The sequence below is a fragment of the Sphingomonas montanisoli genome, assembly GCF_008274695.1.
Classification (GTDB): domain Bacteria; phylum Pseudomonadota; class Alphaproteobacteria; order Sphingomonadales; family Sphingomonadaceae; genus Rhizorhabdus; species Rhizorhabdus montanisoli.
Window position 1 is genome coordinate 1,005,338 of record NZ_VTOU01000003.1, and the last position, 41,925, is coordinate 1,047,262.

General features: G+C 64.9%; 60 protein-coding genes and 1 pseudogene (1 of these 61 running past the window's edge). 40 read left to right on the forward strand and 21 right to left on the reverse strand.

The genetic code is table 11. The features are described 5' to 3' along the window. The 6 genes from FYJ91_RS16135 to FYJ91_RS16160 form a co-directional block, all read left to right on the forward strand. On the forward strand, positions 1-290 hold the end of the coding sequence (locus tag FYJ91_RS16135; protein ID WP_149523261.1) for a SufD family Fe-S cluster assembly protein. Its footprint begins 781 nt before the window's first position; 290 of the gene's 1,071 nt are visible here — the last part of the coding sequence; the start codon falls outside the window, past its left edge; its stop codon occupies positions 288-290. After that, positions 287-1,489, forward strand: a complete 1,203-nt coding sequence (locus FYJ91_RS16140; RefSeq protein ID WP_149523262.1) for a cysteine desulfurase — start codon at positions 287-289, stop codon at positions 1,487-1,489. The genes FYJ91_RS16135 and FYJ91_RS16140 overlap by 4 nt, the downstream gene beginning before the upstream one ends. Then, a complete protein-coding gene (locus FYJ91_RS16145; RefSeq protein WP_149523411.1) occupies positions 1,489-1,965 on the forward strand; it encodes an SUF system Fe-S cluster assembly protein in 477 nt (158 codons plus the stop codon). Before FYJ91_RS16140 ends, FYJ91_RS16145 begins: the two co-directional genes overlap by 1 nt. Next, positions 1,965-2,318 carry a HesB/IscA family protein gene (locus FYJ91_RS16150; RefSeq protein ID WP_149523263.1) on the forward strand — a complete coding sequence of 118 codons (354 nt, stop codon included), beginning with the start codon at positions 1,965-1,967 and terminating at the stop codon, positions 2,316-2,318. The genes FYJ91_RS16145 and FYJ91_RS16150 overlap by 1 nt, the downstream gene beginning before the upstream one ends. 252 nt (positions 2,319-2,570) lie before the next feature. Then, positions 2,571-2,825 carry a hypothetical protein gene (locus FYJ91_RS16155; RefSeq protein ID WP_149523264.1) on the forward strand — a complete coding sequence of 85 codons (255 nt, stop codon included), beginning with the start codon at positions 2,571-2,573 and terminating at the stop codon, positions 2,823-2,825. Positions 2,826-3,014: 189 nt separating this feature from the next. Then, on the forward strand, positions 3,015-4,619 hold the full coding sequence (locus FYJ91_RS16160) for a DNA methyltransferase (protein WP_246152659.1): 1,605 nt from the start codon (positions 3,015-3,017) through the stop codon (positions 4,617-4,619). 144 nt (positions 4,620-4,763) lie between these two features. Here the strand turns inward: FYJ91_RS16160 and FYJ91_RS16165 are convergent, their stop codons facing one another. Genes FYJ91_RS16165 through FYJ91_RS16175 form a run of 3 tightly spaced genes read right to left on the reverse strand, consistent with a single transcriptional unit; the run spans position 4,764 to position 6,641 of the window. Next, positions 4,764-5,795: an aldo/keto reductase gene (locus tag FYJ91_RS16165; protein WP_149523266.1), complete on the reverse strand. Its 1,032-nt coding sequence runs from the start codon at positions 5,793-5,795 to the stop codon at positions 4,764-4,766. Between the two features lie 29 nt (positions 5,796-5,824). Next, a complete protein-coding gene (locus FYJ91_RS16170) occupies positions 5,825-6,403 on the reverse strand; it encodes a cob(I)yrinic acid a,c-diamide adenosyltransferase (protein WP_149523267.1) in 579 nt (192 codons plus the stop codon). Positions 6,404-6,416: 13 nt separating this feature from the next. Continuing rightward, complete coding sequence (locus tag FYJ91_RS16175) at positions 6,417-6,641, reverse strand: twin transmembrane helix small protein (protein WP_149523268.1); 225 nt, start codon at positions 6,639-6,641, stop codon at positions 6,417-6,419. Positions 6,642-6,718: 77 nt separating this feature from the next. On the opposite strand from FYJ91_RS16175, the gene FYJ91_RS16180 reads away from it, so the two are divergent. After that, positions 6,719-6,937, forward strand: coding sequence for a hypothetical protein (locus tag FYJ91_RS16180; RefSeq protein WP_149523269.1), 219 nt, complete (start codon positions 6,719-6,721; stop codon positions 6,935-6,937). 99 nt (positions 6,938-7,036) lie between these two features. Here the strand turns inward: FYJ91_RS16180 and FYJ91_RS16185 are convergent, their stop codons facing one another. From FYJ91_RS16185 to FYJ91_RS16260, 17 genes are all read right to left on the reverse strand, one after another. After that, a complete protein-coding gene (locus FYJ91_RS16185; RefSeq protein ID WP_149523270.1) occupies positions 7,037-7,609 on the reverse strand; it encodes a nitroreductase family protein in 573 nt (190 codons plus the stop codon). A 77-nt stretch (positions 7,610-7,686) separates the two neighbouring features. Then, positions 7,687-8,121: a DoxX family protein gene (locus tag FYJ91_RS16190; protein ID WP_149523271.1), complete on the reverse strand. Its 435-nt coding sequence runs from the start codon at positions 8,119-8,121 to the stop codon at positions 7,687-7,689. Between the two features lie 110 nt (positions 8,122-8,231). Beyond that, positions 8,232-9,119 (reverse strand): NAD(P)H-hydrate dehydratase, encoded by an 888-nt coding sequence (locus tag FYJ91_RS16195; protein ID WP_149523272.1) that lies wholly within the window; start codon positions 9,117-9,119, stop codon positions 8,232-8,234. Continuing rightward, positions 9,116-9,883 carry a histidine phosphatase family protein gene (locus FYJ91_RS16200; RefSeq protein ID WP_425474040.1) on the reverse strand — a complete coding sequence of 256 codons (768 nt, stop codon included), beginning with the start codon at positions 9,881-9,883 and terminating at the stop codon, positions 9,116-9,118. Before FYJ91_RS16200 ends, FYJ91_RS16195 begins: the two co-directional genes overlap by 4 nt. Beyond that, positions 9,880-10,758, reverse strand: a complete 879-nt coding sequence (ypfJ, locus tag FYJ91_RS16205; RefSeq protein WP_149523273.1) for a KPN_02809 family neutral zinc metallopeptidase — start codon at positions 10,756-10,758, stop codon at positions 9,880-9,882. The genes FYJ91_RS16200 and ypfJ overlap by 4 nt, the downstream gene beginning before the upstream one ends. A 160-nt stretch (positions 10,759-10,918) precedes the next feature. Further along, complete coding sequence (locus FYJ91_RS16210) at positions 10,919-12,055, reverse strand: tyrosine-type recombinase/integrase (protein ID WP_149523274.1); 1,137 nt, start codon at positions 12,053-12,055, stop codon at positions 10,919-10,921. A 4-nt stretch (positions 12,056-12,059) separates the two neighbouring features. Beyond that, a complete protein-coding gene (locus tag FYJ91_RS16215; RefSeq protein ID WP_149523275.1) occupies positions 12,060-12,335 on the reverse strand; it encodes a helix-turn-helix domain-containing protein in 276 nt (91 codons plus the stop codon). Then, positions 12,332-12,562, reverse strand: a complete 231-nt coding sequence (locus FYJ91_RS16220; RefSeq protein ID WP_149523276.1) for a hypothetical protein — start codon at positions 12,560-12,562, stop codon at positions 12,332-12,334. The genes FYJ91_RS16215 and FYJ91_RS16220 overlap by 4 nt, the downstream gene beginning before the upstream one ends. Before the next feature lie 138 nt (positions 12,563-12,700). Beyond that, a complete protein-coding gene (locus tag FYJ91_RS16225) occupies positions 12,701-12,895 on the reverse strand; it encodes a hypothetical protein (RefSeq protein WP_149523277.1) in 195 nt (64 codons plus the stop codon). After that, positions 12,892-13,485 carry a DUF1643 domain-containing protein gene (locus FYJ91_RS16230; protein ID WP_149523278.1) on the reverse strand — a complete coding sequence of 198 codons (594 nt, stop codon included), beginning with the start codon at positions 13,483-13,485 and terminating at the stop codon, positions 12,892-12,894. Before FYJ91_RS16230 ends, FYJ91_RS16225 begins: the two co-directional genes overlap by 4 nt. Continuing rightward, positions 13,482-14,126: an HNH endonuclease gene (locus FYJ91_RS16235; protein ID WP_149523279.1), complete on the reverse strand. Its 645-nt coding sequence runs from the start codon at positions 14,124-14,126 to the stop codon at positions 13,482-13,484. Before FYJ91_RS16235 ends, FYJ91_RS16230 begins: the two co-directional genes overlap by 4 nt. Then, positions 14,123-14,365 (reverse strand): hypothetical protein, encoded by a 243-nt coding sequence (locus FYJ91_RS16240; protein WP_149523280.1) that lies wholly within the window; start codon positions 14,363-14,365, stop codon positions 14,123-14,125. Before FYJ91_RS16240 ends, FYJ91_RS16235 begins: the two co-directional genes overlap by 4 nt. Beyond that, positions 14,362-14,865, reverse strand: a complete 504-nt coding sequence (locus FYJ91_RS16245; RefSeq protein WP_149523281.1) for a hypothetical protein — start codon at positions 14,863-14,865, stop codon at positions 14,362-14,364. Before FYJ91_RS16245 ends, FYJ91_RS16240 begins: the two co-directional genes overlap by 4 nt. After that, positions 14,862-15,038: a hypothetical protein gene (locus tag FYJ91_RS20700; protein WP_181008538.1), complete on the reverse strand. Its 177-nt coding sequence runs from the start codon at positions 15,036-15,038 to the stop codon at positions 14,862-14,864. The genes FYJ91_RS16245 and FYJ91_RS20700 overlap by 4 nt, the downstream gene beginning before the upstream one ends. Continuing rightward, a complete protein-coding gene (locus tag FYJ91_RS16250; protein WP_149523282.1) occupies positions 15,035-15,286 on the reverse strand; it encodes a hypothetical protein in 252 nt (83 codons plus the stop codon). Before FYJ91_RS16250 ends, FYJ91_RS20700 begins: the two co-directional genes overlap by 4 nt. Beyond that, positions 15,283-15,612 carry a hypothetical protein gene (locus FYJ91_RS16255; protein ID WP_149523283.1) on the reverse strand — a complete coding sequence of 110 codons (330 nt, stop codon included), beginning with the start codon at positions 15,610-15,612 and terminating at the stop codon, positions 15,283-15,285. Before FYJ91_RS16255 ends, FYJ91_RS16250 begins: the two co-directional genes overlap by 4 nt. 351 nt (positions 15,613-15,963) lie before the next feature. Then, positions 15,964-16,554 (reverse strand): LexA family protein, encoded by a 591-nt coding sequence (locus FYJ91_RS16260; RefSeq protein ID WP_181008539.1) that lies wholly within the window; start codon positions 16,552-16,554, stop codon positions 15,964-15,966. Between the two features lie 93 nt (positions 16,555-16,647). Between FYJ91_RS16260 and FYJ91_RS16265 the strand changes: the two genes are divergently transcribed. After that, positions 16,648-16,899, forward strand: coding sequence for a hypothetical protein (locus FYJ91_RS16265; RefSeq protein ID WP_149523285.1), 252 nt, complete (start codon positions 16,648-16,650; stop codon positions 16,897-16,899). Positions 16,900-16,920: 21 nt separating this feature from the next. Here the strand turns inward: FYJ91_RS16265 and FYJ91_RS16270 are convergent, their stop codons facing one another. Continuing rightward, positions 16,921-17,199 carry a hypothetical protein gene (locus FYJ91_RS16270; protein WP_149523286.1) on the reverse strand — a complete coding sequence of 93 codons (279 nt, stop codon included), beginning with the start codon at positions 17,197-17,199 and terminating at the stop codon, positions 16,921-16,923. Between the two features lie 89 nt (positions 17,200-17,288). On the opposite strand from FYJ91_RS16270, the gene FYJ91_RS16275 reads away from it, so the two are divergent. From FYJ91_RS16275 to FYJ91_RS16430, 32 genes and pseudogenes are all read left to right on the forward strand, one after another. Further along, positions 17,289-17,693: a hypothetical protein gene (locus FYJ91_RS16275; protein WP_149523287.1), complete on the forward strand. Its 405-nt coding sequence runs from the start codon at positions 17,289-17,291 to the stop codon at positions 17,691-17,693. Then, entirely contained in the window at positions 17,690-18,178 is a 489-nt protein-coding gene (locus FYJ91_RS16280; RefSeq protein WP_149523288.1) for a phage regulatory CII family protein, read from the forward strand. The genes FYJ91_RS16275 and FYJ91_RS16280 overlap by 4 nt, the downstream gene beginning before the upstream one ends. A gap of 2 nt (positions 18,179-18,180) precedes the next feature. Continuing rightward, entirely contained in the window at positions 18,181-18,708 is a 528-nt protein-coding gene (locus tag FYJ91_RS16285; protein ID WP_149523289.1) for a hypothetical protein, read from the forward strand. Next, entirely contained in the window at positions 18,705-19,292 is a 588-nt protein-coding gene (locus FYJ91_RS20820; protein WP_219822606.1) for a hypothetical protein, read from the forward strand. The genes FYJ91_RS16285 and FYJ91_RS20820 overlap by 4 nt, the downstream gene beginning before the upstream one ends. Beyond that, positions 19,289-19,612: a hypothetical protein gene (locus tag FYJ91_RS16295; RefSeq protein WP_149523290.1), complete on the forward strand. Its 324-nt coding sequence runs from the start codon at positions 19,289-19,291 to the stop codon at positions 19,610-19,612. The genes FYJ91_RS20820 and FYJ91_RS16295 overlap by 4 nt, the downstream gene beginning before the upstream one ends. After that, complete coding sequence (locus FYJ91_RS16300) at positions 19,612-19,839, forward strand: hypothetical protein (protein ID WP_149523291.1); 228 nt, start codon at positions 19,612-19,614, stop codon at positions 19,837-19,839. The genes FYJ91_RS16295 and FYJ91_RS16300 overlap by 1 nt, the downstream gene beginning before the upstream one ends. Further along, positions 19,836-20,036 carry a hypothetical protein gene (locus tag FYJ91_RS16305; RefSeq protein WP_149523292.1) on the forward strand — a complete coding sequence of 67 codons (201 nt, stop codon included), beginning with the start codon at positions 19,836-19,838 and terminating at the stop codon, positions 20,034-20,036. The genes FYJ91_RS16300 and FYJ91_RS16305 overlap by 4 nt, the downstream gene beginning before the upstream one ends. Continuing rightward, positions 20,020-21,134 (forward strand): annotated as a pseudogene (gene dnaN / locus FYJ91_RS16310) (DNA polymerase III subunit beta). The gene FYJ91_RS16305 and the pseudogene dnaN overlap by 17 nt, the downstream one beginning before the upstream one ends. A 2-nt stretch (positions 21,135-21,136) precedes the next feature. Then, positions 21,137-21,586 carry an ASCH domain-containing protein gene (locus FYJ91_RS16315; RefSeq protein WP_149523293.1) on the forward strand — a complete coding sequence of 150 codons (450 nt, stop codon included), beginning with the start codon at positions 21,137-21,139 and terminating at the stop codon, positions 21,584-21,586. Between the two features lies 1 nt (position 21,587). After that, positions 21,588-22,070: a single-stranded DNA-binding protein gene (gene ssb / locus FYJ91_RS16320; RefSeq protein WP_149523294.1), complete on the forward strand. Its 483-nt coding sequence runs from the start codon at positions 21,588-21,590 to the stop codon at positions 22,068-22,070. A 55-nt stretch (positions 22,071-22,125) separates the two neighbouring features. Then, positions 22,126-24,921: a phage/plasmid primase, P4 family gene (locus FYJ91_RS16325; RefSeq protein ID WP_149523295.1), complete on the forward strand. Its 2,796-nt coding sequence runs from the start codon at positions 22,126-22,128 to the stop codon at positions 24,919-24,921. A 162-nt stretch (positions 24,922-25,083) separates the two neighbouring features. Beyond that, positions 25,084-25,605 carry a hypothetical protein gene (locus tag FYJ91_RS16330; RefSeq protein ID WP_149523296.1) on the forward strand — a complete coding sequence of 174 codons (522 nt, stop codon included), beginning with the start codon at positions 25,084-25,086 and terminating at the stop codon, positions 25,603-25,605. A gap of 399 nt (positions 25,606-26,004) precedes the next feature. After that, entirely contained in the window at positions 26,005-26,376 is a 372-nt protein-coding gene (locus FYJ91_RS16335) for a hypothetical protein (protein ID WP_149523297.1), read from the forward strand. A 147-nt stretch (positions 26,377-26,523) separates the two neighbouring features. Next, positions 26,524-27,132, forward strand: coding sequence for a phage terminase small subunit P27 family (locus tag FYJ91_RS16340; RefSeq protein ID WP_149523298.1), 609 nt, complete (start codon positions 26,524-26,526; stop codon positions 27,130-27,132). A gap of 1 nt (position 27,133) precedes the next feature. Further along, the gene (locus tag FYJ91_RS16345; RefSeq protein ID WP_181008540.1) at positions 27,134-28,795 is read left to right on the forward strand and encodes a terminase large subunit; all 1,662 of its coding nucleotides are present in this window, start codon (positions 27,134-27,136) and stop codon (positions 28,793-28,795) included. Further along, the gene (locus FYJ91_RS16350; RefSeq protein WP_149523300.1) at positions 28,792-30,099 is read left to right on the forward strand and encodes a phage portal protein; all 1,308 of its coding nucleotides are present in this window, start codon (positions 28,792-28,794) and stop codon (positions 30,097-30,099) included. The genes FYJ91_RS16345 and FYJ91_RS16350 overlap by 4 nt, the downstream gene beginning before the upstream one ends. Then, complete coding sequence (locus tag FYJ91_RS16355) at positions 30,099-30,797, forward strand: HK97 family phage prohead protease (protein ID WP_149523413.1); 699 nt, start codon at positions 30,099-30,101, stop codon at positions 30,795-30,797. Before FYJ91_RS16350 ends, FYJ91_RS16355 begins: the two co-directional genes overlap by 1 nt. 9 nt (positions 30,798-30,806) lie before the next feature. Continuing rightward, complete coding sequence (locus FYJ91_RS16360; RefSeq protein ID WP_149523301.1) at positions 30,807-32,099, forward strand: phage major capsid protein; 1,293 nt, start codon at positions 30,807-30,809, stop codon at positions 32,097-32,099. 90 nt (positions 32,100-32,189) lie between these two features. Beyond that, entirely contained in the window at positions 32,190-32,480 is a 291-nt protein-coding gene (locus FYJ91_RS16365) for a hypothetical protein (RefSeq protein WP_149523302.1), read from the forward strand. After that, entirely contained in the window at positions 32,477-32,899 is a 423-nt protein-coding gene (locus FYJ91_RS16370; protein WP_149523303.1) for a hypothetical protein, read from the forward strand. Before FYJ91_RS16365 ends, FYJ91_RS16370 begins: the two co-directional genes overlap by 4 nt. A gap of 16 nt (positions 32,900-32,915) precedes the next feature. Further along, positions 32,916-33,515 carry a head-tail connector protein gene (locus tag FYJ91_RS16375; RefSeq protein WP_149523304.1) on the forward strand — a complete coding sequence of 200 codons (600 nt, stop codon included), beginning with the start codon at positions 32,916-32,918 and terminating at the stop codon, positions 33,513-33,515. Beyond that, positions 33,515-33,841, forward strand: coding sequence for a phage head closure protein (locus FYJ91_RS16380; protein WP_149523305.1), 327 nt, complete (start codon positions 33,515-33,517; stop codon positions 33,839-33,841). The genes FYJ91_RS16375 and FYJ91_RS16380 overlap by 1 nt, the downstream gene beginning before the upstream one ends. After that, positions 33,841-34,323, forward strand: coding sequence for a hypothetical protein (locus FYJ91_RS16385; protein ID WP_149523306.1), 483 nt, complete (start codon positions 33,841-33,843; stop codon positions 34,321-34,323). The genes FYJ91_RS16380 and FYJ91_RS16385 overlap by 1 nt, the downstream gene beginning before the upstream one ends. A gap of 2 nt (positions 34,324-34,325) precedes the next feature. Beyond that, positions 34,326-34,736, forward strand: coding sequence for a DUF3168 domain-containing protein (locus tag FYJ91_RS16390; protein WP_149523307.1), 411 nt, complete (start codon positions 34,326-34,328; stop codon positions 34,734-34,736). Positions 34,737-34,738: 2 nt separating this feature from the next. Further along, on the forward strand, positions 34,739-35,197 hold the full coding sequence (locus FYJ91_RS16395; protein WP_149523308.1) for a phage tail tube protein: 459 nt from the start codon (positions 34,739-34,741) through the stop codon (positions 35,195-35,197). After that, positions 35,197-35,532, forward strand: a complete 336-nt coding sequence (locus tag FYJ91_RS16400) for a hypothetical protein (RefSeq protein ID WP_149523309.1) — start codon at positions 35,197-35,199, stop codon at positions 35,530-35,532. Before FYJ91_RS16395 ends, FYJ91_RS16400 begins: the two co-directional genes overlap by 1 nt. Positions 35,533-35,630: 98 nt before the next feature. Further along, positions 35,631-35,828 (forward strand): hypothetical protein, encoded by a 198-nt coding sequence (locus FYJ91_RS16405; RefSeq protein ID WP_149523310.1) that lies wholly within the window; start codon positions 35,631-35,633, stop codon positions 35,826-35,828. A 1-nt stretch (position 35,829) separates the two neighbouring features. Continuing rightward, positions 35,830-38,022: a phage tail tape measure family protein gene (locus FYJ91_RS16410; protein ID WP_149523311.1), complete on the forward strand. Its 2,193-nt coding sequence runs from the start codon at positions 35,830-35,832 to the stop codon at positions 38,020-38,022. Further along, complete coding sequence (locus FYJ91_RS16415) at positions 38,019-38,630, forward strand: hypothetical protein (RefSeq protein ID WP_149523312.1); 612 nt, start codon at positions 38,019-38,021, stop codon at positions 38,628-38,630. Before FYJ91_RS16410 ends, FYJ91_RS16415 begins: the two co-directional genes overlap by 4 nt. Continuing rightward, positions 38,627-39,262: a hypothetical protein gene (locus tag FYJ91_RS16420; RefSeq protein ID WP_181008541.1), complete on the forward strand. Its 636-nt coding sequence runs from the start codon at positions 38,627-38,629 to the stop codon at positions 39,260-39,262. Before FYJ91_RS16415 ends, FYJ91_RS16420 begins: the two co-directional genes overlap by 4 nt. Beyond that, complete coding sequence (locus FYJ91_RS16425) at positions 39,259-39,633, forward strand: DUF6950 family protein (protein WP_149523313.1); 375 nt, start codon at positions 39,259-39,261, stop codon at positions 39,631-39,633. Before FYJ91_RS16420 ends, FYJ91_RS16425 begins: the two co-directional genes overlap by 4 nt. Positions 39,634-39,989: 356 nt before the next feature. Further along, positions 39,990-41,925 (forward strand): phage tail protein (locus tag FYJ91_RS16430; protein WP_149523314.1); only part of this gene is annotated, 1,936 nt, incomplete at its 3' end.

A 41,925-nucleotide genomic window follows, 5' to 3' on the forward strand; every position in this document is an offset into this window, starting at 1 on the left:
AAGGCGAGCAGTCTCTGCGCGGCCTGATGCTCAAGCGCACCGCGACGGTGAATCTGAAGCCTGAGCTCGAAATCTTCGCCGACGATGTGAAGTGCGCGCATGGCGCGACGGTGGGCGAACTCGACAAGCGCGCGCTTTTCTACATGGAGTCGCGCGGTGTGACGCCGGATCGCGCCAAGGCGCTGCTCACCCACGCCTTCATCGCCGACGCGCTCGACCGGATCGGCGATGCGCCGGCGCGCGAGGCGTTCCTCGCCGACGCCGATCGCTGGCTGGAGGCGCGCGCATGAACGCCCCCCAGAACAAATGGGCAAAGGACTTTCCGGCCATCCCCGAGGGCTGGCACTATCTCGACACCGCCGCCACCGCGCAGAAGCCGCGCCAGGTGATCGATGCGATCGAGCGTGCTTATGCGCGCGATTATGCGACCGTGCATCGCGGCGTCTATCGACGCTCGGCCGACATGACGATTGCCTATGAAGCGGCGCGCACCCGGGTCGCGCGCTTCCTCAACGCGGCCTCGCCCGACGAAGTCGTGTTCGTGCGCGGGGCGACGGAGGCGATCAATCTCGTCGCGCAGAGCTGGGGCGTCGCAAACCTCAAGGCCGGCGATCGCATCCTCGTATCGCAACTCGAACATCATTCGAACATCGTGCCGTGGCAGATCATTCAGGATCGCACCGGTATCGCAATCGACGTCTGCCCGCTCACCGAAGACGGCAAGATCGATCTCGACGCGGCCGAGGCGATGCTGACCGAAAGCCACAAGCTCGTGGCCTTCGCGCATGTCTCGAACGTGCTCGGCTCGATCCTCGATGCGAAGCGCGCGACCGATCTCGCGCATCGCGTCGGCGCGAAGATGCTGATCGACGGCTGCCAGGCGGTGCCGCGCATCGGCGCCGACGTGCAGGCGATCGGCTGCGACTTTTACGTCTTCTCCGGCCACAAGCTCTACGGGCCGACCGGCATCGGTGCGTTGTGGGCGAAGGGCGAGATCCTGAACGCGATGCCGCCGTGGCAGGGGGGCGGATCGATGATCGACCGCGTCACCTTCGCCAAGACCACCTGGGCGCCCGCGCCACAGCGTTTCGAAGCGGGGACGCCGAACATCGTCGGCGCGCTCGGCCTCCATGCCGCGATCGATTATGTCGATGCGATCGGTCTGCCCGTGATCCACGCGCATGAGGCGGCTTTGGTGCAGGCGGCGCGCGAGGCGCTGGGCGCGGTGAACAGCGTCCGGCTGTTCGGGCCGGCGGATTCGGCGGGCATCGTTTCCTTCGCGATCGAGGGGGTGCATCCGCACGACATCGGCACCATATTGGACGAAGGCGGGGTGGCGATCCGGGCCGGGCATCATTGCGCCCAGCCTTTGATGGAGCATCTCGACATTCCCGCCACGGCACGCGCGAGCTTCGGCATTCACAATGACGAGGCCGACGTCGCGGCGCTGGCAAAGGGCATCGAACGCGTAACACGGATTTTCGGATGATGGACGAGCAGGAACCAGTGAAGGTGGAAGAGGTCGAAGCCGTGGCGGCCCCGCCCAAGGCGCGCGTCGATCAGGTCGACGATGCGGCGCCCGCTGCGCCTGTTCGCCAGCGCGACTATCTCGGCGATTTCCTGGCGGAAAAGCCCAAGCCCCTGTCGGGCCATGAGCCGGGCGGCGATCTCTATGAGGGCGTGATCGACGCGCTCAAGGAGATTTACGATCCCGAAATCCCGGTGAACATCTACGAACTCGGGCTGATCTACGGCGTCGACATCACGGTCGATGGCCATGCCGCCGTCACGATGACGCTGACGACGCCGCATTGCCCGGTCGCCGAATCGATGCCGGGCGAGGTCGAGCTGCGTGTCGGCGCGGTGCCGGGGATCGGCTCCGCCGAAGTTGCGCTCGTCTGGGATCCGCCGTGGGATCCGCAGAAGATGTCGGACGAAGCCAAGCTCGAACTGGGGATGTTGTGATGACGACCACCACCCGCGCCCGTCCCGCCGCCCTCACGCTCACGGCCTCGGCCGAAGCGCGCATCGCGCATCTGATGTCGCAGGCGCCCGCCGACGCGATCGGCGTCAAGCTGTCGACCCCGCGTCGCGGTTGTTCGGGGCTGGCTTATTCGGTCGACTACGTCACCGAAGCCGATCCGTTCGACGAGAAGATCGAGACCCCCGGCGGCGCCTTCTATGTCGACGGCGGATCGATCCTCTATCTGATCGGGTCGACCGTCGAGTGGGTGGAGGACGATTTCACCGCCGGCTTCGTGTTCGCGAACCCCAACGCGAAGGGCAGCTGCGGCTGCGGCGAGAGCTTCACGGTCTGACCTGAGAAATCCTCCCCGATACGGGGAGGTGGCATGCCGAACGCATGACGGGGGGTTACCACCAGGCGAATGACCGGCTCATAACCCTGCGCCGCGATCGTCCCGGCCAGGAACCGCGCGCCGAACACCTCGACGAGCCCCAGCGCGATCGAGAAGATGCCGAGCGCGAGGCCGACCGTTGCGACGTCCATGATGCCCCCCTCCATCCTGTTGTTGCGATGCTGTATAGCAGGCGGGGAGCGAGGTGGGGACATGCCGAAACGCAAGCAGGATCTGGCGGCGCGCAAGACCGACGCGATCGGCGCCAGCGCCACGGGCGCAGGCGCGCTGGGCGCCGCGGCGATCGGATCGCTGATGCTGGGCGCGGTGGCGTTCGGCGCGGTCGCCATCGGCGCCTTCGCGATCGGGCGGCTCTCGGTGAAGCGCGCGCGGATCGGCACGCTGCGGATCGACAAGCTGGAGATCGGGGAAGTGGAGCGGGTGGGCGGTGATGGCGTCGATCAATAGTGAATCGAATTAATGGCATATCGATCCGATCCGGACGCGGATGCGCTGGCCGAATGTTGACGAACGGCGTCTCCTTTGCCCCTGCCAACGGGGAGGGAGCTTGCTCCAATTCGGACTATGTTCGAGACACGTTCACGATTTGATCGAGTAAGCCTGCGCGGCAGAAGACCGAGCAGGAGTAACAGGGCGTTGAGTCAGCTCTATTATGGAGACAATCTCGATGTCCTGCGCGAGCATGTCGCGGATGAGAGCGTCGACCTGATCTACCTCGATCCGCCGTTCAATTCGAACGCCAACTACAACGTCCTGTTCAGATCACCCACGGGCGGACAGTCCGACGCACAGATCGAGGCGTTCGAGGATACCTGGCACTGGAACGACAAGGCCGAGGATGCCTTCGATCGCGTCGCTCACAGCGGCAACACCAAGGCGTTTGACTTGCTGAACGCCATGCGCGCCTTCCTCGGCGAAAACGACATGATGGCCTATCTGGCTATGATGGCGGTGCGCCTGATCGAGTTGCATCGTGTGCTGAAGCCGACCGGAAGCCTGTACCTCCACTGCGATCCGACCGCGAGCCATTATTTGAAGCTGTTGCTGGATGGTGTTTTTGGTGCGGACAAATATCGCAACGAGATCGTGTGGCGGCGTACGACGAGTCACAATTCCTCCAACCGTTACGGGAAGATAGCCGACACCATCTTATTCTACACAAAGTCCGACAGTTGGACGTGGAACGACGTCAGGACCGCGTATAGCGAGGCCCAGCTTGGGCGATATCAAGAGGATCAGAACGGAAAGCTGTTTCGCGCGGAAAACCTCACGGCAGACCGGCGCAACTCGAATTCGGGTAAGTTCGAATGGCGCGGAACCACACCGCCGTCCACGAGAGGTTGGGCTTACTCGATCGAACAGCTTGAGCAGTGGTGGAGCGAGGGGCGTATCCTGAAGAAGCGGGACGGATCGCCGCGCATGGATGGGCTGAAAATCTATCTGGAAGGCCTCGAAGGGCAGAAACTGCAGTCCGTTTGGACCGACATTCCTCGAATCGGCAACACTTCGGCGGAAAGGCTTGGCTATCCGACGCAAAAGCCGGTTGCGTTGCTAGAGCGGATCGTGGCGGTGTCGTCGAATGAAGGCGACGTCGTACTCGACCCGTTCTGTGGGTGCGGCACGGCTATCCATGCCGCGGAGAAGCTCGGGCGCCGCTGGATCGGAATCGATGTTACGCACCTGGCGATCAGCCTGATCGAGAAGCGGATGCGGGATGCATTTCCCGAGGTCCAACTCGCAGTCGAAGGCACCCCGAAAGACCTCGCCTCTGCCGAAGACCTCGCCGCGCGGGACAAATATCAGTTTCAGTGGTGGGCGGTGTCGATGGTCGATGCAATGCCGTTCGGGGGCAAGAAGAAGGGGGCCGACGGCGGGATCGACGGGATCATCTATTTCAAGCCCGACGGGCGGCGGACCGAGAAGGCTCTGGTGTCGATCAAGGGCGGCCAGAATGTCGGCGTTCAGATGATCCGCGAGCTGCATTCGGCGATGGAGCGCGAGAAGGCGCCGTTGGGCGTGTTTGTCACCAAGACCTCGCCATCGAGCGTGATGGAGAAGGAGGCCGCCGCCGTTGGACGTTTCCATTCGGAAGCGACCGGCAAAAGTTATCCGCGGCTCCAGATTCTGACATTGGCCGAATTGTTTCAGGGTAAGCGGCCCGACATTCCCTATGTCGATCCGACGGCCGCCTTCAAACAGGCTGCGCGCGAAAGCACCGCCCGTCAGCCGATATTGCTTTAGGGTCGCCATCGCCGCCTTGGCACCTTCACAAGTAAAGCGATGCTGGCGAGAGGAAGGACGCCTACGCGCGCAATGTGCAGTAGCGATGTGCCTGCCGCATGAGCGACGACACGATGCGTTGATCCGCTACGATATCGCCACTCTTCAATAACGCGCGAAGAGCGGCGGGTTTCGTTCGCTGGCGAACTGGCGGAAATGGCTGTCGGGATAGGTCAGGGGCGTCTGGCTGGCGGTGTCGAGCCGGGCGATCTCGTCGGCGGAGAGCGTGAGGTCGGCGGCGGCGAGATTGTCGCGCAACTGGTCGTCGCTGCGCGCGCCAATGATGACGCTGGTGACGCCGGGTCGCGCGAGCAGCCAGGCGAGCGCGACCTGCGCGGGGGATACGCCGTGCGCATCGCTAATCGCGGCGGCGACATCGACGACGGCGCGGGCGCGGTCATTGTCGGCGCCGGTCAGGCGGTTGCTGCGCGCGAGGCGGGTGTCGGCGCTGTCGGCGCCGTCGCGGAACTTGCCGGACAGATAGCCCTGGGCGAGTGGGCTCCAGATCACCGCGCCCACCCCCTGATCGACGCCGCAGGGCAGCATCTCATGTTCGGCATCGCGGACGAGCAGCGAGTATTGAATCTGCTGGCCGATATAGCGTTCGTAGCTAAGCCGGTCGGACAGGCCCAGCGCCTTCATCAGCTGCCACCCTGCATGGTTCGAACAGGCGACGTAGCGGACCTTGCCGGCGCGGACGAGATCGTCGAGCGCGCGCAGCGTCTCTTCCATCGGCACCAGCATGTCGGGGCCGTGGACCTGATAGATGTCGATCCAGTCGGTGCCGAGGCGCTTGAGGCTCGCATCGCACGCTTCGATCAGGTGGCGGCGGCTGAGACCCCGCCCATTGGGGCCGGGTGAGGTGACGTTGAACGCCTTGGTCGCGACGATCACGTCGCGGCGCTTGGTGCCCAGCGCTTCGCCGAGAATCTCCTCCGATCGGCCAGCGGCATAGGTGTCGGCGGTGTCGAACCAGTTGACCCCGGCGTCGATGCACAGATCGATCTGGCGCTTCGCCGTGTCGATCCCGGTGGTGCCGATCGCGTCGAAATAGCCGCCCTTGTCGTTGAAGGTCATCGTGCCGAAGCCGATCACCGACAGGGCAAGGCCCGACCGGCCCAGGAAGCGCGTTTCCATGATTCTCTCCCGTTATCGGGAGGAGACTATCAGCGCGTCGCGCCCGGCTTCCATAAAATGTCGCCGCGGCCTTCGAGGTTGAGGAAGCGGGCGAGGACGAACAGGAGGTCCGACAGCCGGTTCACATAAGCGAGGCCGGCAGGGTTGAGGCGGATGTCGGCACCGGCGGCGACGGCGGTGCGCTCGGCACGGCGCGCGATGGCGCGGGCAAGGTGGACGGCGGCGGACGCGGGGTCGCCGCCGGGCAGGATGAAGCTGCGCAGCGGCGCCAGCGACTCGTTCATCAGGTCGATCTCGCGTTCGAGCCGTTCGACCTGCGAAGGGATGATGCGCAGCGTCATCTCGCCGGGGGCGAAGTCGTCATCGTCGGCCGCCGGGGTGGCGAAGTCGGCGCCGAGATCGAACAGCTCGTTCTGGACGCGCGCGAGCATCGCGTGCTGCGCCTCGGGCATCGGATGGATCAGCGCGACGCCGATCGCCGAGTTCAGCTCGTCAATATCGCCGATCGCGGCCATGCGCGGGGCGGCTTTGGACAGGCGCGATCCATCGACCAGGCCGGTTTCGCCCTTGTCGCCGGTGCGCGTGTAGATCTTGTTGAGGCGGACCATTGCGGGTGCAGTGTTACTTGCGGCTCATGATGAGCAGCAGGATGACCAGGATAACGGCGATCGCCTGAAACGCGATGCGCATCCGCATCATCTTGTTCTGCTTCAGGCCCGACTGGCTGACCCCGCCGCCCTTCAGATCGGCTTCGGTGGTCTGCAAGAAGGCGATCACGCCGCGGACGAGGGCGACCACGGTCGCGAGCATCGCCGCCAGGATTGCGATGAAGAAGAAGGTGTTCATGGGGGCTGTCTTAACCCCGCACGCGGTTCCGCGCCAGCAATGTTGCCAATCGCGCCTACGATACCGATATTCAGAGCATGAACCTGATATCGATTCTCGTCGGCCTCGTCGCGCTCATCGCGGCCCTGGTCGCCTTCATCCCGCTGCTCGGCTGGATGTACTGGCTGATCATCCCCATCGCGATCGTGGGCTTCGCGATCGGCCAGTTTTCGAAGAGCAGCGCGGGGCGCAACCTCAACCTGCTCGTCATCGTCGTCGGCGCGGTGCGGCTGAGCATCGGCGGCGGGATTTTCTAAAGTCTTCGTCATTGCGAGTGTGACGAAGCAATCCTTTCCGTAGTCAGGAGTGGATTGCTTCGTCGCGTTTCAGGCTCCTCGCAATGACGAGGTTTACGGTCAGGCGTTCGGGAAGTTGCCCGCGACCGCGATCTGTTCGATCGTCTTGCGGTCGCTCTTGACCTCACGCTCGCGCAGGCCTTCCGGCAGGGTCGAGGCGTCGGCCGGGCGGCCCACCACGGCTGCGGCTTCGACGCGGTAGCGATCGGGAACGCCGAGTTCCTTGGCGGCTTCGGCGAACTCGACACCAGTCATGCCGTGCGCGGCCAGACCCATCAGATGCGCCTGGAGCGCGAGGCTCATCCATGCCGAGCCGGTATCGAAGCTGTGGCTGTGGCCGGGATGCTCGCCCATCATCGTGTCCGATACGAAGAAGATCAGCACGCCGGCTTCTTTCGCCCAGCTCTGGTTGAAGGGCACGAGGAGGTTGAGGAAGCGATCCCAATTGGCATCGCCCTTCACCGCGTAAAGCAGCGTCCAAGGCTGGTAGTTATAGGCGGACGGCGCCCAGCGCGCGGCATCGAACAGCGTGCGCAGCTCGGCCTCGGTCAGCGCGGTGCCGTCGAAAGCGCGGGGGCTCCAACGGTCGAGGAACTGGTTGTGGATCTGGGTGTCGCTGGTGCGGTCGGTCATCGAAAATCTCCTTGGGAGCGAAAGGGGTGCCGGGCGACCGTGGGGGGGGGCAGGGGCCGCCCGGCGGGGGTGAGCGTTTAGCGGCGGCGGGCGTCCACGCTGTAGGCGCCGGCCCCGAAGGCGACGATCTGCAGCAGGCCACCGGCCATCGCGATATTCTTGAAGAAGTGGATGAACTGGTTCTGATCGGCGAAGTCGGCGTGGAAGCCGAGCGCGGTGACGACACTGAACAGCGCCAGGCCGGCCGCGACGATCCGGGTGCGATAGCCCGCGATCAACAGCAGGCCACCGACGACCTCGATCGCGATCGCAACGCCCAGCGCCACTTCGGGAAGCGGCAGACCCGCCGAGCGGATGTAGGCGAGGTTATAGGCCGGCGCGCTGAGCTTGGCGAAGCCCGACAGCACGAAGATGGCGGCGATGCCGACGCGGCCGATCAGCGGCAGCGCGGCGAAGGGAAGGCCCGAGCCGACGGCGACGCGGGTCGGGGCGGTGATCGTTTCGTGGCGCATCAGATGCACTCCTCACAAGTCCGTGGGGCGCCGCGACGGCGTCCGATGGGTGGTTTGTGGGCCTCAATCCGGCTTCGAAACAGACGAATAAGATGAAACGATTTGTTCGATCAAATCGAAAAGCTGTCGACGAGCAATCCGGGCAGTTCGGGTGGAAGATCGCGGGCGAGAAAGCCGATCGGGCCGATCTTCCCCGCCGCAATGCGCCCAGCGGCACCGTGGAGCCAGACGCCCCATGCTGCGGCCGCTCGAGGCTTGAGGCCCCGGGCGAGCAGCCCGCCGATCGTTCCGGCCAGCACGTCGCCCGACCCGCCGGTGGCGAGGCCAGGGCACAGGCTTGCATGGACCAACGGCGGCTGGCCCGGCGCGGCGATGATCGTCCTCGCCGCCTTGAGGACGACGACGGCGCCGAAGCGTTCGGCGACATCCTGCGCGATCGTGGTGGGATCGTCGGCGACATGATCGCGCGGGTGACCGGTCAGCGCAGCCATTTCGCCATGATGGGGGGTGAGGACGACGCGGCCGCGATGCGCGGCGATGGCGGGGCCGAGATTGCCGGCGCAAGATATCGCGGCGGCATCGAGCAGCACCGAGCAATCCTCGCGCGGGCCGGCGAGCGCCCGGGTCACGAGTTCGGCGGTCCCTTCGCCCTCGATCATGCCGGGGCCGAGGATCAACGTGTCGCAGCGCCCGATCAGATCGACGATATGATCGGCGGCCTCGGCGGCGATTTCGCCCAATGCATCGGCGGGCAACGCGATCATCGCGGCTTCGGGCACCAGCACGCCCAGCGCCATCGCGGCGGACGCGACCGTCGCCATCTGCAGCTTGCCCGCGCCGACACGCAGCGCCGCCTCCGCCGTCAGCCGCAGCGCGCCGGGAACGAAGGCGCCGCCGCCGACCAACAGCACGCGCCCGCGGTCATTCTTGTCGTCGGTGCTCTCCGCCTTGGGCAGCGGGTGCGCCTTGAGCCAGGCCGGATCGAGCGCCTCGATCATCCGCGCGCTGCGACGATCGGGTCGGGTTCGTCGGTGACGGGCACTGCCTGTGCCTCGACCGGCGCGGTGACGTTGTAGCGCGCGAGGACGAGGTTGCCGTCGCGGCCCTTGGTGGGATCGAAGCGATATTCGGTGATCGAGCAATTGGCGACGTCGCCTTCGGCATCGATCGCCAGGATCGCCCGCTCGTCCATATTCTCGACGATATAGCGCAGGCACAGGACAACCACCTGGTGCGCAAAGATCATCACGCGGCGCCCGGAATAATGGAGCGACACGGTGTCAAGCAGCGAGCGCAGACGCAGGATGACGTCGCACCAGCTCTCGCCGCCCGGTGGCCTGTGGTAGAATTTGCCCAGGATTCGGCGAAACTCGGCCTGTTCGGGCAGATGGTTGCGGATGCCGAGGCTGGTGAGCCCGTCGACGATGCCGAACTCCTTCTCACGCAGCCGCTCGTCGCAGCAGATCGGCTCGTCCTCGTCGGCGCCGCCGGCCGCGCGGAACAGCTTGGCGGTTTCCATCGCACGCAGATAGGGCGAGGCGATGATGACGTCGGGGCGCTCCTCGGTCGGGTTTTCGGCGAACCAGCGGCCGAGCGCGTCTGCTTGTTCGCGGCCAAGGTCGCTTAAGGGCACGTCGACGTCGCGGCCTTCGATCGCGATCCGATCATGTCCGGCGTCGTCGGCAAAATCGCGCGCGACATTGCCGGCGCTCTGCCCGTGGCGGACGATCCAGAGGCGGGCGGGCCAGCGTTGCGCCATCATGCGCCCCCGAACGTGTCGCACATGCGCGGATCGCCCGAATCGAGGCCCTTCTTGAGCCACTTCTGGCGATCGGCGGCGCTGCCATGGGTGAAGCCTTCGGGCACCACCACGCCCTGCGACGCCTTCTGCAGCGTGTCGTCGCCCACTGCGGCGGCGGCGCGCAGGCCCTCCTCGATGTCACCGGGTTCGATCACGCCCTTGGTGTTGGCGGCCCAGACGCCGGCATAGCAATCGGCCTGCAACTCGACCTTGACCTGCAGCGCGTTCGATTGGCCTTCGGACAGGCGCGCCTGCTGCTGACGTACCTGTGCGAGGCGGCCTTCGAGATCCTGGATGTGATGGCCGACTTCGTGCGCGATCACATAAGCCTGCGCGAAATCGCCCGGCGCGCCAAAGCGGGTCGACAGTTCGTCGAAGAAGCTGGTGTCGAGATAGATGCGCTTGTCGGCGGGGCAATAGAACGGTCCGGCGGCCGATTGCGCCGCGCCGCAGCCCGACTGGGTGTTGCCGGGATAGAAAGCGAGGATGGTCGGCTCGTAACGGCTGCCCGATGCCTCGAAAATCTTGCCCCAGACACGCTCGGTCGAGCCGAGGATCTTGAGCGAGGTGGATTGGACGGGGCTCTTTTCGCCAGCTTCGCCCGATCCCCCACCCGGCCGCGTATCGGCCGGACCCTGCTGCATCTGGCCTTCGGTTGCGACTCCGATCAGGCTGAGCGGGTTGATCCCCATCACCAATGCCAGGATGCCAAGGACGACGATCCCGCCGCAACCGATCCCGCCACGCCCGAAGGCGAGGCCGATCGGCAGCCCGAATCCGCCGCCGCCCGACCGGACCTCGTAATTGGTGCTTTCCGCCTCGTCATCGAGCCGCATGGGCCATCCCTCTCCTGCTCCAAGCCTTTAAAGACTCCGCAGCGAGCAGGGTTCCTTGTGCCCGCGCCGATCCGCTTCTATAGGCCACCCCACCAGCGAAGTCGGGGAGTGGCGCAGCCTGGTAGCGCATCTGGTTTGGGAGCCGAAACTCTACTGGCCCCTAGCGCTTTGAATTAGCGCGCTTTTCCACCTTATCAGCCGCCGCCGGTTCGGGACTATTCCGGGACTTCTCCGCTGCGAGCATCGCCGATCGCACGTCATCCTCGATCGCGTGGGCGTATCGGGCGGTCGTTGAAATATCGACATGGCCGAGCAATTTCTGCGCGACTTTGAGATTGCCCGTCGCGCGCAGGATACGGGTGCCGGCGGTGTGGCGCAGATCGTGGAAGCGGAAATCCTCAATGCCGGCATCGGCGAGCGCTTGGCGCCACTTGCGCGCCCATCCCTGCTTGCTGAACGGATAGCGCTGGCCCGCGAGCCGGCGCGGGCGATCGGGACGGGGCGGTGACGGGCGTTCACACACATAGGTGAAGACGCGCGGTCCAACCTTCGGCCGCGACCGAATGATCTCCATCATGCGCGGGGTCAGCGGAAAGCTGTGGTCGACGTGGGTGCGCTTGCCGGTTCCCTTCGTCCTCACAACGGCGCGGCCATCGTCAAGATCGACGCGGTTCCACAGCAGCTCGATGACGGCGGTGCGACGCTGCCCCGATAGCATCGCGAATTCGGCGACGGCGGCGAGATCCTCGGGCAGCTCGGCGAACAGCTTGGCTTCCTCGGCGGGCTTCAGCTCACGCACCCGTTCCTTGGGTTCGGAGAGGCGATGCGCGCGCCACTCTGCATAGGGCGCGTCGTAACCGCTCTTGCGGATGTAGGCCCATACACGGCCGGCGATCTCAAGCTCGCGGTTGACGCTGGCGTTGCTGATCAGGGTCGCGCGCCCCTTCGCCTTTTCGCCGCGTCGCCGGGCGACATAGTTGCGCTCGATCTCGGCGAACCCGAGCTGGTGCATGAAGGTGGTGGCGCCAAGCAGGCGGCGCAAATGTTCGAGCTGCCCTTCGGTGGTCTTGGCGTTGCCTTCGAACTGACCGACCATTTCCCACCATAGGCCGAAGCCTTGGTCGAGCGTGATCTTGGGCACCACCTTGAGGCCGCTCGCGATCTGCTTGCGCAGCGTCGCTTCATAGGCGTTGGCATCGGACTTGGCCGTGCACATTGTCGAGCCGCTGTAGCGCGTGCCCTTGAACTGGAAATCATAGTGGTAGAACCGGCTCTTGACCGGCTTATAAACGCTCATGGGATCAGGCGCGCGCCCGGTCGCGCTGCGAGAAGGGGATGATCACTCCGGGCTGATGGCGCACCGGGCGGCCCTTTGGGGGCTGGGCAGGCTGGCATGGCTCTTCCCTCCGCACGCGGCTCGCAAGATAGTCGGCGCAGTCCTCTGGCCGATACATGATCTTGCGCTCGCCGAGCGCGACATACCGAATCGCGCCCGCCTTGCGTAAGCGGCGCAGCACCTTCTCGCAAACGCGCAGCTGCTCGGCGGCCTCGGCCGAGGTGAGGAGCTGGCCCGTCATCGCGGCAAATCTGTCGTGCGCGACAGGCGACGGACGTAATCGTCCATCATCATGCGGCCGGCGGCGCGGTCCTCTTCAATCCATCGCGCAATCAGGCGCTGGGAGGACAGGCGCGCCTCTTTGCCGATCTCGGCATCGCGGGATCGGCCGTTGCGCGTGATGCGGTCGGCCATCGCCAGCGGCGCCAGTTGCCGCCCGCGAATGCGCAAGCGATCCTGAAAGGCCATCCGGTGCGCAGGGCAGCAAAAGAGCTGTCCCGGCTGGGAGCCTTTCAGGGGCGCAAGGCACTCCGCGCAGGCGGATGTAGTGCCGCGAGACGCCGCTTTCGCCACAGGGGCCGTTTCAGGCGGGGCGTGGTCCACGGCCTAGACTTCGCGAAAAGCCACGATGTCGAAGCCGGTGCGGTCGCGCACATTCCACTTCCATCCGAAGATGTCGGCGATTTCGGTCGCGGTGGCGCCATTCCTCATGCGAACCTCGACGATGGCGTCGCGGGACAGGCCTGCCGGAAACGGGCCGCAGCCGGGCCAGTTAGTCCAAGGGTTGTCTGCGGCGCTCATGCGGGCACCCGCCCGGCATATGGCGCTGGCCGCAGATCTCGCGGCAGATAGAGCGGGTGGGCTGGAAAGCCTTCCTTGGTCAGCCGTAGTGCATACGGCTCGCCGCCATACTGCTCAATCCAACCGAGCATCGTTTCGTCTTGGTCAATGTGCCCACCGTGGGCACCCCAAGCGCAGACGATAACCCCTGCCCGGTCGAGCGCGTTTCGTACATGACGCTGATTGTCGGGGCCGACCGGATCGGGGCCGCTGCCCGTCATGCGCAGCACGGCGCTCGGGTCGGTCGCGCGCCACGCGAAGAGGTTGACCACCTCCATGCGGTCGTATCCCCAAGCCTTGGCGAAGGCGACGCAGCGACGAATCGTTGGATCGTCCTGATCGCCATCGGCGGTGCTGGGGTTCAACATGACGAAGAGAACCGACTTCGGCTCGCCGAGCGGCGCGCCAGCGCCGTCCTTCGCGATCGAGCCGTCATCATCTTCGAGCCAGTCCCAATTCGCGTTGGTCCCGGTGCCGCGCCATTCGCGCCAAAGGTGATAGCGGTAGTTCCCGCACGTCGAGATGACGGCGCCCTGCGACACATATGTCATGCGGTTCCCTTCCGAGCGAGGCGGCTCGCATGGGCGAGCTTGGCCGTGGCAAGAATTGTCGGCTTCAATTCCGGCGAGGCTTCGTCAAACGCGAGCCGCGTCTTGTGGCGCCCCCCGTTTAGCCGAGGCAAAAGGGCGCGCGGGATCTCGGCCCAATTGTTCGGATCGGTGTTGGTCCGATCGCCGTCGAGGCACTTTAGCGCCTGCCCGGCGGGCAGGGGGCCATTCGCTTCTTCCCAACGGATCAGGTGAACGGCGCGCCAGCGCGATTGGAGTGGCAAGCCGTCGTGGATCTTGCGCTCGACGTAGCCTTCCTTGCTGAGGCGTTCGGTCCCGATCGGCTTGTAGAGCTTCACCGCGACGCCCCGACGTTCGCCGGGCTTGAACCGGGTGGCGGCGCTGTTGGGATGATAAGGCATCGTCTTGCCCTTGTTGGCGGGCACCTGTCCTTTGGCGAAATGACCGCTGCGACCAGTGCGCCAGCCCTTACGCTTTCGGAGCGCGTGCAGGTTTGCGGCCGACACGTCCTCGCGATCAAAGGCGACCGAAAAGCCGCGGTGATAATCGGCGATCGGCATCGAGCGGTTGGTTTCCAGCCAAGCAAGCTCGGCTGGGCTGTAGGGTATCGATCGCCCCTTCACGACGGTGACTTGTCCTGGAGCATCGTGAGATGCGGACGGAAACGGTCGCCGTGATTGGCGAGGATCGTAACTGCCTTCAACTGCAGATCCGCGTTGCGGATGATCTGGTCGGAGAGTGACACGATCGCATCGGCGCGCTGCGCCTCGGCTTCGATCTGCTCGGCCGTCATGCTTTCCTCGCCGAGCCGCTCCAGCTGGGCGAAGAGGTGATTGTTCAGATCGATAAGCTTGTTCTTCATGCGGCTTTCCTTTCGGCGGTGCCGTCGCGCTGCGCGGCGAAGGCGAGTTGGAGGTCGATCGTGTCGGCGCGCAGGGTGAGGGCGCGGCAGATCACGAAGTTGCGGCGATCGGCGAAGCGCGAGATCCACCAGTGCATGGCGAGCAGCGCTTCGTGTCGATCGGCGGCTAAGCGATCGTCGGGTGCTGCCTCGCGCTTGGCCTGGGCGCCCTTGATCGTGGTCGCCAGCTCGACGAGCAGATCGTCGCGGCCGATGTCATTGAACGCGTATAGCCAGCCCGCCTCGCCGAGGTCGGCCGCGCCCAGCCAGATCGCCTCGATCGCCTCCATCATGCGATAGCGTTGGGCGCGGACCTGTTCGGTCATCTTGCCGGCGTCGACCATCGCCGGCCACGCCCGCCGCCGCTCGTCGAGCATCCAGCGGGCGAACTCGGCGAACTCGGCGTGGAAGCCGTCGAGCGCATGGGCGGGCGCGTCCTGCGCGAAGGTGGGGGCGTTCATGCGTCGCCCAGCACGCGGCGGGCGTGGACGAAGTTTTCGTATCCGGCTTGTTTAGCGGCGACGTCGAGCGCGCGGGCGTGCTGAATGCCCTCCGCGCGCTTGATCGTCTTCGCCAAGCTCTTGATGCCGGGAATCGACATCGGCCTGCGATGCTTATAGTCGGCCGCCATCACGTCAGAGCCAGTTTGTGCTGACGCGCGGTCAGGATCGCGGCGCGCTGGGCGAGGTTGGAGGCGTGGCCGATCAGCTCGCCGAGATCCGCGCCCGTGACGCGGCTGTCGATCAGCTTGTCGACCATCGCTTTGGCCATCGTTGCGGCGCCGAGCTGGCCGACATGGCGGAACAGCGCTTCGCTGGTGCGCAAGCTGTCCAGCGCCTGACGGCGCCGGCAGGCCTCGATGGGCGGGTGTGCGGGGTTCATACCGCGCGCAGTGCGCGGATCAGCGCGCGGTCCCAGCAATCCTCAAGCTGCTCGCCCGATACATCGGTGCGATAGACCATCATCTTGCGCGTCTTGGTCTGCTTGGTCGCCATCGCGTCGCGGAAGCCGTCGACGTTGAAGCGAACCGTCTCGCCGCAGGCGCTGGCGAACTTGGTGAAGTCGGAGAACAGGGTGGTTTCGGGCGTCCAGCCATGGGCGCTGCGCGCCCCCTCGGTGCGACTGCGATACCATTCGTCGAAGAGGATCATCGGGTCGGTATTGGCAACGATCGGTGCGGGATCGTTGCGGAGAGATGGGCTGCGCATCGGTGCCTCCATTCGTGATTGAACGGCGCACTGTTGCGATAGTAGCAACCTACTCGTCAAGGAGTAAAATTGCTACTATCGCAACATATTGGATCGGCGTTGATTTTTGTTCTCTTCTTGTTCCATTTTGTGTGTGGCGACTCGGAGGCTTCGCATGAAAACGGCGGTGAGATGGTATCGGGCTATGCGTGGAAAATCGGCCTGTGGGCCGTGGAGAGGTGATCTCGGCGAAGCGAGGGGGGACGCTGCCGAGTTGGATCTCGGAGCCTATGACGAATGGGGTCAATGGTTCGACAGCGTGCCTGGATGGATACAGGCGGCCTATGCGATCGAGGATGTCGAGGATGCGGCTTAGCGCATCACTTTTGGAGGGCGTCCGGCATACCATTCCACGCGTCCGACAATTTGGAAGTCGCCCTCGTGGATCATGATGTCTTTATGCTTTGGGTTGGTCGAGCAGGGCACAAGGCGCGCCGGGTCAGCCTGAAACTGTTTGAACGTCGTCTCGCCTTCCGCGTTGAGAACGACGTAGTAGCGATCGGGATATAAGGCCCGATCGCTGGGGACGAAGACGACAATCCCCCCGTCGCCAATGACCTTATCCATCGAATCGCCGACAACCCGTAGTGCGACGGCGTCGCTGGGCATATCCTCCTCTGGCATGGGGATCGTCCCAAGAGGTTCTTGGATTGCCTCGCGCCAATTCCCGGCGGCTACGCTTCCGATCACCGGTATGCGCCGCGTGTCCATGGCTCCTGGCACGGACGCACGCTGATCTTCGCCGAGAAGGCGACGAATGATGTCCATCTCAGGTGCGGTAAAGCGGCGAGTTCCGTGCATCGCCTTGCTGACTTGGTCAGGCGTTAAGCCCAGCTCGTTCGCGAGCCGCACCTGCTTAATCCCTTGAGCCTTCATGGCTTGTTTGATGCCGTCGATGTCCATTGGCCCATGTTGCGGATGGCTGCGACTATCGCAATTTCTACTATGGCAACTTTTTGCTTGCAGTGATGTTGCCATTATCGCAATAACACCGACATGGACGTTACCGACTTATCCGCCGCGATGCAGCTCTCAGCCGAACAGGCGGGTGTGTTCTTAGATGGCCTCGGTGGGACCGTGGCCGTGTCTCGGCTGGCGTTCACCCCGGTGACGACCGTCCATGGTTGGCGCCGCGTCGGCATGTCCGAAGCGCGATTTGACCACGTTCGGTTGGCTGCAACCGCGCGCGGAAAGGGTGAGGAACTGGCGGCTGCGATGGCCGCCCTCGCCGATGGCGAGGCGGTATAGATGGGCGAGCCTCGCAATCCGTCAGCCGCGCTCCATTTTGGCGACAAGGTGTTCTGCATAGGCCCTACGAGCCTTAGCATCGACCCGACGGTTCCTCTCCCGACACCATTGCACCATGTCGGCAACATTCGGATTGGCTTTGACGACTTTAACGCCCTTACGCTCCATGCCGTAGATGACCGGGGTGACCGCGACGATGAACGCCTCAAAAGTGGGGTGGACCTCGTCGTCGCACGCATCCCGGAAGGCCGGATACTCTTCCTCGGATGGCCAGAGGATGGCCTGAACGACCAATGGCATGGTCTTCTCCTTTCAGTCGGTGATGGCACAGCGACTGTAGCCGACGCCGGGGGCGGGGCAACCGCTCCCGGCGGAGGGGCCGACCAGCCATGACCTTTCCGGGGGGCTTCGACATGGGGGCGAACTTCGAGCTGAGCGTGGCCATGGCCGCGTGCGCGGTCGGCAGCATCGGCGCGGCGTTGTTCTGGCTGATGATGCTGGTCGACGGGCTGCTGTTCGAAGTTCGTCGCCAGTGGGGCGTTGGCGGCATGTGGGAGCGCGAAACCCGCGCCCACGCCGACGATCACGCTGCCGACAATGATCTGTCCCCTGTGCATGCCGGCTGGAATGCGGCCGAAACGATTGACCGCACCAGTGGGGAAATCACGGAATTCGCCACTGGAACCCGGATTACCGTCATGTGCGGGCAGCTGCCATGCGCCGTCCCGACCTCAGACCAACATCTCTGGCGGCGGATCGCGACCGTTCCCTACGGCCGAGGCGGTGACGCATGATCGACGCGCTCGAACCTCGCAAACAGCGGCTCAAGAACGCTGTCGACGATCTCGTCGGCGCGGTTGGTGGTGCCGAGAAGGCGCCGCACTACACCCGTCTCAAGCGTCCGCAATCGTTCGGCGAATATGCGTCGATCGACCATCCCGATCGCTGGGCGCCGCTCGATGTCATCGCGGACCTTGAGCGCAACACCCGCCATCTGCCGGGCGCGCCGCACGTCACCCGCGTGATGTGTGCCGAGGCGGGCGGCGCCTTCGTCAAGCTGCCCGACGGCGGGACGCCGGGCAGCTGCTTTCATCGCACGCTCGCCGAACTGACGATCGAATATGGGGAAGTGGCAGCGCACCTGATCGCCGCGCTCGGCGATGGCAAGCTGTGCGCGGATGACGTGAAGCAGCGCCGTCTGATCCCCGAAGTGGACGATGCCCTGGCGAAACTGGCGCAGCTGCGAATGCAGCTTGAGGCCGTCGAGCAGGGAGGCTGATCATGGCGGGGGGCTATGCCATCACCAATCGCGGGCAGGATGCGCTGATCGCGTGGCTGATCGCCGAACCGACGATGCGCGGTGTCGAGCTGAGTATGCGCTACGGCCATGGCGTCCGCGAGCTGATCCTCGGCAACGATCTGCCCGGCACGGTCGAGGCGCTGATTATCGAAAGCGTGACGCGCGGTGCCGTCCCCGTCGCGCTGTGGGAAATTCCGATCGAGGATGACGGTTGCCCCTTGTCATCCTCGCAGGGCGGCGGTGCGCCACCCCCAATGCCGGCATCCGACCCCGCCGGCACCATTAGCGCGCCGTCGCCCGCCCTTGCTCCATTGCCGGCCTATCTCGGCGAACGGGCGATCGGGCCGATAGTGGCCGTCGATCGGATCGGCGCGGTCGACCGGGTCGTGGCGGGCGGCTGGGCGCTGCGCTTTTCGGGTGTCGCGCTCGCGCTCGACGATGCGACGGCGGATGCCGCGTGCGTGGCGCTTGCCGCGAAGCTGGGCCGCTCGTTGGGAGCGCGGTTGTGATGGCCGCGCACGCGCTGCCGCCGGCACTGGTCGCGGCGAACGATGCGTTGGAGCCGTGCGTCTATGGCGGCGGGATCGACGCGGCGGCGATGCCGGCCGGCGCGGTCGACGCGTGGGTGCGCAATGCGCAGCCGGGGGCAAAGACGATCTATGCGCGCGGGCATCTGCCGCGCTGGGCGAAGGGGCCGGCGATCGTGCGCGACTATGCCGCGATCCGGCTCGTCGCGCTGACGCAGACGCGCGGGGCGGACGGTATCTGCGAATATTGGGTCGAGCGGACATCGGCCGCCTTCGCCGAACTGCCGGGTCCGCCACCGCCGCCCCGGCCGCGTCGCGGCGATGACGAGGCGCAGCTGCTCGAACTGCTCGGCGAGATCGCGGAAGCTGGTCAGCCGTGCCCCAGCAATTTCGACCTCGCGCACGCGCTCGATATCTCCGGGCCGGATCGAGTGAAGTATCTGCTGCACTGCCTGCAACAGGCCAGCCACATCACGCGGGCGGCCAGCGATTGGGCGCCGGGCCGGATCGTCACGATCGTGGCGACGGGCAAGGCGACAACGGTCGCCGAAGGGGTGCGGCGGTGACGATCGTCGCCATCTCCTGCGCGTGCTGCCCGGCCGAGGGCGAGGCGATCGAGCTGGTGAACCCACGCGAGGATCAGCTGCTCTACGGCTATCTACCGCTCGGCTGGCGGCTGGCGGAGGGCGATCGTTTGATCTGCCCGGCCTGTTCGGTGCGGTTCGTCCACCTCTTCGAAGGCGTCAAGCCGGCGGTGCTGGCGCGGCTGGATCGGCACGGCCCGTCCGCACTGGGCGAGATCGCGGCGATCGTCGGCGTGCCGATCGAGCATGCCCGCCGCTGGTGCGCCGAATGGGAACGGCAACAGGAAAGGACCGCGGCATAATGGCCGTGAAGAATAGCGATGCGCCCCGGCGCGCGCGGATCGAGGAATTGCGCGCCCAGCGCTGGCGTAGCGAGGCCGAACAGGCCGAACTGAAACGGCTGATGATGGTGCAGCACACCTTTGAGTGGCGGCGCGGTGAACGCATCCGCCGCCTGCGGCTCGAGCTGGCTGAGCTGGAACAGCAGGCGGCAGCCGCGATGTCGCCGACCTTGAGGCTGGTCGCATGAAGCCGTGCCCGATCATTGAGGCGTGCGCCGCCTATCTCGAAACGCAGGCCGATGCCCGCAAGAGCGGGGCGGGCCTCGACGTGCCCTCGGCCGAAACCGACTTCGCTGCAATCCGGCTGCGCGCCGTCGCGGCCGATCTGCGCGCGGGGCTGCACCTGCCCGACAACCAAGGGGGACAAAATGAAACTCACGATTGAGCGCGCCGCGATGCTCGCGGCGCTGGGGCGGGTGATGACCGTCGTCGAGGCGCGCAACACGATCCCGGTTCTGGCGAACGTGCTGCTCGAAGCGGGCAAGGACGTGCTGTCGATCACCGGCAGCGACCTCGACATCGAGATCATCGAGACGGCGAATGCCGATATCGCGACCAAGGGATCGATCACGGCGGCGCGCGGATGCTGCACGATGTCGTGCGCAAGATGCCCGACAAGTCCGCGATCACGCTCAAGGTCGAGCCGGGCGCGCGCAAGATGATCATCACGGCGGGGCGGGCGCGCTTCACCCTGCCGACTTTGCCTGCCGACGATTTCCCGACGCTGACGCTGGGCGAGCTGCCGACCAAGTTCGCGCTGTCGGTACCGATGCTCAAGATGGCGATCGACAGCACGCGCTTCGCGATCTCGACCGAAGAGACGCGCTATTATCTGAACGGGCTGTTCTGGCACGTCGACTCCGACTCCTGTCAGCTTAAGATCGCGGCGACCGACGGGCATCGGCTGGCGCGGGTCGCCGTGGATCTCCCCGAAGGCGCCGAGACGCTGATCGACATGATCGTGCCGCGCAAGGCGATCGGCGCGGTGCGCAAGATGCTCGACGAGGGCGGCGAACTGGTCGAGATCGGGGCATCGGCGACGAAGGTGCAATTCCACCTGGGCACGTCGGTGCTGACGGCGAAGCTGATCGACGGCACCTTCCCCGATTATACGCGCGTCATTCCGACCGGGAATGACAAGCTGCTGCTGATCGATCCGAAGGTGCTGGCCGAAGCGGCGGATCGCGTCGCGACGATCGCGAGCGACAAGACGAAGACGGTGAAGATGTCGCTCGAACGCGACAAGATCACGCTGACCGTCGCCAGCCCCGAAAACGGGATGGCCGTCGAGGAAGTGCCGGCCGACTATGCGTCGGCCGCGTTCGATATCGGCTTCAACTCGCGCTACCTGCGCGACGCCCTCGCCCAGATCGACGGCGATCTCGTCCAGATCCATCTGGCCGACGCGGCGGCGCCAGCCTTGCTCCTTGCTGACGGGGCAGACGGCGAAGCGCTCTACGTCGTCATGCCGATGCGGGTATGACGATGAGCGGACTCACCGATCCAGTGGCCCTAGCCGCGCTAGCAGCTCGTATCGAACGCGGCCAGGTTCCGGCGCTGTCGATCAAGCAGCCATATCCGCATCACATCTTTCACGATGGCAAAGATGTCGAGAACCGCGACTGGTTCATGAAGGTGCGGGGCTGGGCGATGGTCCATGCTGGCAAGTCGACCGACGAACTCGCCGATAGCCAGCTGCACCTTCCGCGCGGTGGCGTCGTGGGAATGATGCGAATCGACCACTGCGTCGAAACGGGGCGCACGGACTTCGAGAGCCCGTGGTTTTTCGGTCGCTACGGCTTCGTGATTGGAGCCTCCTTTCCGCTGCCGCTGATCCCATGCCGGGGCATGCTGGGCTTCTTTGATGTGCCGGTCGATGTGCGCGCCGCCGTTGCGCGATCGGTTGCCGAATACTTGATGAACAAGGAACGATAAAATGAGCGGCAGCGTCAACAAGGTGATCATCGTCGGCAATCTCGGCCGCGATCCCGAAGTCTCATCCTTCCAGAACGGGGGCAAGATCGCGAAGCTGCGGGTCGCCACGTCGGAGCAATGGAAGGATCGGGCGAGCGGCGAAAAGCGGGATCGCACCGAATGGCATCAGGTGGCGATCACCAGCGAGGCTCTGGTCGGCGTCGCGGAGAAGTATCTGCGCAAGGGCAGCAAGGTCTATCTCGAAGGCCAGCTGCAGACGCGCAAGTGGACCGACAAGGACAATATCGAGCGCTACACCACCGAGATCGTCGTCGGCGGCTTCAAGGGCGTGATGGTGCTGCTCGATCGGGCCGAGCGCGATCCGGGCGGATCGGCGGGCGATTATGATCGCGGCGGATGGCAGTCGGGATCGGGCGGCGGGGCGGCGGCCGGCGGGGCTGGCGCAGCACCGGAATCCGATCTCGACGACGACGTGCCCTTCTGATCGCCGCGCCTGACGCCCCCGTCCCCGCCGCTCCCCTTCGTATCGAGATCTTCGCATGGCCACCGCCACCCTCCCATCGCCGCTCGGTGTAGCGGCGCTCCAATATGCGCGCCGTGGCTGGCGGGTGTTTCCGTGCCGCGAGCGGGACGACAGCTATCAGAACAGCGCGGGCAAGCGCGTGCTGCTCAAGGCCAAGGCACCCTATGTCCGCCACGGTGTCGACGAAGCCACAGCCGACGAAGAGCAGATCAAGGCATGGTGGAAGCGCTGGCCCGAAGCGATGATCGGCTTGGCGCTCGGCGACGCGCAGGATGATCGCGGCAACCTGTTCGTCCTCGACTTCGATCCGCGCCACGATGTGGAAACGGGCGAGGAGTGGACGCTCGAAAGCCTGAAAGGCGAGCTGGAAGCGTTGACCGATTGTCAGCTGCCGACCAGCCTTGCCGTGCGCACGCCGTCGACCGGCGTCCATGTCTATCTGACCCAGCCCGAGGGGAGCGGCGAGCAGCTGCGCAACCGGGCGGGCACGAAGAAGAACAACCTGCCGCAGCATGTCGATGTGCGCGCGAAGGGCGGTTATGTGATCGTCCCGCCGTCCTATTGCTATGGCGGTGTCGAGAGCGGTGCGGCCGAGGGGCAATATCGCTGGCTGCGGGGCAAGGCGGATGCCGCAGTCGTCGCCGCGCCCGACGCCGTGATCGCGCTATGCCAGACGAAGGGGAAGGCGGCCGGCGGCGAGCCTGCGCCGCGCCGCGAGGAAACCGTCACCCCCATTCGGCCGCTGCCGGCGTCGATCGACGCGGAGATGGCGGCCGAGTTGCGCAAATATGCCATGCGCGGCCTAGACCTCGAGTGCCAGGACATCCGGGCGGCCAAGTCAGGTGCGCGCAATGCGGAGCTGAACAACAGCGCGTTGAAGATCGCGTCGCTGGTCGCGGCCGGCGTCCTCGATGCCACCATCGCGCGATCGTCGATCGAGGCGGCTGCGCGCGACAATCCCGGCCGCGACGACGATGCGCAGCTGCTCGCCACGATCGAGAGCGGCTGGTCCGCTGGCATCGAACGACCTCGCGATCTCGAAGAGATCGCGTCCGCTATCCGTGCCCGTCTTTCGCGCCCGCGCTCCCGCCCGGCCTCTTCCCAACAGCCGCGACCCTCCCAAGCCGCCGCTTCCTCCCCCGCCCCCTCCAATGACGACAATGGCGCGCCATCCTCCCATTCGGGATGGTCGGGCGATCAAGAGGCCGAGGCGGGGGGCGGGGGCGACGACGCCGAGGATCAGGCGGCGGCCGATGACGAATGTGCGCGCTATCCGCTGACCGATCTGGGCAATGCCGAGCGCTTCCGGCGGCGATTCGGGCGCGACTTCCTCTACGTCCCCGAATGGGGCTGGCTGGCGTGGGACGGGAAGCGCTGGAACCGCGATCAGGCCAACGGCCTCGTCGCGCGCGCGGTCTATGACACGGTGCGCGCGATCGGGCGCGAGGCGAAGCTGGTCGAGGAGAGCGGCGACAAGGATTGGCCGGACGCGAAGCCGGGTGCGCGCGACTTCGTGGTGAAGGCGACGAAAACGTCCGTCACCATGTATAGCGACACGATCCGCGCGTGGGGCCGGACATCGGAAAGCGCCGGGCATCTCGCCTGCATCGCGAGGCTGGCCGAACCTTATCTGACCGCGCGGCCGGCCGATTTCGATGCCGACCCGATGATGATCAACCTGCTCAACTGGACGTTGGAGTTCGGGACGCCGCCCGGCACGAACGAACCGGCCTTCCGGCTGCTGCCGTTCAACCGCGAGCATCGGATTACGAAGCTGGCGGCGGTCGAGTGGGATCCGGATGCGAAATGCCCGATCTACGATCGCTTCCTTGGCGAGGTGCAGCCCGATCCCGAAATGCGCGGCTTCCTCCACGCGTGGGGCGGCTACAACCTGACCGGCAGCATATCGGCGCAAAAATTCGTCCTCAACTATGGCGAGGGCGCCAACGGCAAATCGACGTGGGTCGATACGGTCGCGTGGATGATCGGCGATTATTCGCGATCGTGCGGGATCGAGACGTTCGTCGACCAGGGGCGGCAACGGAAGGGCGGCGATGCGACGCCGGATCTCGCGGCGCTTACGGGGCGGCGCATGGTGCGCACGGCCGAGCCGGAAAAGGGCGCGAAGTTCTCCGACGGGCTGATCAAGGCGCTGACCGGCGGCGAGCCGATGAATGTCCGCGAGCTGAACATGCCGTTCTACGAGATGATCGTCACCTTCAAGGTGACATGCTCGGCCAACATCAAGCCGCAGATCGGCACCGATCACGGCATCAAGCGGCGCGTTCGCCTGGTGCCATGGGACGTCATCATTCCCGACGAGCGGCAGGATGATCAGCTGACGGCGAAGCTCAAGGCCGAAGGTAGCGGCATCCTCAATCACCTGATCCAAGGATGTCTCGCGTGGATGCGCGACGGCCTGCCCGAGCCTGAGGCGATCAAGGAAGCGACGCGCGACTATCAGGAGGAGAACGACCCGCTGGGCCGCTTCCTCGGCCTGTGCGTGGCGCCGGGCAAGCCGGAGGAGCGCGTCCAGTCGTCGCTTCTCTACGACATCTTCCGCGCGTGGGCGAAGTGGGCGGGCGAGGAGAACGCCTCTGGCAAGCCGTGGTCGCAGAAGTGGTTCACGAACCAGATGAAGCTCAAGGGCCACAAGACGATCCAATCGAACACGATCCAATGGATCGGGATCGTCGCCCTCAAGGCCGTTCGCGACTTCGTGGATGCCGAGGGCAACGTGATCGTCGAGCAGGCGACATCCTCGCATTCCCCATCATCATCGGCCGCGCTGGACCCCGATGATCCCTATTGATCCTCCCGTTCCTCCCTGATTGGGAGCTTCCTCCGGGAGCGACAAGGGCCCATTCCATAAGGGTTTGGGAGGATCGTCGCGCCTTGGGAGGATTATGTCGGCCCGGCTTCATGATGCGCGGGCGGGCGGGCGCGCACGATAAGACCTACAGGATATCCTCCCATGCCTCCCAAAACAGATAATCCCTATATCTCTTCTATACTTACCACTCCCATCGATCCTCGCGATCAACGCGAGGGTGGGAGCATCGTCACTTTCGACGATGTGCAGCGTCGACTGGTCGACGCGATGGACGTGTTGCGGCGTCTGCCCGACCGCGAGGCGGGCTGGCTGCGGACTTCCACGATGTCGCTGTGGCGGCAGGTGCAGGCGGATTGGACGGAGACGGCGGCGGCGGATCGGCCGCTCGTCACCTGCGCGCTGACGCGGAACGAGGTTGGCCTTGCCGACGAAGCGCTCGGTTGGGTCGCGGCCTATGTGCCGACGGGCGTGACGCGGCAGATCGTCGGGCTGGCGCTGATGCAGCTCGCGCGGACCGGATCGGATCGCGTCGAGTGGTCGCCGATCTGGGAGCGGATGGGCGGGCATGACGGCGGATGGACCACCGACGGGCTGCGCATGCGCTATGGCCGGGCGCTCAACGGCATCTGCAAGAAAGTTAATCGCGGCAAATCAGGCGGATAGATCGTCAACCCCGAAAATCGCAGGAACATGAAATTATGTGTGTTCGTTTGCGGGGCAAATCGGGGGTATCAGATGCGACACTTGGCGAGCGTCTGGCTTCGTCGCTCCCAAGTAGCCTTTCAGGCATCCTCTCTCGAACCTCACCGCGCCCGCATCGGTCCCGATCGATGCGGGCGCGGTGCGTTTTGGGCGAGCCGGATACCGCAGGGGGAGACGGCGCCAGCCCGAGGGCTGGGCCACGGCAGGCGGGCGGGTCGGCATCGGGTCGACCCGCCCCGGACCCCCACCCTTTGGGTCCTTCCGGGGCATCTGCCCAATGCGGGGGGCAAAGGCGCGCGGTGCGTCAGTGGGTCGGTTCGCTCCGCCCTTTTTGTTTTCTTTCGGGTTCGGATTGTCGCAATGCCCACCATGCCGCGAGTGTTTCGCCCCGGTGGGGAGAAGTCGGCACGCGAAGTACGACAGCGGCATGATCAGGATCGCGGATCGGCACGCGAGCGCGGCTATGACAGCCGATGGTCGAAGGCTGCGGCCAGCGACCGTCGCGACAATCCGCTCTGCGCATATTGCGAGTTGGAGGGTCGGATCACGGCGGCGACGCTGACCGATCACCTCTATCCGCATCGGCTGTTCGCCGGTGTTTTCTGGCTGAAGCATTGGTGGGTGTCGTCATGCGGCCCGTGTCACAGCGGGTTCAAGCAGGCGCTCGAACGGCGCGGCAAGGCCGCGATCGACGCCCTCGCCGATCGCCTCGGTCGACCGCGCCACCCCTGACCGCGCGGCGAGGCGCGAGGGGGAGGGGCGGGTCGAAAGTCTGGGGTCGATCGCTCGGAGACCGGTGGTCAGTCATTTGCGTTTGGGCGCGAAATTCCGAGAATTTTTTTGTTGGTAGAACGCGGCGACAGCCGCCGGGAGCTTGGCATGACGCGTGGTCGACGGCCTCAGCCGGAAGCGGTGAGGGAGGCGAAAGGAAACACCAGTCGCCGCCCGCGCCTCGCGCCGGTCGCGACCGTCGAGCCGACGTCGAGCGGCTCGCGCCTGCCGGGCTGGCTCGACACGCAAAAGCGCATCCGCAAGGTCGCGGCCGAGCGCGCGTCGAAGCTGACTGGCGAGATCTGGGCATTCCTGCAGCCCGAGCTGAGCCGCATGAACCTGGTGAAGGCGACCGACGAGGTCACGCTGGGCCGGTTCTGCCGCTATATGGCTGAGTGGATCGAGTACACGCACGTCCTCGACCAGGAAGGCACGTTCTACATCACCAGTTCGCCGCACGTCGGTGAGCTGCGCCGTCCACATCCCGCCTTCAAACAGCGCAAGGATATCGAGCAGCACCTCAAGGATCTTGGCGACGTGCTGGGCCTCTCGCCCGCCGCTCGTCAGCGCCTGATGCTGCAGCTCGCCAACAGCAACGGCCTGCAACCGAATCATCCGGGTGCGCCGGCCAACTCGGAAGGGGGTGATCAGCTGCAGATGCCGAGCGTCCAGAAATCGCCCGTGGGCTTGCTGGGCGGAACGCGGCTCCTGAATTGACGTGGCGGAGGTTAACGCCGCCGACGTTCGATGGTCGGAATGTGGGAACTACTGGTACGACGAGGCTGCGGCCGAGGCGGCCGTCGCCTTCTTCCCCGACTATTGCCGCCTGACCGACGCTGAGTGGGCGGGCCGGCCCTTCGTGCTGGCGACGTGGCAGGCGGAAGACATCATCCGTCCCGCCTTCGGATGGAAGCGCAAGGATGGCACCCGCCGCTACCGCCGCGTCGTCGTGTGGGTGCCGCGCAAGAACGGCAAGACCGAGCTGGCGGCCGGCGTCTCGTTGCTCGGCCTGATCGGCGACGGCGAGATGGGTGGCCAAGGCTACTCGATCGCGACCGACAAGAATCAGGCGTCGATCGTCTTCGACAAGGCGACCACGATGGTCGGTCTATCGGAGCCGCTGAAGGATCATCTGACCTGCTTCAAGCCGTCGATCTACTGTCCGCAGTTGAACGCCAGCTTCAAACCGCTCAGCGGCCGGCCGAAGGGCAAGCACGGGCTTAGCCCGTCGATCGTCGTCGGCGACGAGGTGCATGAGTGGGAAAACGACGACCTATACACCTTCGTCCACCAGGGCACCGGCGCACGGCGCCAGCCTCTGGAATTCCTGATCTCCACCGCAGGCAAGAAGTCCGGCTACGGTTGGGAGCTGTGGAATGAATGCCAAGCTATTCTGGCCGGCGAGAGCGAGGACCGCGAGACGCTCGTCATCGTGTACGCCGCCGAGCCGGATGACGATTGGAGCGATGAAGCGACGTGGCGGAAGGCGAACCCCAACCTGGGGATATCGCCCAAGCTCGATTACATCCGCGCCGAATATGCGAAGGCCAAAGAAAGCCCTCGGCTCGAAAACAAGTTCAAGAATTTCCACCTCAATCTGTGGAGCGAGCAGGCGGTTCGCTGGCTCCCGATCGACACGTGGGACGAATGCGGCCTTGCCGATCCGTGGGCCGAAACCGTGCAGCGGGACGGTCAGCGCCGGATCGTCAACGATCGCTGGAAAGAGCTCGAGCAGGATCTGATCGGTCGCCGATGCTTCGGCGGTCTCGATATGTCATCGACCACCGATCTCACGGCGTGGGTGCTGGTGTTTCCGCCGCTCGATGAAGGTTGCCGTTGGATTTGGCTGCCGCGTATCTTCGTACCGGAAGATCGGATCGCCGAGCGGGTGAAGCGAGACAAGGTCGCATACGATCTGTGGAAGCTGAGCGGGGCTTTGATCACGACGCCCGGCAACGTCACCGATTACGCCGCCGTGAAGGCGCACGTCTTTCGCGACGCTGAGAATTTCAACCTCGCGGCAGCGGCGATCGATCGGTGGAATTCGACGCAGTTGACGGTCGAGCTGGCTGACGAAGGTCTCAACGTGATGACGTTCGGACAGGGTTATTCGTCGATGTCCGCTCCGTCGAAAGAATTGGAGCGGCAGGTGCTTGGGCGCGTGATCGATCACGGTGGTCATCCCCTGCTGCGGTGGTGCGCCGGCAACGTCGCGATCGAGCAGGACGCTGCCGAAAATATCAAGCCGACCAAGTCGAAGTCGACCGAACGGATCGATCCGATCGTCGCCGGCATCATGGGAATGGGAATTGCTATGGCGGCCAAAGACGAAGGCGGGATGGATGATTACCTGTCCGCTCTGCGAGAGCGCGCGTCATGACGTTTGGTCAGAAGGCCGCAGCGGTGGTTCGGCGCGCGCTCTCCCTCATGAGCCCAGACGGTTGGAAGGGCGTTTTCACCGGCACCAGCACGTCCGGGAAGACGGTCGGGCCTTCGGATGCGATGACGCTTTCGACGGTATGGGCTTGCACGCGCCTCGTTGCCGGGACGATCTCATCGCTGCCGCTCATGGTATATCGCGATGGTCCGAACGACACGAGGAAGGTCGCGAAGGATCACCCGCTCTATGCTATCCTTCACAACAGTCCGAACGCCGATCAATCGGCACTCGATTTCTGGCAGTTCATCTGTGTCGCCTTGGAGCTGTGGGGCAACGCCTTTGCCCGCATAGAGCGCGGCGCGGGAAACAAGGTCGTCGCGCTGACCCCAATTCGCGCGGATCTAGTGCAGGCGCGCCGGATGTCGGACGGCTCGATCTGTTACCGTTATCCTGAGGGAGGCCGGGCTGTCGAAATCGGCCAGGATGAAATGTTTCATGTGCGCGGGTTCGGCGGTGCGCCGCTCGGTGGCCTTTCGACCCTCGCCTTTGGCCGGCATTCATTCGGCCTGGCGCTGGCGACCGATGAGGCCGCCGCGCATGTCTATAAGAACGGGCTCCGCCCTAGCGGAGTCCTGACGACCAAAGACAATTTGACGCTCAAGAAAGAGCAGCGCGAAGACCTTTACAAATATGTCGTCGAGCCTTTCGCGGGTGAAAACAGTGGCAGGCCGCTGATATTGGAGGCTGGGCTTAGTTGGTCGGCGATAACGATCAGTCCCGTCGATGGCCAGATGATCGAGAGCCGGCAGTTCTCGGTCGAAGATTGCTGCCGCTGGTTCGGTGTCCCGCCGCACATGATTGGTCACACGGCGAATTCGACCAGCTGGGGGACGGGACTAGAGCAGCAAACGCTGGGCTTCCTGATCTTCACACTGCGCGAGCGGCTGAAGCGGATCGAGCAGGCCGTGATGAAGCAACTGCTGACTCCCGCCGAACGATTGACCGTCACGGTCGAGTTCAACTTCGAAGGCCTCCTGCGCGCCGACAGCGCTGCCCGATCGGCCTTCTACACGGCGATGGTCCAGAACGGGATCATGACCCGGAACGAGGTACGCCGCCTTGAAAACCTGCCGCCGATCGACGGCGGCGATGTCCTGACGATTCAGTCGAACATGATCCCGGCCGACAAGCTGGGCGAGATCACCAGCACCGGGGGCGAAGCGGCCCGGCGCTCGATCATGGATTGGCTTTTCCCTGAGGGGCTGCCCTCAAAAATGGCGCCTCTAGAGAAGGAAGACGCGTGATGCTGATGCACTTCAAGCATGGCCAGCTGAAGGTTCGCGACTTCAGCCTGTCGATCAAAGCGGACTCGATCAACGAGGACGGCACGTTCGAGGGCTACGGGTCGGTCTTCGGCGGCGATCCCGACAGTTACGGGGAGGTCGTGGCCAAGGGTGCCTTCCTCGAAAGCCTCAAGGAACTGGCAGCCAAGAATCGTATCGTCCCTATCCTTTGGCAGCACCGGTCGGCCGAGCCGATCGGTGTGTATGAGCTGATCGAGGAAGACGATCACGGTTTGAAGGTTCGCGGTCGCCTGCTGATCGCCGACGTTGCGCAGGCGCGCGAAGCCTATGCGCTGCTCAAGGCGGGGGCCGTCACCGGTTTGTCGATCGGATATTGGGTCCGGCAGGCCAGCTACGACGAGAAAACCGGCATCCGTACGCTGATCAAACTTGATCTCGTCGAGGTCAGCTTGGTCACCTTCCCCGCCAAGGATGACGCCCGCGTCGAGGCGGTAAAGTTCAAATTGGAGCGTGGGCAGCTGCCGACGCTCCCTGAGTTCGAGAAGGCACTGCGCGAGGCTTTCCCCTTCTCGAAATCCCAGGCCACGGCGATCGCCAGCCACGGCTTGGCCCATCTGCTCCGGAGCGAGTCCGAGGGCGCCGGCGACCTGAAATCCATCTCCGACACTCTCGCAGGTTTCGACCTGCCCAAGCTCTAAGGAACGAACATGAAGCATCCGAACATCATGGCAGCTTCGTCGCTGGCCGCCCTCGCGATGGGCGCTGTCGTGTCGCCCGAATATGCTCCGCCCGAATTTGGCCGCAAGGACGGCGGCGAAGAACCCGATATCAAGCAGCTGTCGCGCGACCTGAAGGCCGCGACCGACAAGGTCAAGGAGTTCGCCGAGGACGCCAAGGGGCGGTTCGAAAAGGGCGAAAAGCTCTCGACCGATGCCAAGGAAAAGGCGGACGAAGCGCTCGTCAAGTTCAACGAGCTCTCGGCAACCATGACCGAGATCGAGCAGAAGCTCGCTCGTCGCGGCGGTAGCGAGGGCAATGACCGTAAGTCGGTCGGCGCCCAGTTCATCGATGACGCGGCGGTGAAGGCGTTTATGGATCGCGCTCCGTCCAAGGGTTCGGTCAGCTTCGCTACCAAGGCCATCATCACCTCGCTCACCACCGATGCAAATGGCTCGGCGGGCGACCTGATCATTCCTGACCGTGTGTCCGGCATCGTCGCTCCGCCCGAACGCCGGATGACCGTGCGCGATCTCATCACGCCGGGTCGTACCGGGTCGAACAGCATTCAGTTCGTGCAGGAAACGGGCTTCACCAACAGCGCGGCCCCGACGGCCGAAACCGCGCAAAAGCCGCAGTCGGAACTGAAGTTCGACCTGAAGACGCTGCCCGTTGCGACGATCGCCCACTGGGTTCAGGCGTCGAAGCAGATCCTGTCCGACGCGCCGATGCTGCAGTCCTATGTCGACGGGCGCCTTCGTTACGGTTTGGCGTATGCCGAGGAACTGCAGTTGCTCAAGGGCGACGGCAGCGGCGCAAACCTGCTCGGCATGATCCCGCAGGCAACCGGCTATTCTGCTCCTGGTGGCCTCGTTGCCGACAACATGCTCGATCAGCTTCGCTATGCGATGCTGCAGGCGGTTCTTGCTGAATATCCGGCAACCGGCCACATTCTGCACCCGATCGACTGGGCACGGATCGAGACGATGAAGGACGGCGAAGGCCGGTACATCATCGGCAATCCCACGAACGGCGCGACGCCGACGTTGTGGCGCCTGCCTGTTGTCGAGACCCCGGCGATGACGGTCGACAAGTTCCTGACCGGCGCGTTCAAGCTGGCCTGCCAGCTGTTCGATCGTGAGGACGCGAACGTCGAGATCAGCACCGAGGATCGTGACAACTTCATCAAGAACCTCGTGACGATCCGTGGCGAGGAACGGGCAGCCCTGGCGGTCTACCGTCCCGAAGCGCTGATCTACGGCGACTTCGGCTTCGTCGCCTAACCGGTCGACAACCATCGAAGGAAGGGGGTGGCTTCGGCCGCCCTCTTTTTCAGACCGCCGCATCCCGACGGCCTGGAAGGAGATGTTCCAATGAAGATCAAGGTTCTCCGCGATTACAGCGGACAGGAAGGCACCGACGTCGATCGCAACGTCCCCGCCGGATCGATCCACATCGTCACCCGCGAGCGCGCAGCTCATCTGGAGGCAGTCCGCCTCGCGGAGATCATCGGCAAAGACGAGCACCCCGATGACCTCCCCGCCCCATCGGCCGCGAAATCTAAGGATCGCGAGACGAGGATCGCGCCGATCGCAAGCAAGGCAGCGCGAAAGCCCCGCAACAAGGCCGCTCCGGCGCCGGAAAATAAGGAAGCTGGCCAGTGATCCGGCGGAAGAACCAGCACACGCTCATTGCCGATCCGGGCGACGTCGTTGACATCTGCGGCCAGTGTGCGGGCGCATCGATCGTCGTCGGCGCTGAGGTCGCCAATGTGCGCGCGATTACAATCCAGTTGAAGGACGCGCAGGGCAATGATCTCGCCCACCGAGCCACCGTCCAGATCGCCGTGCTTGCCGACGCCAACGGTGACGCCTTCGTCGCGGTCGGCGGCACGACCGGCATCGCGATCGGCGCCGATGGCGCGTTACTCCCGATCGTCGCGAAGAAGCTGTTTCTCGCGATCTCGGAAGCCGACGGCGATATCGATCTGACGTGGACCGACACCGGCACCGACGTCGCCTATCTTGCCGTCATCCTGCCGAATGGTCGCATGATCATCTCGGCCGCCCTGACCAACACCTGATCCGAAGGGACCGCAGATGCGCGCTCGTGTCGTGACGCCACCGCAGCCCGTGGTGACGTGGGAGGAGGCGCGCGCGCATCTGCGCCTCGACGGTGATGATGAACAGCTATTGGTCGAGGCGATGATTGCCGCAGCGACCGGGCACATTGACGGACCAGAAGGCTGGCTGGGCCGCGCGATCGGTGTGCAGACGATCGAGGCGCGCTTCGACTGCTTTGAAGGGTGTGGCAATTCGCTCCGCCTTCCTTTCCCGCCTCTCATCGACCTCGTAAGCGTCAAATATCTCGATGGTGCATGCGGCGAGCAAACCGCAGATCTCGAAGACTTTGAGCTGTTCGGCGACCGAATAATGCCCGTCACTGACGTTTGGGCATGGGTGGGCTGCGCCGTGCGCCCGGACGCAATTCGCATCCGGTATCGCGCAGGCTACGTTGTCGATGCCGAATCCGATCCGCTGGTGGCCAAGCTGCCCGCGTCGATCCGCGCGGCGATCCTGCTGATGACCGGTGACCTCTATGCCAATCGCGAAACGGTCATGATCGGCGCAAGCGCGTCGGCTGTGCCCATGTCGACGACGGTCGAAAGTTTGCTCGCGCCCTATCGTGTGTTCAGCTGATGCGGGCGGGCGCGCTCGATAGGCGGATCGTCATCCAGCGGGCGGCGCTAGCGCCGGATGCCGCCGGCGATCCGATGCCATCATGGGCCGATCTGGTGACCGTATGGGCGTCAGCACGGCCGGCGCCCGGTGTCGAGCGGCTGCAAAGTGCAGAGATCGCGGCGACGGCGCCGATGGTGTTTCGTATCCGCTGGTCGTCGGCGGTCTCGGACGTGAGCCCGGCCGATCGCATTGCGTATGGCGGTCGCGATTGGAATATCGTTTCGGTTGTCGAGATCGGCCGCAGAGAAGGGCTTGAGATCGCTGCGACGGCGAGAGCGGACTGATGCCGCGCGAGATCGTCAAGCTAGAAGGCTTCCGCGAGCTGGAAGTCGCGCTGAAGGAACTGCCGAAGGCGGCGGGTAAATCTGTGCTGCGTCGGATCGCTCGGCGCGCGCTTCAGCTGTTCATCGAGGCGGTCCGCCGGCTCGCCCCGGTCGGCGGCTCCGCTGACGAGGGTCGGACGCCCGGCGTTCTTCGCGAGAGCTATGTGATCGGGTCTCGGCTTACCCGCCGCCAGCGTCGCGATGCCAAGCGCGAGGGGAAGTCATCGATCGAGCTTTATGCCGGCACCTCCGATCCAGCGGGCGTGCAGCAGGAGTTCGGGAACGTGAATCACCGCGCCCAGCCACATGCGCGGCCTGCGTGGGATCAGACGAAGCAGGACATGCTCGACCTCGTCGGCACTGACCTGGGCGCCGAGATCGAGAAGACGCGAACGCGGCTCGCGAAGAAGGTGGCGCGGATCGCTGCCAAGAACGGAGGCTGATCATGTCGGTGACTGCAGCCCTTCGCGATCGGGCGAACGATCATGAGCCGCTCGCCACGATCCTCGCCGGCCGGGCGTGGCGCGACGAGGCAAGGATGCAGCGCCCTGCCAAGCCCTACCTGATCATCACGCTGGCCTCCGATCCGCGCGAATATACGCATGACGGCGAAGTAAGCCTGCGCGGCACGCTCATCCAGTTCGATGTCTATTCGGCCTCGCGCGGCGATGCCGATGCGATCGGCCCCATGATCGAAGAGATTGCCACGACGCCCGCGATTGTGGGCGCCGTGGCAATCCAGCGTGGCTTCGTCGAGTTCGCCGGCGACAGCAAAGAACGCGCAGACGGCGAGATTATCTACCGCACCCGGCGCGACATTCGAGTGTGGTGGCAACCCCAGCCCGAGGAGGCTTGAACATGTCGACTGCTAAACTTGGCTTCGGTTCGGCCTTTTACATGGGCGCGACCGGAGTGGCGACCGAAGTCACCAAGATTGCCGAGGTCACCAGCGTGTCCCCGCCCAACGAGCAACGCGCGGATGTGGAGGTTACCCACTATGAGAGCCCGGGGCAGACGCGCGAATATATCGCCGGCCTGATCGATCCGGGTGAGATCACGGTTTCGATCAACTGGGTCCCGGGCAGCCCGACCGATGATCTGCTCGTCACGGCGAAGAACGATGGTGCCGTGCGCCAGATGAAAATTAAGGTACCCGGCGCAGCGGCCACGCCCGAGCAGTTCAAGTTTCCGGGCATCGTTAAAGGCTTCGAACGGACGGTGCCGATCGACGGCCAGATGACCGCCAACGTGACGATCCGCATTGCGGGCGCGGTCACGCAGGCGGCGTATGCCGATGCGGACGAGGCTGACGCCTGATGGCCGCACCCAACGGCGCCGTGCCATTCGAGGCGGGCGGGAAGGCGCGGCAGCTTCGCTTCTCCACCAATGCGCTTTGCCTCCTGGAAGAGCGCCTTGAGGTCACCACGCTCGCGGTGGCGACCGAGCTGGAATTCGGTGTCAGCATGCGCACACTTCGCGGCCTGTTCTGGGCCGGGTGTGGCGAGGCCGACATGACGCTCGCGAGTGCGGGCGACATGATCGACGAGCTGGGCGCCGCAAAGGCGGTCGCCCTTGCCAAGGACGCCTATTCGGCGGCTTTCCCGATCGCGGAGGCGGGGGCCCCGAAGAAAGGGCGTGGCGCCCGCCCTTAGAAGGCGGCGACTGGCTAGATCTGCTTCGGGAGTGGTGCGCCGTAGGCCATCCTCCCGAGCAGTTCTGGATCCAGACGCCGCGAACCTATCACAGCGTCATGACCGGCAGCGTCGATCGCGAGAAGCGCGAGCTGCGCAAGCTGGCATGGCTTGCATCGACCACCGGCGCGCTGTCGCAGGTCGAACCGAAAAACCATCCCTCGATCGACAAGATGACGGGCTCGAAGCCTGCCGCGTCCGCTGAGGACGTAGGCATGGTGATGCGCGCGTGGGTATCGGCAACAAAGGACTGGTGACATGGCATCGCTGATCGGCGCCCTGCGCGTTACCCTTGGCCTCGACACTGCCGCATTCGATGCCGGCGCCGCCAAGGCAGAGGATCGCGCCTATCGTATGGGCGAAAAGATCGGCGGCTCGATCCGCAAGGCCGCGACCACGGCGGGCAAGCTAACCGGCGTATTCGCCGCGCTCGGTACTGCCGGCCTGACAGTCGCGGCCAAGGGCGCGCTCGATTACGCAGATGCGATCGTCGACCTTGCCGACCGCACTGGGGCGACGACCAAGATCATTCAGGAGTTTCGCTACGCTGCCCAGCTCAGCGGCTCCGACGTGGCAACGGCCGACGCGGCGATGGAGAAATTCACGAAGACGCTCGGCCTCGCGCAGCAGGGATCGAAGGCGCAGGCAGACCTGTTCAAAATGCTCGGGGTCACATCGACAGACTTCGAAACCGCCTTCATGCAGACACTCGACGGGTTGGAGCGCCTGCCGACCGTCCAGCAGCGCAATGCTGTCGCGCTCCAGTTATTCGGCAAGTCGGCCGGCTCGCTGACGATGCTGCTGGGGCAGGGTTCGCGGGAGTTCGACAATTTCGCTCAGAAGGCGAAGGATCTTGGTATCGTCCTGGACGAGGACGTCCTGCGGAACGCCGGCAAGGTGAACGACGAACTCGATACTTTGAAGATGATCATCAACGCGCAGTTTGCGGGCGTCATCGCGGATAATGCCGACAGCATCTATTCGCTCGCCTCGGCCCTCGCGACCCTGACCGGCAATCTGCTCAAGTTCTGGCAGCAGGACCCGCGCCAAGCGATGGAGATTGCTGGCGCGCTGACGGGCGCCGCCGCCGGAGGTGTGCTGGCTGGGCCGATCGGCGCGCTCGTCGGAGGCGGTCTCGGCTTTGCCGGCGGCGCCTATATCGGCAGCAAAATGGAGGCCGCGAATAAGAACCGGCCAAAAGGGGCGGCGGGCGGACGCGGGCGGGGTGGCGTTCTGCCCCCCGCCGAGGCCGATGTCGCGAAGGCTAGCCGCGAGCGGGCGCGAGCGGCGAGCGATGCACTTCGGCGCGAGAAGCAGTTCGCATCCGATCTCACGCGCGCCCAGGCGGAGGAGCTTCGCGCCAAAGCTGACCTGACGGCTGACAGTTGGGAGCGCCGCGCAATCGAGCAGCAGATGATCAATGCCGATCGTGTTGCGGCGCGCGACGAGATCGATCGAAACGACGATTACAGCGCGGCGCAAAAAGAGCGTCTCAAGCTGCTCGTCGATAGCGTCGCAGATCTGCGCTCGCAGAAGCTGGATCAAGAGGAGGCGGCCGAGATTGCGAAGAACGCGCTCGATCGTCGGGTCGCGGCGAACGACAACGATACCGACATGCTGCAGGCGCAGAGCGACCTCGCGCGGACGATGGGCGAGCGCCGCGATCTTGAGCTTCGCCTCCTCGACAAGCAGTTCGAGACCGAACGGCTGATGCAGGAAGCGATCATCGCCTCGGAAGATCGCAATGCGACCGACAAGCAGATAGCGCGTGAACGGCTCAAGGCACTCGACATGCTTCAGGGGGCGGCGCGGACGAGCGTGATGCGAGACACCGCCGGCCCACTCGCTGCCTATTTCGACGCAATGCCGCGATCTGCAGCGGAGATCAGCGAAGCTTATGAGGGTTTGGCGGCGGATGGTTTGGGGGCGGTCGTGGACGGCTTCGCCGATGCTTCGGTCGGTGCCCGTAAATTCGGCGACGTTGTGGAACAGGTCGCCAGCGACGTGCAGCGCAGTCTGTTAAAGATGGCCATCCAGAAGGGTGTGCAATCGCTGTTCGGTCGGGCGCTTGGCACCCTTTTCGGTGGAAGCGGCGGCGCGGCCAGTGCCGAGTCCTTTCTGGGCGCGGCATTGGGGGGCGGTGGTGACGTGGACGGTCTCGATGCTTTCGAGTTGTCCGGAGCGCGGGCCAAAGGCGGTTCGGTCCTGGGCGGCCGAAGCTATGTCGTCGGCGAGCTGGGTCCAGAAATCTTCACCCCGTCGTCGTCGGGCAACGTGATCGCCAATGACGATATCGACGGTGCGCGGGGCGGGATCGTGATCCATCAAACGTTCGCACCGAACCTTGCCGGGAGCGCCGTCGACAGGGCCGAGCTGGGTCGGTTCGCGGTGATGGTGAAGCAGGACACGATCGCGACGTTTCGCGATCTGAAAGCGCGGGGGAAGGCATGACCGACTTCGTGTGGCCCGCCGATCTCGCGCCAAGCAGCGTCAGTTTCTATCTGCAGCATTATACCGGCGGCACCGAAAGCCCGTTCAACCGGCAGCGCAAAACCTATGTTCTCGGCCGATCGCGCTGGGTTGCGCGGTTCGAGTTCGTCGGCGGCGCGCAGGGCGAAGGGCTGGCAGGCAAGGGCGCGGCGATCGACGCCTTCCTCGCCCAGGTCGGAGGTGGCGCTAATCGCGTGCTGACGCACGACTGGCGGCGTCCGACGCGATCGGGGCCGGCGACGGGCGTCGGCACGAACTCACCGGCCGCCAAAGGTGCGACGTCGATGACGTGGATCGGGCTGCAGGCGAACACGCTGGCATTCCGGCGTGGCGATTATGTCGGGGGCGACGGGCGCGCACACATCGTCACCGCCGACGTGCTGACGACGGCGGGCGGTGTGGCGATGGTGCCATTCGTGCCGCCGTTGGAAACCGCCATCGCGGCCGGCGCCGGCACCTATACCGAAGTCAAATCCCGGTTCGAGATCCGTGACGACGATGCGGGGGCGAATGCCGCGGCGTTCGGCGATGCCGAGCGGATCACGGTCGAAATGTTCGAGGATCTATGAGCCGCGATATCACATCGCAGATGTCCGACGCGATCGAAGCGCCGGTCGTTCGCCCTTTCTTCGCGCTGTGGATCGACCTGCCTGATCCGGTGGCAGTGTGGACGGGTACTGGCACGATCAATTTCGCCGGGATCGACTGGATCGGCGCAGGCGGGGTCGGCTCTCTGGACACGATTGGCGAGGAGACCGACGGATCTGCAACGGGCGTGCGCGCGACCCTGCTCGATATCCCGTCCGAATTTCGCGACGACATCGCCGACCAGGCGCAGCGCGGCGCGGCCATGCAGTTGTGGTTCGGGGCGCTGAACGAGGATCTGCAGACGATCACTGCCGTCAAACGCGTGTGGCGCGGGCGGGTCGATACCTATGAGGTGGTCGACAGCGGCAATTCCATTGCGGTGACGGTGGCAGGAGAGAGCCGCGCGCGCGACCAGAACAGGCCCGCGATTAAGCGGTTCACCGACGAGTATCAGCAGCGCCAATATCCGGGCGACCGCTTCTTCGAATATCTCCCGCAGATGGCCGAGGTTTCCATCCTGTGGGCACGCGGGGATCAGGCGGGCATGTCGACCGCAGCCCCGATGTCCAGCGGCGGCTTCATCGGCGCGATGACGCGCTATGTGAACACATGACGGCCAACCCCGATTGGCCGGATCATTGCGCGGACCGCGCGGCCGGGCATGTCCTGGCGGCGAGCGGCGTCGACGTGTGGGCGATCCTCGATGCGCCGCCGCCTAGATCGTGGCGGGATGCGGCGGCTCTGTATCGGCGGCATGGGGTGAGATCGCTCAGCGAACTCGTCAGCCGAGCACTCGGGCCGTCCCTCTCGCCCTTGCTGGCGCGGCGCGGCGATATCGTTCGCCGGGGCTGGGCGCTCGGGATTTGCGCAGGCGAGGTGGCAACATTCTTTGGTGGCAACGCCGTGTCGATGGCAGAGGTTGAGGAGGCTTGGCGGATTGATGACGCTGATGTCATTCAGTGCAAGCTTGAACGCGCTCCCTGACCCCTTTCCCAGCGACTAGAGCAGCCCGCACCGATACGGTCCGGGGCTCGGTGGCGCCAATTGTGACGGTAAGTGCGGGTGCAGGCTGCCCCCACATCATTATTGTCCGCTTCTCTCCGCGGACAGTGCTGGGGGCGCCGAATAGTCCGAGCTTGAAAGCTAGGCACTCTTCCAATGCCGCCACCGATTTTGTCGTCGAAAACTCGGCCACTGGGGCTTTTTCCTGAATTTGCGCAGTCGTCGCGCAGCTGGTGAGCGCCAGGCAAGCAAGCACCTTTCTCATAATCCCTCCCGTCCAGACCGATCGAGCATAGCAAGGGACGAACCTTTTGGGAAAAGTCGTAAAAAGCGTGGTGATGGTGGGTGTCGCAGTCGGCATCGCTGTCGCGGCACCCTATCTAGCCCCTTACCTTGCCTCGGCGCTCACCGTGTCGACGGCGGTGGCAACCGCGATTGTCAGCGTCGGACTCGGCTTGGCGGCTGGTGCGGCCATGAAGGCACTTGGCCTCACGTCCAAGGTCGGCGCCCCGACGGCGAATAACGGCACGCCGACCGTTTACCGGCAAACGATCGCCAACTCGAACATTGTCTATGGCCTGCGCCGGGTCGGCGGGCTGCTGACCTTTTTCCACGCCAGCCACGTCGGCGACGATTATTTCCGATATTTCGTGATCGCGGTCGCGGGGCATCGGGTGCAGGGCGTGCTGCGCTGGTTCCTAGGCGATGAAGAGGTGGCTGTCGACGGCGGCGGGATGGTCACCAGCGGCACCTATGCCGGCAAGGCGTGGCTGTGGTTCGAGAGGGGGATGGCTGATGCCGCCGCGCACGAAGTGTTTGTCGCGGAATGTGGCGGGCGGTGGACCGAAGATCATCGCGGGCGCGGGATCGCGAAGATCTACGCCAAGTTCAGCCTGACCGATGCGATCGTCCAGGCAGGAATGCCGAACATCACCTGCGAGATCGAAGGCAAGGACGATATCCGCGATCCGCGCACGGGCGAAGCGGGCTATTCGAACAACGCGGCGCTGGTTTTCTACGACTGGATGCGCCTGCCGCGCGAAGAAGGCGGGTTCGGCGCCTATGCCGACGAGATCCCCGACGACAGCTGGATCGCCGCGCAGGCCAACGTCTGCGACGAGGACGTCGTGCTGCTCGAAGGTGGCTCGGAGAAGCGCTACACGCTCGACGGCGTGATCGTCACCGGCGCTGCGCCCGCCCAGGTGCGCGACACGCTGATCATCAATTGCGCGGGCACCTTCGCCGATATCGGCGGTCAGTTCTACATGCGGCCCGGATATTGGGTGCCGCCGACGGCCAACCTGTCCGAAAGCGATCTGGCCGGGCCGATCACGGTCAGCGCGTTCACGTCGGGCGACGAGATCGCGAACGAAGTGCAGGGCAGCTATGTCGAGCCGGCCGCGCTCTACCAGTCGGCGCCGTTCCGGACGCAGGCGCAGCCGCTGGCCGATCCGCGTCAGATGGATCTCGATCTCGCCTTCGTGACATCGATCTCCCGCGCGACGCGGATCGGCCGGATCATGCTGCGTCGGGCGCTGAGCGAAAAGACGGTCGCGTGGCCGATGAACGTTGCAGGGCTGGCCGTGCAGGCAATGGACACGGTGCAGCTCGACACGGCTCGCTATGGCCTCGCCAACTATGCCTGGACAGTCGCGGCGTGGAAGATGAGCCAAGACTTCGGCGTGGTGATGTCGCTGCGCGAAGAAAGCCCCGAGATTTACGATTGGGACCCGAGCGAAAGCCCGGCCCTGCCGCCGCACATCCCGGTCGCGCGGCCGGCGCCGATCCCGAACCGCTATCCCGACGGCACGCCGATCGAGGAGCTGCAGCCCGCCGAGCCTGGCGCGACCAACGGCATGACAGCCGCCGAGGCGGCGGCGCTCGCGGCGCTGGATGCGGATGCGGCGGCGGCGATGACGGCTTCCGCCGCCGCGCTCGCCGCCATCGCCGATCTTGAAGATCAGGCGGCTGCGCTGGTCGACAGCATCGACGGGATCGCAGCCGACATCATTGCGCAGGGGGGCGAGATAAATGCCCTGGAAACGACGACGGCGGCGCAGGGCGCGCTGATCGCCACAAATGCGCTCACGGTCAGCAATGTCGCAGGCGATGTCGCCACTTTGACGACCAAGGTCGTCGCGGGCGCCCAGCTGCTCAAGAACGGCTCGTTCGAGAATGGTTTTGCGGACTGGTCTGTTTGGGGGAACGGCGGGACGTGGCAGACGGGCAGCGGCGCGCCGTGGGGCTCGATCGCATTTCTTCCCACCCCGCCAG

Coding starts and splice junctions, on each gene's coding strand:
- FYJ91_RS16140 (WP_149523262.1), top strand. CDS start 287: ATGAACGCCCCCCAGAACAAATGGGCAAAGGACTTTCCGGCCATCCCC.
- FYJ91_RS16145 (WP_149523411.1), top strand. CDS start 1,489: ATGGACGAGCAGGAACCAGTGAAGGTGGAAGAGGTCGAAGCCGTGGCG.
- FYJ91_RS16150 (WP_149523263.1), top strand. CDS start 1,965: ATGACGACCACCACCCGCGCCCGTCCCGCCGCCCTCACGCTCACGGCC.
- FYJ91_RS16155 (WP_149523264.1), top strand. CDS start 2,571: ATGCCGAAACGCAAGCAGGATCTGGCGGCGCGCAAGACCGACGCGATC.
- FYJ91_RS16165 (WP_149523266.1), bottom strand. CDS start 5,795: ATGGAAACGCGCTTCCTGGGCCGGTCGGGCCTTGCCCTGTCGGTGATC.
- FYJ91_RS16170 (WP_149523267.1), bottom strand. CDS start 6,403: ATGGTCCGCCTCAACAAGATCTACACGCGCACCGGCGACAAGGGCGAA.
- FYJ91_RS16175 (WP_149523268.1), bottom strand. CDS start 6,641: ATGAACACCTTCTTCTTCATCGCAATCCTGGCGGCGATGCTCGCGACC.
- FYJ91_RS16180 (WP_149523269.1), top strand. CDS start 6,719: ATGAACCTGATATCGATTCTCGTCGGCCTCGTCGCGCTCATCGCGGCC.
- FYJ91_RS16185 (WP_149523270.1), bottom strand. CDS start 7,609: ATGACCGACCGCACCAGCGACACCCAGATCCACAACCAGTTCCTCGAC.
- FYJ91_RS16190 (WP_149523271.1), bottom strand. CDS start 8,121: ATGCGCCACGAAACGATCACCGCCCCGACCCGCGTCGCCGTCGGCTCG.
- FYJ91_RS16195 (WP_149523272.1), bottom strand. CDS start 9,119: ATGATCGAGGCGCTCGATCCGGCCTGGCTCAAGGCGCACCCGCTGCCC.
- FYJ91_RS16200 (WP_425474040.1), bottom strand. CDS start 9,883: ATGATGGCGCAACGCTGGCCCGCCCGCCTCTGGATCGTCCGCCACGGG.
- ypfJ (WP_149523273.1), bottom strand. CDS start 10,758: ATGCGGCTCGATGACGAGGCGGAAAGCACCAATTACGAGGTCCGGTCG.
- FYJ91_RS16210 (WP_149523274.1), bottom strand. CDS start 12,055: ATGAGCGTTTATAAGCCGGTCAAGAGCCGGTTCTACCACTATGATTTC.
- FYJ91_RS16215 (WP_149523275.1), bottom strand. CDS start 12,335: ATGACGGGCCAGCTCCTCACCTCGGCCGAGGCCGCCGAGCAGCTGCGC.
- FYJ91_RS16220 (WP_149523276.1), bottom strand. CDS start 12,562: ATGGCCTTTCAGGATCGCTTGCGCATTCGCGGGCGGCAACTGGCGCCG.
- FYJ91_RS16225 (WP_149523277.1), bottom strand. CDS start 12,895: ATGAGCGCCGCAGACAACCCTTGGACTAACTGGCCCGGCTGCGGCCCG.
- FYJ91_RS16230 (WP_149523278.1), bottom strand. CDS start 13,485: ATGACATATGTGTCGCAGGGCGCCGTCATCTCGACGTGCGGGAACTAC.
- FYJ91_RS16240 (WP_149523280.1), bottom strand. CDS start 14,365: ATGAAGAACAAGCTTATCGATCTGAACAATCACCTCTTCGCCCAGCTG.
- FYJ91_RS16245 (WP_149523281.1), bottom strand. CDS start 14,865: ATGAACGCCCCCACCTTCGCGCAGGACGCGCCCGCCCATGCGCTCGAC.
- FYJ91_RS16250 (WP_149523282.1), bottom strand. CDS start 15,286: ATGAACCCCGCACACCCGCCCATCGAGGCCTGCCGGCGCCGTCAGGCG.
- FYJ91_RS16255 (WP_149523283.1), bottom strand. CDS start 15,612: ATGCGCAGCCCATCTCTCCGCAACGATCCCGCACCGATCGTTGCCAAT.
- FYJ91_RS16260 (WP_181008539.1), bottom strand. CDS start 16,554: ATGGACATCGACGGCATCAAACAAGCCATGAAGGCTCAAGGGATTAAG.
- FYJ91_RS16265 (WP_149523285.1), top strand. CDS start 16,648: ATGGACGTTACCGACTTATCCGCCGCGATGCAGCTCTCAGCCGAACAG.
- FYJ91_RS16270 (WP_149523286.1), bottom strand. CDS start 17,199: ATGCCATTGGTCGTTCAGGCCATCCTCTGGCCATCCGAGGAAGAGTAT.
- FYJ91_RS16275 (WP_149523287.1), top strand. CDS start 17,289: ATGACCTTTCCGGGGGGCTTCGACATGGGGGCGAACTTCGAGCTGAGC.
- FYJ91_RS16280 (WP_149523288.1), top strand. CDS start 17,690: ATGATCGACGCGCTCGAACCTCGCAAACAGCGGCTCAAGAACGCTGTC.
- FYJ91_RS16285 (WP_149523289.1), top strand. CDS start 18,181: ATGGCGGGGGGCTATGCCATCACCAATCGCGGGCAGGATGCGCTGATC.
- FYJ91_RS16300 (WP_149523291.1), top strand. CDS start 19,612: ATGGCCGTGAAGAATAGCGATGCGCCCCGGCGCGCGCGGATCGAGGAA.
- FYJ91_RS16305 (WP_149523292.1), top strand. CDS start 19,836: ATGAAGCCGTGCCCGATCATTGAGGCGTGCGCCGCCTATCTCGAAACG.
- FYJ91_RS16315 (WP_149523293.1), top strand. CDS start 21,137: ATGAGCGGACTCACCGATCCAGTGGCCCTAGCCGCGCTAGCAGCTCGT.
- ssb (WP_149523294.1), top strand. CDS start 21,588: ATGAGCGGCAGCGTCAACAAGGTGATCATCGTCGGCAATCTCGGCCGC.
- FYJ91_RS16325 (WP_149523295.1), top strand. CDS start 22,126: ATGGCCACCGCCACCCTCCCATCGCCGCTCGGTGTAGCGGCGCTCCAA.
- FYJ91_RS16330 (WP_149523296.1), top strand. CDS start 25,084: ATGCCTCCCAAAACAGATAATCCCTATATCTCTTCTATACTTACCACT.
- FYJ91_RS16335 (WP_149523297.1), top strand. CDS start 26,005: ATGCCCACCATGCCGCGAGTGTTTCGCCCCGGTGGGGAGAAGTCGGCA.
- FYJ91_RS16340 (WP_149523298.1), top strand. CDS start 26,524: ATGACGCGTGGTCGACGGCCTCAGCCGGAAGCGGTGAGGGAGGCGAAA.
- FYJ91_RS16350 (WP_149523300.1), top strand. CDS start 28,792: ATGACGTTTGGTCAGAAGGCCGCAGCGGTGGTTCGGCGCGCGCTCTCC.
- FYJ91_RS16355 (WP_149523413.1), top strand. CDS start 30,099: ATGCTGATGCACTTCAAGCATGGCCAGCTGAAGGTTCGCGACTTCAGC.
- FYJ91_RS16360 (WP_149523301.1), top strand. CDS start 30,807: ATGAAGCATCCGAACATCATGGCAGCTTCGTCGCTGGCCGCCCTCGCG.
- FYJ91_RS16365 (WP_149523302.1), top strand. CDS start 32,190: ATGAAGATCAAGGTTCTCCGCGATTACAGCGGACAGGAAGGCACCGAC.
- FYJ91_RS16375 (WP_149523304.1), top strand. CDS start 32,916: ATGCGCGCTCGTGTCGTGACGCCACCGCAGCCCGTGGTGACGTGGGAG.
- FYJ91_RS16380 (WP_149523305.1), top strand. CDS start 33,515: ATGCGGGCGGGCGCGCTCGATAGGCGGATCGTCATCCAGCGGGCGGCG.
- FYJ91_RS16385 (WP_149523306.1), top strand. CDS start 33,841: ATGCCGCGCGAGATCGTCAAGCTAGAAGGCTTCCGCGAGCTGGAAGTC.
- FYJ91_RS16390 (WP_149523307.1), top strand. CDS start 34,326: ATGTCGGTGACTGCAGCCCTTCGCGATCGGGCGAACGATCATGAGCCG.
- FYJ91_RS16395 (WP_149523308.1), top strand. CDS start 34,739: ATGTCGACTGCTAAACTTGGCTTCGGTTCGGCCTTTTACATGGGCGCG.
- FYJ91_RS16400 (WP_149523309.1), top strand. CDS start 35,197: ATGGCCGCACCCAACGGCGCCGTGCCATTCGAGGCGGGCGGGAAGGCG.
- FYJ91_RS16405 (WP_149523310.1), top strand. CDS start 35,631: ATGACCGGCAGCGTCGATCGCGAGAAGCGCGAGCTGCGCAAGCTGGCA.
- FYJ91_RS16410 (WP_149523311.1), top strand. CDS start 35,830: ATGGCATCGCTGATCGGCGCCCTGCGCGTTACCCTTGGCCTCGACACT.
- FYJ91_RS16415 (WP_149523312.1), top strand. CDS start 38,019: ATGACCGACTTCGTGTGGCCCGCCGATCTCGCGCCAAGCAGCGTCAGT.
- FYJ91_RS16420 (WP_181008541.1), top strand. CDS start 38,627: ATGAGCCGCGATATCACATCGCAGATGTCCGACGCGATCGAAGCGCCG.
- FYJ91_RS16425 (WP_149523313.1), top strand. CDS start 39,259: ATGACGGCCAACCCCGATTGGCCGGATCATTGCGCGGACCGCGCGGCC.